This is a genomic window from Brevibacillus sp. AG (assembly GCF_028369215.1).
Taxonomy (GTDB): Bacteria; Bacillota; Bacilli; order Brevibacillales; family Brevibacillaceae; genus Brevibacillus; species Brevibacillus porteri.
On the sequence record NZ_JAQMYO010000004.1, the window covers coordinates 459,944 to 517,614 of the forward strand.

Consider the following 57,671-nt stretch of genomic DNA (forward strand, 5'->3'; position numbering starts at 1 on the left):
GTAAAAAAAGATGATAATTAGATCATCTTTTTTTTTGTTTAGGAAAGGAAAAAACTACTTAATAATCCAATCGTACTATCCGATAACATAAAAGTAGGGATTAAGTCACAAGCACGTGACTGTAGTTCCATCTAATATCTAGCAGTCACATGGACGTGATTGTCGACAACTCAAGGAGGAAAGAACATGATTATTAACCACAATATTTCTGCAATGAACACACACCGTCAATTGGGCGTAAACACAGGTAGCTTGGCAAAAAACGTGGAAAAACTGTCTTCTGGTTACCGCATTAACCGTGCTGCAGACGATGCTGCAGGTCTCTCCATCTCTGAGCGTATGCGTGCACAAATCCGTGGTATGGAACAAGCTTCCCGTAACTCCCAAGATGGTATCTCCCTGATCCAAACAGCAGAAGGTGCACTGCAAACCGTTAACAACATGCTTGTTCGTATTAAAGAACTGGCTACGCAATCCGCGAACGGTACGTATGATGACACGAATGACCGTGCTCGTCTGCAAGAGGAATTGTCTGAGCTCTCAAAAGAAATCACTAACATTAAAGATAAAACAAAGTTCAACGGTATCAATCTGTTGGCAAACACTGGCGACGAAATTAAAATCCAAATCGGTCAAGAAGCAGGACAAACCTTGTCTCTCAATACTGCAAACTTCTCTATTGCTACAGTAGCTTCAGCTGTTGGAGGTTGGACTTTGGGTGCAGCATCAGGTGCATCTACTGTACTGGGAAGCATCGATGATGTAATCAACCTGGTGAGCAAAGCGCGTTCTTACCTGGGTGCGAACCAAAACCGTTTGGAAAACACAATTAACAACCTGAATATTACTACGGAGAACCTGACAGCTGCAGAATCCCGTATCCGCGATGTGGATATGGCGAAAGAGCAAATGGCGTTCACGAAGAACAATATTCTTACACAAGCGTCTCAAGCAATGTTGGCTCAAGCGAACCAACTGCCACAAGGCGTACTGCAACTGCTTCGTTAATTTGATTCTGCTTCATAAATTGAAAGCAGCGGGATTCATTACATTGGCTGTCGAGATATCTCGGCAGCTTTTGTGTTCTCAGGAATAAATTTTAGATTAGAAAAGAAAAGAGAGAACAAAGGTATTTAAATACTTTGCTGAATAGCCGATATTAAAAATGTAGGGATTATTTGCAAGCGCGCGATTGTGAAAAGTCTCATATATTTATTATCTCAGTTGCAAGGACGTAACTGATTGAAAATCAAGGAGGAAAAACAACATGATTATCAACCACAATATTTCTGCAATGAACACACACCGTCAATTGGGTGTAAACACAGGTAGCTTGGCAAAAAACGTGGAAAAACTGTCTTCCGGTTACCGCATCAACCGTGCTGCTGACGACGCTGCAGGTCTCTCTATCTCCGAGCGTATGCGTGCACAAATCCGTGGTATGGAACAAGCTTCCCGTAACTCCCAAGATGGTATCTCCCTGATCCAAACAGCAGAAGGTGCACTGCAAACCGTTAACAACATGCTTGTTCGTATTAAAGAACTGGCTACGCAATCCGCGAACGGTACGTATGATGACACGAATGACCGTGCTCGTCTGCAAGAGGAATTGTCTGAGCTCTCAAAAGAAATCACTAACATTAAAGATAAAACAAAGTTCAACGGTATCAATCTGTTGGCAAACACTGGCGACGAAATTAAAATCCAAATCGGTCAAGAAGCAGGACAAACCTTGTCTCTCAATACTGCAAACTTCTCTATTGCTACAGTAGCTTCAGCTGTTGGAGGTTGGACTTTGGGTGCAGCATCAGGTGCATCTACTGTACTGGGAAGCATCGATGATGTAATCAACCTGGTGAGCAAAGCGCGTTCTTACCTGGGTGCGAACCAAAACCGTTTGGAAAACACAATTAACAACCTGAATATTACTACGGAGAACCTGACAGCTGCAGAATCCCGTATCCGCGATGTGGATATGGCGAAAGAGCAAATGGCGTTCACGAAGAACAATATTCTTACACAAGCGTCTCAAGCAATGTTGGCTCAAGCGAACCAACTGCCACAAGGCGTACTGCAACTGCTTCGTTAATTTGATTCTGCTTCATAAATTGAAAGCAGCGGGATTCATTACATTGGCTGTCGAGATATCTCGGCAGCTTTTGTGTTCTCAGGAATAAATTTTAGATTAGAAAAGAAAAGAGAGAACAAAGGTATTTAAATACTTTGCTGAATAGCCGATATTAAAAATGTAGGGATTATTTGCAAGCGCGCGATTGTGAAAAGTCTCATATATTTATTATCTCAGTTGCAAGGACGTAACTGATTGAAAATCAAGGAGGAAAAACAACATGATTATCAACCACAATATTTCTGCAATGAACACACACCGTCAATTGGGTGTAAACACAGGTAGCTTGGCAAAAAACGTGGAAAAACTGTCTTCCGGTTACCGCATCAACCGTGCTGCTGACGACGCTGCAGGTCTCTCTATCTCCGAGCGTATGCGTGCACAAATCCGTGGTATGGAACAAGCTTCCCGTAACTCCCAAGATGGTATCTCCCTGATCCAAACAGCAGAAGGTGCACTGCAAACCGTTAACAACATGCTTGTTCGTATTAAAGAACTGGCTACGCAATCCGCGAACGGTACGTATGATGACACGAATGACCGTGCTCGTCTGCAAGAGGAATTGTCTGAGCTCTCAAAAGAAATCACTAACATTAAAGATAAAACAAAGTTCAACGGTATCAATCTGTTGGCAAACACTGGCGACGAAATTAAAATCCAAATCGGTCAAGAAGCAGGACAAACCTTGTCTCTCAATACTGCAAACTTCTCTATTGCTAATGTAGCTACAGCAGTAGGAGCTTGGAGTTTGGGTAGTGCAGGCGCAGCATCTACTGTACTGGGAAGCATCGATGATGTAATCAACCTGGTGAGCAAAGCGCGTTCTTACCTGGGTGCGAACCAAAACCGTTTGGAAAACACGATTAACAACCTGAATATTACTACGGAGAACCTGACAGCTGCAGAATCCCGTATCCGCGATGTGGATATGGCAAAAGAGCAAATGGCGTTCACGAAGAACAATATTCTTACACAAGCGTCTCAAGCAATGTTGGCTCAAGCGAACCAATTGCCACAAGGCGTGCTGCAATTGCTCCGTTAAGATCTGTTGCAGTTTCATTGATAGACTTCGATCACTCGAAGTCTATCTTTATTTTCTGCTACGAGTAAGTGTCAGATTTTTAATAGGAAAAAATGAAAGGCTGCCGATAAAAATCGGCAGCCCATTATTTAGGGTTATTTAATTCTTTTAGAAGCCATGCTCTAATGTATATGAGCCATTAAGGTTACTGATCATTGTAAAGCAGTATAACCCGCCGTATTCACTATATACTGTGAAATATCCATACGTATTATTTAAAAATTCCTGTGCATTAGGGAATAATGTTCTTATATTCATTCCTTTACTAAAATTCTCAGCATGCTCTTCATAGAGTATAGTAGTTTCTATGAATGTATTCTTGTCACTAGAGTACAAACGAATGTTTAACGTAGTGCTCTCTGTAGACTTATATATTTGGGGATTATCTACAATAATTAGTTTTGAATGGTGAGAGAAGCTACTTACGCACAAGCACCACCACAGTTTTTTGGGGGGCCTCAAGCAAGTCATAACTCCTAGGCTGCACTCGGCTGGGAGCAATCCTGTATCATTTTCACAAACTAAACCGGTAACGAGACGTGTTGGCAGTACCCCGTTTTTTTTCTTGAACGTTAACGACTGCTCTCCTTTGACTGGTATTAAAACCTGCTCCCCTGTTTGAAAATCTTTTTGATTATTTAGGTAAGAAACTTCGTACGATCCTGGATCAGAATCAGGATAAATGATAACGTATTTATCATCCACATCACAATCAGGCACATTCATGTAGGCGTGAATATCATCTATATCAACTTTATCAGTGCCATGATTCGAGTAATTAAAGTTTGAATGAGTAATCTGATAATCTAAACCATCTAGTGACTCATTCCCCACTAATAGCCTTGTAAAAGCATCCGAAACAGCAAAAGAAATATTGGCATTCGCTACTTGACCAACTAACCAGTGAGACAAATCTGGAAAATAATCAGAGGGGTAAAGTTTTACTGTGCTATAAGGTAAAAGGCTAGGCAGCTCTATGAGAGTTTGGCGAATCTCGTTGTTTGGTCCTGTTATACGAAGAGTAATCGTTTGATTATCTTTTGCTTTGCCTCCATTATGGAAAACGCAAAATGAGCGAACGGTAGCAGTATCACGAAGGGTCCAGCAAGACTCTTCTCCTTTCGTTATGGTCTGACCTTCTTCTATTTCATATGGAGAATAGGTTCGTGAATAACTATGGACCATAGAAATGCTCTGTTTTGTTTCATAAATGGCCATGATAGCAGCGTAAGGGATGTTTAAATTTTTGGTACTAAAGACTTCAATTTCAATACTTCCCTCAAAAAATGAATGCAGCTGTAGGTCGGGAGAGTAATTAATAACCTCGCCATTTTCAAAGGAAAGTTCTTCTCTTTTTATTAGAGTACCAGCCATATCACGAGTTGAAGCCACTATAGCAACTTCGATTCCTCGTTTTAACTTCCAATAGTTCATGAATGAGAGTGTTGTTGAAATATCAGGAGCGGACTTACAGTAAAAAATTGCCGAAGATCGTAGTACCAAACCAAATTTTTGGTTAAAATTATCGCGTTGGGAAATGATTATTTTATCATTTTTTTCAAGTATATCTGGCTGCATGGTGGACCACTCCTTTAACGGGATTGTTACAGTAAGTAGCTACTACTATTTCTTTCGGCTTAAATTGAGTTCCTTTGTATAATGAAATTATTAATACATTTTTCGGGGGAAAACAATGTTAAAACTACTGACGATTGTACGAAATAATTTTACGATTGACCCACAAATAGTAAATTCTCAAAAAGTAATAGAGTTATTAGAGTCTGACTTATTTATAACTCCCGAAGAATTGGCTGTACATATTTATATGGTTCAAAGGAAAGTCATTGATTATTTTGGCGAATCAAACTCCAAAGAATTGTTACAAGTGCTAAGCTATATACAGCGAATGTATACTCAAGTAGAAATTTATTACTCTGCCGAAATAGGCAATAACTTAAAAATTATTCATGGGCTGGGTACCGTTATTGGAGCGCGTGTTGAAATTAGGGATAATGTGACTATCTATCAAAACGTCACTTTAGGAGATAAAGGTGATGGAAGTAGAAGACGTCCTAGAATCGAGGACAACGTAACAATTTTTGCAGGCAGTAAGGTTTTAGGCGGTGTAACTATCGGAGCAAATTCCATTGTTGGCGCTAATTCAGTAGTATTAGACTCATTCCCAGAAAACTCGATAATTGCTGGAAGTCCAGCTCGACTGATAAGTACTACACGGAAATAAAATAGGCTTGTAATGAAAAGTAACCGTGTTCGTCAATAATGAACATGGTTACTACCTTATTTCAATGACATAAATTACTAAGAAAAAATCACAAATTGCTTTTAACTTATCAGTTGAATTTCGCCGATAAAATAAACAGAGTGTGATTATGGGAGGCGTACAATATGCGATTGTCTATTATAGACGAGGAATATATTTTTGAAAATACAAGTTCAGCCATGATGCAACTTCTAGAAGTTATCAGCGCTAAAACAAATGAGAATGACCTTCTCGTAAGTCATCTTACAGTTAATGGTGTAGAAGTGTTTTCGGATTTCGAGAGTTACTTAAATGAAAATTTATCAGATGTCGAAACAGTAGTTGTTTATACAACGAACTCAAGTAAACTAGTTAACGAAATAATGCTATCTACTGAAGAATACGTGAATAGAGCAATTCCACAAGTAAAAAGTCTGTCTGAACAATTTTATCAGGGAGCGACAAATGATTCATGGTTAGCATTTGGCGAAATGTTAGAGGGATTGCAATGGTTCCAGCAGACCTCGCTGTTTATTCAAAATCAAGCGTTTCAACCAGAATTGTTGAATTTTGCAGCAGAAACCTTAGATTTTACAGATGAGTTAAGAAGTCTTGAGGAAGCCGTAGAACAGCAGGATGTTGTTCTAATAGGCGACATCATTCTCTATGAAATACTCCCGCAATTCGAGGAAATATCCGCTAAGATTGGCGAAATAAACAGTAATGAGGTATTAGATAATGTTATTAATTGATAATATTACTTTCTTAAAAAAATTCTGCCCGACTACTTGGCAGTATATAAAAGATAGGGAAGAACACATCAGGCATGAGAATATCCGTGTTGAAACAACTAAAAATGAAAAACTTACGATTGTAGTAAAGACTGAGACGGGATGGAACTACCTTCACAGTAAATACAATCCGGACGCTGAAGCTGAAAAAATTCTGAACGAGAACACCAATTATACAGGAAAACATGTTTTCTTCTATGGGATTGGGTTGGGATATCACGTTGAAGAATTTATTCGCATAAACCCTGAAGTAACTTTTAGTATATATGAACCTAACCTCGATGTATTTTATGGACTTTTGTCACACAAGAAAATATCGGATCTAGCCAATAAACATACAAAGAATATATTTGTAGGTGAAGATAAATCAAGTCTCTCTCAAAACCTTCAAAACTTTATTAACTCTGTAAATGAAGAAGTTATTTTTGTGATTCTTCCTAGTTACGAGAGAATATTTAAAGAACAAACCATACAGTTTATCGAAGAATTTCGTGATAAAGTTTTCAATAAGCGTGCAGGTATAGCAGCTAATAATTTTTACGAAAAATGGATTCCGATTAATGGCATAATCAATCTGCCTACAACATTTAAAACGCCGAATATACTTCATGAACTTCCACAAGATTTTAAGGGGAAGCCTGCCATACTAGTTGCAGCTGGTCCATCCCTTGATTATGAGTATGAAAACCTACGTTACATTAAGGATAACGGGTTAGCTTATATTTTTTCAGTAGGTTCTTCAATTAATTCGTTAATAGAAAATAATATTTATCCTGATGCTGCTTGTAGTTACGATGGAAGCCCAGAAAATCACCTTATTTTTAAAAAGGTAGTGGAACTTGGGATAACAAATATACCTTTAATCTATGGAAGTATTGTCGGATATGAGACAATTCGCCAATATCCTGGACAACTACTAAATTTCTTAGTAGGAAGAGATGTTCTTGCTCCCCTACTATTGAAAAGAGAAGACGGCAAAAAATTAGATTACGTTGATAACTCAAAGTCGATCGCAATCATTACTTTACAGATGTTGTATAAGTTGGGTTTTAATATGGTTGTGTTAGTAGGGCAAAACCTTGCATATTCAAAAGACCGTTGGTACTCAAAGGGAGTTGAATTTTACGGGGAAATAAGCGAACAGCAAAAGAAAGATGCAATTGTTGTTAAGGATGTAGAAGATAACGATATATATACCAACAGAGGATTAGATGTATTTAGGAAGGAAATGGAGTTTTATGTTAATCAATATCATGATCTAGAGGTAATTAACACAACAAAGGGCGGGGCAAAAATTGCAGGTACAAGCTACCAACCTTTAGAACAGGTAATTGCGGAACGTTTAACGAAGAAGCAAATTGTAAATGAAAACTGGCTTACAAAGAAGGAAATCAACTATGATAGTGGTTACTTTGAAAAACAATTTGAATGGATTTTGGAACAGCAATTAAAACTAGAAAATAGCTACGATTTACTTGAGGATACTTTAGAAGAAATGAAAAAGGCAGTTAGCTCAAAAAATCTTAAAAAACTCGATAGGTTATTTACAGAGTTTGATCGGTTATTTGATAAACTGCAAGATAATAAAGTGTACTTACTACTTATTCAGTCGATGAATACAAATACCTTTGAGACCATCTTGAAAATGTTTCAAGAACTTCGTTTTAAAAAAGACCCAATTGTGAAAGCAGAGAGGGTTATTAATGAGTTTGGTTCTTATCTTTCTTCTTGTCGAGCTGATCTAGACACTGTAAAGAAGTTACTTGAGTCTACTTCTGAAAAAATGAACGAACTCATGCAGAAAATTGAATAATTTGGGGAGAAAACAATGAGCACAAGGGGAAAAAAGACACTTGTAACAGGTGCAGATGGATTCATAGGCTCTCACTTAACTGAACAGTTGGTTCGCTTGGGTTATGATGTGAAAGCATTTGTTAATTATAACTCTTTTAATACTTGGGGATGGCTTGATCATTCACCAAGTGAAATAGTAAATGAATTAGAAGTTTTCGCTGGTGATATACGTGATCCACACGGAATAAAACAGGCAATGAAAGATTGCGATACAGTTTATCACTTAGCTGCATTGATCGCAATTCCGTATTCATATCACTCCCCAGATACTTATGTCGATACAAATGTGAAAGGAACCCTTAACATTTTACAGGCAGCAAAGGAATTGGGTGTTTCAAAAATTGTTCATACCTCTACAAGCGAGGTTTATGGAACAGCACAGTTCGTACCGATTACAGAAGAACATCCACTTCAAGGACAATCGCCGTATTCAGCGAGCAAAATTGGTGCAGATCAAATGGCAATCGCGTACTATAGCTCGTTTGGATTGCCTGTGTCAATAATAAGGCCCTTTAATACGTATGGCCCTAGGCAGTCAGCACGAGCGGTAATCCCTACAATCATCACACAAATCGCGAACGGACAACAATCTATTCGATTAGGCTCTCTTCATCCAACTCGTGATTTTAATTATGTGGAAGACACAGTTCGAGGTTTCTTGGCTGTAGCTCAATCAGATAAATCAATTGGAGAAGTTATTAATATTGGAAGTAACTATGAAGTATCGATCGGACAAACTGTAGAGATGATTGCGGAACTAATGGGAAGTAAAATTGAGATATTTTCTGATGATCAACGGATCCGCCCTGTAAAGAGTGAGGTAGAACGACTTTGGGCAGATAATACGAAAGCAAAAGAATTATTAGGATGGGAACCAACATATGCTGGCGTAGATGGCTTGAGGAGAGGTTTGTCTCAAACAATTGAATGGTTCTGCAATCCCGATAATCTAAAACAATACAAAGCAGGTTTATATAATCTATGAAAAATTACGTGGATATCCAAACACTGGTTAATCAACTTAAGAGTGTCGTAGCTATAGACAATGATTTCATTGCCTTGCATGAACCGTCTTTTCAAGGGAATGAATGGACTTATGTGAAGGATTGTCTCGATACAGGATGGGTATCTTCTGTAGGGAAGTATGTAGATCAATTCGAGGATATGCTAAGGGATTACACGGGAGTTAAGCATGCCGTAGCAGTAGTGAATGGAACAGCTGCATTGCATATAAGTCTTATGCTAACCGGCGTAGAACAGGGTGATGAGGTGCTAGTGCCTACCTTAACCTTTATTGCAACTGCCAATGCCGTATCTTATTGTGGTGCAGTTCCTCACTTTGTAGATAGCTCAGAACTAACACTTGGTATGGATCCGATAAAACTCCAGCAATATTTACAGGAAATTGCTGAAGTGCGTGACGGATTCTGCTATAACAAGTTTTCTGGTCAACGGATTAAAGCAGCTATTCCCATGCATACATTTGGTCATCCAGTTGATTTGGATCCCTTGCTTGAAGTTTGCCAACGATACCATATTGATCTGATAGAAGATGCGGCTGAATCGTTAGGGTCATACTATAAAGGCAAACATACGGGAAACTGGGGGAAATTATCGACCCTCAGCTTTAACGGCAATAAGATTGTGACTACCGGTGGTGGTGGAGCAATCTTAACAAATGATGATGAATTAGCGAGATTAGCTAAGCATATAACGACAACTGCGAAAGTTAAACACACGTGGGCTTTTTTACACGATCAAGTGGGATTTAACTACCGCCTACCGAATATTAATGCGGCTTTAGGTTGTGCACAATTAGAGAGGTTACCTCAGTTTATTCGGAACAAACGGTCGTTAGCGGACATGTATCAAGCAGCTTTATCCAAAATAGATGGGGTAAGACTGTTTATTGAACCTTCATTTGCGGAAAGTAATTACTGGTTACAAACTATTATTCTTGACGATAGATATATGGATGCTCGGGATAATGTTTTAAACTTTACAAATGAGCAGGGGTTTATGACAAGACCAGTGTGGACTTTGATGCATCGGTTAGCAATGTATGAGAATTGTCCTAAAATGGATCTTTCTATTGCTGAACGTTTAGAAAGAAAAATAATTAACGTACCAAGTAGTCCATTTCTTGGGGGAAATCATGAATAGACGTAAAATTTGTATTGTTACGGGAACGCGTGCCGAATATGGCCTTTTATATTGGCTCATGAAGGAAATTGAAAGTGATGAAAGTTTTGAGCTGCAAATTGTTGTTACAGGAATGCATCTCTCTCCAGAGTTTGGTCTAACTTATAAATTAATTGAACAAGATGGTTTTACCATTCATGAAAAAATAGAAATGTTGCTATCAAGTGATACTCCGGTTGGTATTGCGACATCGCTTGGATTAGGAACCATTGGATTTGCTTCTGCTTTTGATCGTCTTAAACCTGATATTGTTGTGGTTTTAGGAGATCGATTTGAAACAATGGCAGCCGCTCAAGCCGCAATGATTGCACGAATTCCAATTGCCCATCTATATGGTGGGGAAATTACAGAAGGACTTATAGATGAGGCTATCCGACATTCTATTACAAAGATGGCTCACTATCATTTTGTTTCAACTGACTCCTATCGTAAACGAGTGATTCAATTAGGAGAACACCCAGAAAGAGTTTTTAATGTAGGTGCAATTGGATTAGATAATATTCGGAAAATGAAACTACTTACCAAAATAGAATTTGAGAAAAGTATTGATTTCACTTTGGGGGAACTAAATTTTCTTGTTACTTATCATCCGGTCACTTTAGACAAGATTGGTCCCGAAGAGACAATGGTTGAATTATTTGCTGCCCTTGATGATTTTCCTAATGCCAAGGTAATATTTACGAAACCAAATTCTGATACAGATGGCAGAATTATATCGAAAATGATAGATGAATATGTTTCCAGTAACCAAAAACGAAGTATTTCTTTTACTTCATTGGGACAATTACGCTATCTAAGCGCAATTAAGCATGTGGACCTCGTGATTGGAAATTCATCAAGTGGAATTATTGAAGTCCCCTCTTTTAAAAAGGCAACAATCAATTTAGGAAATCGTCAACGGGGACGTTATCGAACAGATTCTATCATTGATTGTGATGAACAAAGAAGTTCCATAATAAATGCGATTCAGCAGGGGATTTCAAAAGAGTTTCAACAAAATTTACAGACACTTCAATCCCCATATGGTGAAGAGTATGTTTCATTAAAAATACTCGAGATTTTAAGAAACGTAGATTATAAAGATTCTTTAATGAAATCATTCTTTGACCTTGGAGTAGAACAATGAGAACTGTTTTTATTGGGTGTGTACAATTCAGTTGTGAAATGTTAGATACTTTGTTGACTGTAAAAGAAGCAGAAGTTGTAGGAGTAATTACTAGAAAGCAATCACAATTTAATACTGATTTTGCATCATTGGAGCCTTTAGCAAAGAAAAACAGAATTCCCTGCCTTTTTGCGGAAGAAGTGTCGCATAATGATTTGGTTTGTTGGCTTGAAGAGTTAAAGCCGGATATTATTTATTGTCTGGGATGGTCGTACCTTCTTAAGCAAGAGATATTACAAATACCGAAGTTGGGTGTTATTGGTTATCATCCTGCAGCATTACCACAGAATCGTGGAAGGCACCCTATTATTTGGGCACTTGCAATGGGGTTAACAGAAACAGCCTCTACTTTTTTCTTCATGGATGAAGGGGCGGATTCAGGGGATATCGTAAGTCAGATTATGCTTCCTATTGAAGATCAGGATAATGCGAGAACCTTATATGATAAGTTAACTTTAATTGCGAAAAAGCAAATTATTGAATTTACACCCCGAATAGCAGCAGGTTCATTTGAAAGAATTCCTCAGAACCATTCTGTAGCAAACTACTGGCGGAAGCGTGGGAAAAAGGATGGGATCATAGATTGGCGAATGTCTGCAAAATCCATACATAATTTGGTGCGTGCATTGACTAAGCCGTATATTGGGGCTCATTGTGTTTTTGAAGAGAGTGAAATAAAGATATGGCGTACAGAAGTAATCTTGGATAATTCAAGTAAGAACATTGAACCTGGGAAAGTACTTGAGATAGAGGGTGGCTATATTTTCGTGAAATGTGGGGAAGGAACCCTCAAAATTATTGAACACGATTTTCAAATACTGCCACAAAAAGGGTGTTATTTATGAGGAAAGTTTTAGTTATTGCCCCACATCCAGATGATGAAACATTAGGTTGTGGAGGGACACTGTTAAAGCATAAAAACGAAAATGACGAATTGTTTTGGTTAATCGTTACTGGTATGAATGGAAATGATTTATATACGCCTAATCAAATAGAGATTCGGGAGAATGAGATTAACAAAGTTGGAAAATTATACGGGTTTTCGGAAGTATTCCAACTAAACTTGCCTACAGCTACTTTAGATACAATCCCAATGTCAGAAATGGTAAATGCAATTGGGAAGATAGTCAAAACGGTTAATCCAGATATTATGTATATTCCGTATAGAGGAGATGTACATACCGATCATGCAGTTGTTTTCGATGCAAGTATAGCTTGCACGAAATGGTTTCGTTATCCTTCAATAAAAAGAATATTAGCGTATGAGACATTATCAGAAACGGATTTTGGTTTGAACCCAGATAACAATGGGTTTAGACCAAATGTCTTTCAAAATATTGAAGAGTATCTAAATAAGAAGGTAGATATTATGGAGGTTTATGCGAGTGAAACAGGGCAATTCCCTTTTCCACGAAGTGAGGAGTCAATTAAGGCACTAGCTTCGATTCGAGGTACAGCAGCTGGTTATAAGTCTGCGGAAGCGTTCATGTTATTAAAGGAGGTTCTATAGCCTAATGAATAAAACTTTTATTATTGCTGAGGCTGGGGTGAATCACAACGGCTCTATTGAGATGGCTAAAAGATTAATAGATGTAGCAGTTGAAGCAGAAGTAGATGCCGTCAAATTTCAGACGTTTAAAGCAAATAAAGTAATAAGCAAATTTGCTGAGAAAGCAGATTATCAAAAGCAAACAACAGGCTCCAATGAATCTCAGCTAGAGATGGTGCGCAAGCTAGAACTTGATACAGAGGCACATTACGAACTTCAAGAATATTGTAAGCGACAAAATATCAAGTTTTTATCAACACCTTTTGATTTGGATAGCGTTAATTTTTTGGTTAACGAGATGAAAGTAGAGTTGATAAAAATTCCATCAGGCGAGATTACAAATGCTCCTTTAATACTAAGCATTGCTCAATCTGGCCTACCCGTAATCTTATCTTCAGGAATGGCTACATTAGCCGAAATTGAACAAGCACTTGGTGTTCTTGCTTTTGGCTATACTGCGGTTGATGCAAAGCCTTCAAGAAAAATGTTTCAAAATGCGTTTTATAGTAGAGAAGGGCAAGAGTCTCTTCGATCGAAAGTATCTTTACTACACTGCACTACTGAATATCCAACCCCATATGACGATGTCAACCTTCAAGCTATTGACACAATGAAACAAGCATTTGGTCTCAGTGTGGGTTTATCGGACCATACAGAAGGAATAGCAGTTCCGATAGCAGCAGTTGCTCGTGGTGCAAAGATAATTGAGAAGCATTTTACATTAGATAAAACCTTACCAGGTCCAGATCACAAAGCTTCTCTAAATCCAAAGGAATTAATAGACATGGTACGATCGATTCGACAAGTGGAAATGGCTATTGGTTCTCCAATTAAAACCCCCGCCTCATCAGAGATGAAAAATCAGGATATTGTCAGAAAAAGTCTGGTAGCATCAAAAAATATAACAGCTGGTGAAATATTTACTATTGAGAACCTGACTAGCAAGCGTCCAGGTAATGGAATCTCTCCTATGTATTTTTGGGATGTGTTAGGCACAGAAGCTGATAAAGATTACCAAGAGGATGAGGTTATTACCAATTATGCAAGTCGAGTTTGAACAAGCAAAGGCGATTTTTAATAGGTTAGAAACTCCTCTGAAATGCCCTTCACAGGCACCAGATTATGTTGTGATAGATGCAAAACGTGAAAAAGGCTTAGAGCCCACTTTTTTTGTATATGAAGCTAATGGAGAAATATACTATCACTCTTTTCATATATCTCCAATTCCTGATTCTGTTTATTATGATGTTCAGACTCCATATGGCTATGGCGGACCAATCTCCACTACTGAAGATCCGCATTTTCTAAAGCGTGCATGGAATGCCTACTCGGAGTGGGTACATGAGCGGCAAATAGTTGCTGAGTTTGTAAGATTTCATCCGATTTTAGAGAACTGGCGTTATTATCAAGGTGAGGTTATCTCTGATAGAAAAACTGTATGGATAGATTTAACTAATGAGAATATATTTAATGAATATCAAACTCGTGCAAAAAGAAAGATTCGAAAAGCTATAAAAAATGAGCTAGTAGTACATTGGGTTACTTTCGAGGAGTTCTTTACCCATTTTCCTGCGGTTTATAAAGAGGTAATGAATAGCTTACAAGCAGATGATTTTTATTATTTTCCAGAATCCTACTTTGAAGCTTGGAAAACTGTAAGAAATGCCCACTTTGCTCTATGCAAACAAGAGGAAAGAATAGCTGCAGCTGTGTTTTTCTATCACAACAGTAACATGATGGAGTATCATTTATCTGCTGCAACTGACTTGGGTAAAGAGTTGGCTGCAACTCCTTTGATCATCCACGAAGCAGCATTACTTGGGAAACAATTAGGATATAAGCAATTGCATTTGGGTGGAGGAACGAATAATCAAATCGACAATCCATTGTTCTTTTTTAAATCAGGATTTTCAAATCAACGAGGGAACTTCAGGATTGGAAAAATTATTCATCAACCTGAAATATATGACAAAATAAAAGCGGATTGGATTAGAAGAAATGGTACTGTCTCAAGCCGTATTTTGTTTTACCGAACGTAACAGGGGGAATCTAAATGTCTTGGGATCCAGTATGGGAAGAGGTTTTTCGTCAACAAACATGGGGAAAGTATCCAGGGGAAGACCTCATTAGGTTTATCGCTCGTAATTTTTATAACGCTAAATCACGACCGGAAGTGAAAATCCTGGAGGTGGGTTGTGGACCAGGGGCTAATCTTTGGTACATGGCAAGAGAAGGTTTTACGATATATGGAGTGGATGGTTCCAAAACGGCAATAGAACAGGCGAAGACTCGCCTAGACTCTGAATGCCCTGGATGGACAGGAGAGTTAGTAGTTGGGGATATTAGTAAGCTTCCTTTTCCAGATGAAATGTTTGATGCAGTAATTGATAGTGAAGCATTGTCTTGTAATACATTTGAAAACGCAGCACATATTTACTCGGAAATGGCTCGTGTTACAAAGCGGAATGGGAAGTTTTTCTCTCGTACATTCGCAAAGGGAAGTTGGGGAGACGAGACGGGGGAGAAGGTAGGCTATGATACATATGTAGTAGGAGAAGGACCTTTGCTAGGAAAAGGATTTGCACGCTTCACGAATTACAATGATATCCCAGAACTTATTAAACACTTTACGATACAACAAATACAATTGCTCAGTAGAGAATACTTACAAGAAAATAAAATAGTAAAAGAATGGGTTATCGTTGGAGAGAAGTAAACGTTTCGTTAAAAAGATAGAAGGGATGAATAATGCGTGACATGGGATCCAGTATGGGAAAAGATTTTTCGTCAACAAGCATGGGGAAAGTATCCGGGGGAGGATTTAATTCGTTTTGTTGCTCGTAATTTTTATGGGGTAGGGTCTCGCAAAGATATAAAGATATTAGAAGTAGGTTGTGGTCCAGGCGCTAATCTCTGGTATATGGCCAAAGAAGGATTTCAGGTATACGGTATAGATGGTTCTCCCACTGCTATTGAACAGGCTCAAATTCGGTTAGATTCAGAATGTCCAAATTGGAACGGCCAACTCTTAGTAGGTGACATCAGTACATTACCTTTTCCAGATGAGTATTTTGATGCAGTAATAGATAATGGTGCAGTTACATGCAATTCACAAGAGAATTCAATTTTAATATATAGCGAAATGGCTCGTGTAGTAAAAAAACAAGGAAAAATATTTTCCCGTACAATTGCCAAGGGCTGTTGGGGAGATGAGACAGGTGAGCATGTTGGTTATGATGCTTACATTGTAGACGAAGGCCCGTTGCTGGGGATGGGATACATCCGATTTGCAAAATATGAGGATATCGAGAATTTAGTAAGGGATTTTTCAATACAAGAAGTGCAATTGCTTAGTAGAGAATACATGGATGTAAAAAAGTCAGTAAAAGAATGGGTCATTATTGGAGTGAAAAAATAAGCTCCTTGATGAAAGGTGTGAAGCATCTATGAAGGATTGGACTAGTATATTAGCTAAGCCTACGACCCCTATTCTAGAAGTGTTAGAGATAATTGATGCTGGAGCGAGACAGTTAGCCTTAATTGTTGATGAGAATCAAAAGTTGCTCGGAACTGTAACAGATGGGGATATTCGGCGAGGATTGTTAAAAGGCAGACAGTTACATGACCAAGTGTCGACAATAATGAATGCATATCCAACAGTAGCATCTCCATATGACTCTCGAGAGAATATTTTGGCGCTGATGAAAATTAGACAATTGCATCAGATACCAGTTGTCGACGAAGATGGACGTGTTATCCATGTAGAAATATTGAATCAGTTGATCGGCCCAATTAAGAAAGATAATTGGGTCATTCTGATGGCTGGAGGATTAGGGACCCGTTTGCAGCCGTTGACTTATGATTGTCCAAAACCCCTCTTAAACGTTGGTAATAAACCCATTCTGGAAACTATTTTACTTAGTTTTGTAGAACAAGGGTTTCACCGTTTTTATATTTCAGTTAATTATAAGGCGGAGATGATAAAAAATCATTTTGGGGACGGTAGTCGTTGGAATGTAGAAATAAAGTATTTACAAGAAGAGCAGTCTCTTGGGACAGCAGGGGCACTGAGTCTGATTCCAGAAAAGCCTACGTTACCTTTCTTTGTAATGAATGGGGATCTCCTGACGAAAGTTAACTTTAGTCATCTGCTGGATTTCCATTCTTCACATCGAGCGAAAGGTACCATGTGCATTAGAGAATATGATCATCAGATTCCTTATGGAGTTGTTAAATTAGCAAACCATCAATTACTAGAAATAGAAGAGAAACCAACTCAACGCTTCTTTGTAAACGCAGGAATCTATACTTTGGATCCAAGTGTGCTCGATCTGATCCCGAAAAATAAGTATTACGATATGACTAGTCTTTTTGGCGTTCTGGGCGAACAGCAAGGTCAGACAATAGCCTTTCCGATACGTGAATACTGGATGGATATTGGACGTCTGGCTGATTTTGAAAGAGCGAACGTTGAGTTTGCGGAGGTATTTGGATGATTCAGGGGAAATCTGTTTTAGCAATTATCCCTGCTAGAGGTGGATCAAAAGGGATACCACGTAAAAATATTAGAGAAGTTGGCGGAAAGCCATTATTGTCATGGACGATTGAAGAAGCTAAAAAATCAGCTTATATTGATCGACTAATTGTATCAACAGATGATGAAGAGATTGCCGATGTGGCACGCCAGTATGAGGGTGAAGTTCCGTTTTTGCGTCCGAAAGAATTGGCTATGGATGATACTCCGGGTATTGCTCCGGTATTGCATGCATTGGAGCTCCTTCCGAAGTATGACTATGTTGTTCTCCTACAACCAACCTCGCCACTAAGACAAGTGATAGATATTGATGGGTGTATTGAGAAGTGTTTAAAAGAGCAAGCAAATTCATGTGTTTCAATTACAGTGGCAGAGAAAACGCCATATTGGATGTATCATTTGTCTGATAATGATGTGCTTGAACCAGTAATTAAAATAGAAGAGCGATTTTTAAGAAGACAAGATACACCAACGGTATTCTCTTTAAATGGAGCAGTGTACATAGCCGATACCAACTGGCTGCAAAAAACTCAGTCTTTTTTGGAGCCTGAAACAGTGGGGTATGTAATGCCCAAAGAGCGTTCTATAGATATTGATAACCAAATGGATATAGTAATTTTCGAAGCAGTATTGAGACAAATGAAAAATTGACTTGAAAGATAAGTAAATCCCTATCCCCGTTTTTCCGATAAAGGTAATAAAGGAAGAATGGATCAATGGGGGAGGAAAAATGGATATTAATAGCAAAGGTGTAGCAGTGAACGGTGTATCTGGTTATTCAGATAAGGTGCTAAAGGTCAATGGCAGTAATCAAGGAAAAGAAGACATTGACGGACAACAGCAACCCAGTGGGAAAACCCTGAATTCAAAAGAATTGGTACGGGAAGTAGACAATCTAAATAAGTTTATGCAATCCAGTACTACTCATATCAAGTTTACTCTTCATGAAAAGCTTAATGAATACTATGTCCAGGTAGTGAATGATCAAACGAAAGAAGTAATTCGAGAAATTCCTTCTAAGAAAGTCATGGATATGGTTGCTAAAATGCATGAGATGATTGGATTACTAGTGGACGAAAAAAGATAGGGAGGGATCGTCATGGGAATTCGGATTAGTGGTATGGCTTCGGGAATGGATACAGAAAAAATGATCAAAGACCTCATGAAAGCTCAAAGAGAGCCGGTAAACCGATTACAACGAAGTAAAACTTCTACTGAGTGGAAACGCGATGCGTATCGGGATATGAATACGATTCTAGCAGACTTGCAAAATACTCTGAAAGACTTACGTTTATCTAGCAGTTTTAACAAAAAGACGGCAACTTCAGAAAACGATAATATTGCTTCTGCTAGGGTAGTCGGTAAGCCTACTCTTTCTTCCTACACAGTCGAGGTTTTAAATCTAGCCAAAGCAGGATCACCTCCAAGCGCAGAATTTACTACCGGTTTAACTGATAGTAAAGGTGTGATTGGAGGCGCAGACTTTACTATTACGATTAACAAGGATGGAGTAGGAGTACCTATTTCTGTTTTGGGAACAGATACTATGGAAGGTGTTTTAAGTAAGATTAATAATGCAAAAGCTGGAGTTAAAGCTAGTTTTTTCAATAACAAATTAGTTCTTACCTCTGAGGACGGAAAGCAGTTTGAGGTTAAAGCATCTGGGAGCAATAATTTAAACATGGGGACTTCTACGCCATCAACTGCTGGAACAGTAGGAACTCCTGCTACTTTTAAAATTAATGGAGTAGAATACACATCTAAAACGAACTCTATTTTATTTGATGGAATCGATTTTACATTAAAACAGGCTAATGTTGGAAATCCAGTAGCCGTAAACACAAAAACTGACGAAGATGCAGTTTTTAATATGATCAAAGGCTTCGTAGACAAGTATAATGCTGTTATCGATACGATGAATAAAAAAATCTCCGAGCCGAAATATAAGGGCTACCAGCCGCTATTAGATGAAGAGAAAGAAGCGTTGCCTGAAAAAACTGCAGAAAAAATGGAAAATATGGCACGTAGTGGATTACTTTTGCGTGATCCTATTTTAACAAGTGGATTAAACGAATTGCGTCGTGCACTTAGTACACCGTTACAAGGGACTGGAGTTAATAAGTCTTTTGACACTCTTTCTGAAATTGGGATCGGGGGTCCTCCTAGTGGAAAGTATGCATACGAGGAAAATGGGAAGCTCTATATAAACGAGACCAAGCTTCGTGAGTCCATTAGAACGAATGGAGACGATGTTCTCAAACTGTTCACGAATTACAGTGATGAAACGGTAGATCGAAATAAGAAGTACAACGAGTCGGGTGTCGCAGAACGCCTTTATGACAAACTCAAAGATGTAATGGAAAAAGTAACAAAAGAGGCAGGGTCAGCAGGACGTGCATTTGACGACAGTAACTTAAGTAAGAAATTAAAAGAAACCGATAGAGAAATCGATCGCTGGGAAGATCGCTTAAAAATGATCGAAGATCGTTACTGGAAGCAATTCTCTGCAATGGAAAAGGCTATGTCGAAATCGCAGTCCCAAGGTGCTTGGTTTGCACAAATGTTAGGGCAGAAATAACAGGGAGTGATGCAGATGTTACAAAATGCTGCACAAACATACCAGTCCAATCAGGTAACAACGGCTACTCCTGCTGATTTGACACTAATGCTGTACAATGGAGCACTTAAGTTCATTAAACAGGCAAAGGTAGCTTTAGAGGAAAAGGACGTAATAAAAGCTCATGAGGCCTCATTGAAAGTTCAGAATATCCTTTATGAGCTCATGTCCACTTTAAACAGCGACTACGAGATCTCTAAGGAATTTGCCAAACTCTACGAATATATGCTTCAACGTACAATTGAAGCGAACATGCATAAAGACGTTAACATTCTAATAGAAGTGGAAGACCTGTTCATTCAATTCCGAGACACTTGGAAAGAAGCCATGCTTTTGGCGAAGAAACAAGGGTAAGGTATATAATATGGAAATGACAGTCGATGTTCTTCTAAATAGTTTGCTAGAAACAACATTACGCTTAGAGAAAGTAGTAAGTGAAAAGGATTCTGAACCGGATACATGGTTGTCGTTATTGGACGAACGAGAAGAAGTGATTTCTAAAATTCAGCAGCTGGGTATAGACAATGAATCTCTATCGGCAATGCAAAAGCAACAGCTAGAGCAAATGTACGAGATTAACCAACGTCTTGTTCCACTGATCGATGGAAGAATGCAAGGCGTCCAACAGCAGTTAAACAACCTCCAACGTAGCAAGCTCGCAATGAATACGTACAACGAAGCAGGTCCAAACGGCTATGGTGCCTTTTTCGACCGCAAAAAGTAAAAACGGCCGGGGAACCGGCCGTTTTCTTTTCACAACTTATGCACGAATATCGATCGTTTTTCCAAGAGATGGATGACTAGCCTGAGCCGCTTGCACAGTTTGCTGCGTCTTAGCCAAGCCCTCCAACATGATGGAAGCCTGCGCTTGCGCAGTCTCCTGCACTTGCTTCGTCAAACTAATAGTAACAGCTTGCTTTAATTGTACGGCATTCATTGATGATCACCTCTTTGTTAGAATTACTTTCTTTATCATTATCGACATTTTCTATACCAAGCTTCACTATAACCATGACTCTATTCTCTCATCTTTTTTCCACCATCTGCTATACTTTAAGAACATCTTGTTGAAAAACTAGGAAGGTGAATCACTTTTGTCCACAAAACGCCGCTCACTCGTCTTAATCGGAGCCGTCCTCCTCATCTTCATACACGCGGTCTACCTAAACGGAACCTTATCGGACCTCCTCAACGTAACCGCCATTGAGCTAGTCGCGCTCTCCGTAGTCATGTCCTATGCAGTGAAACGCAAGCATCTCGACTTGAAAAAAATCTGGCATCTCCTCATTCACGGCCGACAAAGCAACGTCGAAGAAACGATCAAGCGCTTCTACTACTACGCGCTCGTCCAGAAGGAGCAGGGCTATATCGCGCTCGAAAAGGAGCTCCAGCAAGAAACCGATACCTTTGTCCAACGCGGCAGTCTGCTGGCGATCGAGGGTGTTCCCGAAGAAGAGCTGCGCCTGATCCTGGAGAACGAGCTCAAGGGCGAGCAGTATCGCTACCAACAGTCAGCAGGATTCTTCCGCCTCATCAGCTTGTTGGCGCCAGGGATGGGTCTGGTCGGTACGCTTCTGGGGATGACGGGTGTACTGAAGTCGCTCGAAGACATGGCCTTGACCGGACACAGTCTGAGCGCAGCGGTCGTAGCGACGTTGTATGGCGCGCTCTTGGCGAATCTGTTCGCGTTGCCATGCTACTACCGTCTGATGGATCTGTACGACCGGGAAATGTTTGAAAAGCGTCTTTTTATCGAAGGATGTATTGGTCTCCAGCGCATGGAGACACCACGCTTGTTGTTTGAAAAGCTGAACTCATTCTTGCCAGGTGACCAAAAGCTGGTGCTGATTAAAGAAGCAGGCAGCATGAAGGGCACGATTGAAAGGCAGGACCGCTATGCATGACGAACGGTTATACGACGAAAAAGAGCTAGAGAAAAGCTGGCTGCTTAGCTACAGTGACCTGATTACGCTGTTGTTCGTGATCGTGATTATTATCGCGGCGACGCAGACGAAGAGCATTCAGACACAAAAAGAAGAGGTCCAAAAGGAAAAAGCGAGCTTGGAGCAGGTGCATGAGAGTCTCGACCTGCTCAACCTGCAAAAGCTGGAGCTGCAGCGAGAGGTCTACAAATTGGAGGCTCGCCAGAAGGAGCTCAAAGGCGAAAAAGAAGAAGGCTCCGAAGACACCGTAAACGTGCCAAAGCCGCCAATGGGCATGTCTGACTCGAGTGAGCGCGATATGGAGACGGTGCGCAACCAGCTATCCTCTGCTTTGGCTGAGCTGAATCTTGACTACGAGGAGACCGAAGAAGGCCTGCGTATCCGTTTGCCGGAAACGATCTTGTTTACGAGTGGTTCGGCAGACCTACGGGCCCAAGGGAAGCAAGTCGTCGGGACAGTAGCAGGGGTGTTGAAGCGTTTCGAGCACAAGGTGCGAATCGAGGGCTATACAGATGATGTACCGATATCGCGCAGTTCCTACCAATCCAACTGGGAGCTATCCTCGGCGCGCGCGATCTCTGTCATGCGTGAAATGGTGGATGCTCACTCCTTACCAGCGTCTCGTTTTACAGTGGCAGGCTTGGGCGAATACAAACCGCTTGTGGACAACTCCAACGCGGAGAACCGTGCGAAGAATCGCCGGGTAGAGGTCGTGATTTTGGCAGAAAAAGAATAATTCATTATTTTCAGATAAAAGCAGGATTTTTATATGCAGGATAGAACTATATCCCGTATATATGAATCCTGTTTTTTTGCTGCTATACCTACTTATTCTCCCTGTTCGTTCCCCTTACTTTCGTACCAAAGTGGCAGAATATACAGGAAAATAGTTATACCCAGCTTGTGCACAAGGTCATGTGGATAATGTGGATAACTCTGTGGAGAACGCAAAAAAACCGTGATTTCCATGTGGACATTGCTGGGGACAAAATGGGCAGATAGAGAGACACAAGGGGGATTTCAAATGCGTATCGGGACAAATTGGTTCAAATCGCTCGCGTTGGTCGTTGGTGTGGGGGTACTCCTCGCAGGATGTGGCTCGGGTGGTCAGCAAACGTCTGGCAGTGGCGGAGCAAGTGGTGGTTCGGGTGACAAGGTGTACGTAGTCGGTACAGATGCGGCATATCCACCGTTCCAAATGCTTGAGGCTGACAAGATTAGTGGGCATGACATCGATGTGATGAACGCGATCGCGGAAGCTGGCGGATTCAAGATCGAGTGGAAAAACACCGGGTGGGACCCGCTTTTTGATGGACTGGACAAAGGGACGGTTGATATTGGGATCTCGTCCATCACGATCACGGAGAAGCGTAAGGAGAAATACGATTTTTCGGACTCATACTTTGAAGCAAACCAACTCATTCTGGTAGCGGAAGATTCTCCAGTGACGAAGCTGGCAGATTTGAAAGGCAAGAAGATCGGGGTCCAAGCTGCAACTACGGGTGAAGAAGTGGTCAAAAAAGCGTTTGGAGATACGTACGAAGGCTTGAAAGGCTATGACGACATGCCATCCTCCGTCGATGACTTCTTTAATGGTCGAGTAGATGCAGTGATTGGCGACAATGGCGTTTTGTCCTACTACGTGAATAAAGTTAAAGATAAGAAGTTTAAGCTGATTAAAGATGATTCCTTTGAAAAGGAATTTTACGGAATTATCGTGAAAAAGGGCAATACCGATGCGATGAACAAAATCAACGACGGATTGAAAAAGATAAAAGAAAATGGAAAGCTGCAGGAAATTTACACCCAGTACTTTGGCAATAAGTAGGCAGCAAAATGGCCGGGTGCGTCCCTACGACGTAGCCGGCGTTTGTTCGCAACAGGGCTTGCTGACATGAAGAAGGGAGGATTAGCCATTGGACTGGAGTGTCATCTACGACTATCGTGAACTGTTTATCCGAGGCATTATTAATACAATTTTACTGACCGCAGTGGCTACGGTTTGTGGAACGTTTTTGGGGTTGTTTATCAGCTTGGGGAAAATGTCCTCCAAGCGAATGATACGGTGGACCTGTTCAATTTACGTAGAGCTGTTTCGGGGAACCCCGATGCTGGTCCAAATTTTGCTGATTCATTTTGCGGTGATTCCGTCGATTTGGGGTATTCTGTATCCGGGAGCGAGCAGCCCGGAAGCGATTTATTCAGGCTTCGTGGCGCTTTCGCTCAATGCGGCTGCCTATATGGCGGAAATCTTTCGGGCTGGCATCCAATCCATTGATCCGGGGCAAATGGAAGCGGCACGATCACTTGGCATGAACAAGGGCCTTGCCATGCGCCAAATTATACTTCCACAAGCGTTTACACGAATGCTGCCCGCAATCGGAAATGAGTTTATTGCTCTTTTGAAAGATTCATCCCTTCTGGCAGTAATCGCGACACCGGAATTAAACTACGCAGCCATGAATGTGGCGAAAAGTACATTTGAGCGCTACCCCCCGTATTTAACAGAGGCGGCGGTTTACCTGGTCCTTACGTTGTTCTTGTCCCGTGTAGTCGTGAGAGGACTAGAGAAAAAATATTCCACACGGTGATGACGTATTCGTCCATTTTTCGGCGATTCAGTCGGATGGGTTTCGTTCGTTAGATGAGGGGCAGGCCGTAGAATTCGACATTGTGGAAGGGGAACACGGTCCACAAGTGGCGAACGTCGTGAAGATATAAACGAAACAATAGCAAAATCCCCCTGATTCCTTGATAGGACAGGGGGATTCGTTTTTTCCACGTGTTTAACTGATCATTCTTTGAATGCGTAGGGAACGCTGCAGTCTCAGGTCTATAAAATCATTACCTCTTCGAACGAGAGGGCGCATAGGCTCATCAGTATGAATCATAATGATTTCGACGTGGTCGCCATTGCTCAAAAGCGCATGGGAACCAATGTAAAGTAAGATAATGTAATGGATAAAACGAGACACAATCATCGGATTTAATTGACCTGAACAAGCTAACTCCCACAGAACATTCGCTGCTTCAAAGGGAGAGGTTCCCTTCCGATACACGCGATCTGTGCATATGGCATCAAATACGTCTGCGACACTGATGATTTGGCATTCAAAAGGGATGCCATCTTTTTTTCGTCCGAGGGGATATCCACTTCCATCCCAACGTTCGTGGTGCATCAGAGCGCATTGTGCCAGCAAGTTGTCGGCATCGTCCATGGTGCGCAGGAGCTCGTAGCCATAAACGGTATGCTTTTTCATAATCGTATACTCTTCGTCTGTCAAACGCTCTGGCTTGGACAGCAGCTCATCGGGAATTTTCATCTTGCCGATGTCATGAAGAAGACCTGCCAGACCCAAAAAATGAACATCACGTTGCGGCAATCCTATGATTTTTCCGATTAAAGCTGCCACGATACCTACATGCAGGGAGTGGCGATACGTATAACTTTCTGTTCCTTCATTCAAATAAATGAAGCGCAGAAATCTCATGTGATGAAGAACTTGATCGAGCATAGGATGAACAGCGTCGCTAAATTGTTGTAGTCGGGGGGTATCCCCATTTGCGAGCTGGTTAAATAAATACTCGGTTTTTTGTACGGCCACCATATAGGCCTTTGCAGCCTCTGCCTCACTCCAATGAAGGAGAGGAAAAGGCATTTCGGGTGCATCCGAGTCAGTAGTAACGTGTACGGCTTCCACCTGGTGAGCCTCTAGCAGTCGTATATCAGTTAGATGAAGGGTTGCACCAGCGGGTAATAAAAGCAGGCCGTACTCATTGTAGACGTCTTGAGCGAGCGTTGTTCCGATAAGTGAATGGGAAGGTTTTACCTCGGCCATGAGGATTCCTCCAGTGCGATGTACGACCGCGATATAGGATGGGATGACTACCTCAACTATTATAGCATAGGGAATCTAGTAAGTATTGGTAAAAAAATGTCGGATATTGATGGTTTGTAAAAGATTTGCAAAGATTTTTTTAAGCTGAGTAGAAGGATTATTTACAGAGGCGGCGAATAAGTATGTATAGACGGAAGGAGGTTGGAACCATGAAATTTAACATTCGTGGAGAAAACATTCAAGTCACCGCTGCCCTTAGAGAATATGTCGAAAAGAAAGTCGGCCGTCTGGAAAAATATTTTGAAACTCCACAGCCTACAGAAGTACAAGTCACCATGCATGTACATCGCGGAGAAGGCACGATCGAGGTAACTATCCCACTGAGTGGGGTCATTATCCGAGCGGAAGAAACGCACGAAGATATGTATGCTGCTATCGATCTGGTAGTAGAAAAGCTGGAACGTCAGATTCGCAAACACAAAACGAAGCTGATGCGGAAGCTTCGAGTTGATTCGACAGGAAGAATCGCACAGCGTGAGAGTCAACCAGTAGCAGTCATGATCCCGGATGTGGATGAGGATGATATGGATATAGACATCGATATCGTTCGAACCAAACGCTTCGATCTGAAGCCGATGGATGCACAGGAAGCGGTCATGCAGATGGATATGCTGGGACACAGCTTCTTCGTTTTCCAAAACAGTGACACCAATGACGTCAGTGTGGTGTATCGCCGCAATGATGGGCGTTACGGATTGATTGAACCAAAATAACGAAACTTTACACATTCTCATTCGTATAAGACTAGGGAGTTGCTATTAGCAACTCCCTTTACTTGTGTAGAGGATGCTCTATTTGATAAAATATCTTTTTAGAAAGTATTATTTTCGTAGAATCGGTATCCTTTTTTATTATCTGGACTCATGCCGGCTTGTGCAGTTTCGTTTGGCAGTATATGGAAGGGGTGTCCTTATGTTAGGACTCGTTAAAAAGATATTCGGCGACAGCAATGAACGTGAAGTAAAGAAAATGTTTAAGCGCGTAGAAAGTATCAACGCGCTGGAACCAACGATTAAGGCACTCTCGGATGACCAATTGCGTGAGAAGACAGCTGAGTTTAAGGCGCGATTGGCAAATGGAGAAGAACTGGACAAAATTTTGAATGAAGCGTTTGCCGTTGTACGTGAAGCATCGATCCGTGTACTGGGCATGCGTCACTTCGACGTCCAGATGATTGGTGGTATGGTTCTTCAGGAAGGCCGTATCTCCGAGATGAAGACGGGTGAAGGTAAAACGCTGGTTGCGACACTGGCGACATATCTGAATGCCTTGATGGACAAAGGCGTCCACGTCGTTACCGTGAACGAATACTTGGCTGAGCGTGACTCGACTATCATGGGTAGGCTGTATAACTTCCTTGGACTGACAGTCGGTTTGAACAAGAATGGACTGAGCCCTGAAGAAAAACGCGAAGCATACGCGTGTGACATTACGTATGGTACGAATAACGAGTTTGGCTTCGATTACCTGCGTGACAATATGGTTCTGTACAAGGAACAAATGGTGCAACGTCCACTCTTCTTCGCTATCATCGACGAGGTGGACAGCATTTTGATTGACGAAGCACGTACGCCGTTGATCATCTCCGGTTCTGCTAACAAATCGACAGAGCTGTACTACATCTGCTCGCATTTTGTGAAACGCCTGGAAGAAGAAAAAGATTTCACAATCGATGAGAAGCTGAAAATCGTCAACCTCTCGGATGAAGGCGTGAGCAAAGTCGAACAGGCATTCAACATCGACAACCTGTACGATACGGCACATATCACGTTGAACCACCACATTACGGCGGCGTTGAAGGCACAAGTGCTGTTCAAGCGCGATGTTGATTACGTAGTGCAGGAAGGCGAAGTTGTGATCGTTGACGAGTTCACCGGCCGTCTGATGGTTGGACGTCGTTACAGCGATGGCTTGCATCAAGCGATTGAAGCCAAAGAAGGTTTGCGTGTCCAAAGCGAGAGCATGACACTGGCGACCATTACCTTGCAAAACTACTTCCGTATGTACCAGAAGCTGGCCGGTATGACAGGTACAGCGAAGACGGAAGAAGAGGAGTTCAAAAAGATTTATGGTCTCGACGTCGTGGTAATTCCAACGAACAAGCCTGTGCAGCGTATCGATTCACCAGACCTTGTTTTCAAAACAGAGGCAGCCAAATATCGTGCGGTTGTAAACGACATTGTCGAGCGTCACAAAAAGGGCCAACCGATCCTGGTAGGTACTATCTCCATCGAAAACTCGGAGCGCTTGTCCCAAATGCTGAAGCAAAAAGGCGTACCGCATAACGTACTGAACGCGAAGCAGCATGAGCGCGAGGCGGAAATCGTTGCGCGTGCAGGTGTGTATGGAGCGGTTACCATTGCGACAAACATGGCGGGTCGCGGTACGGACATTCAGCTAGGCGAAGGTGTTGCGGAGCAGGGCGGTCTTCATATTATCGGTACAGAACGTCACGAGAGCCGTCGGATTGACAATCAGCTGCGTGGTCGTGCTGGGCGTCAAGGGGACCCGGGTTCATCCCAGTTCTTCCTCTCGATGCAAGATGAGCTGATGCGTCGTTTCGGTGCGGACAATATCATGAATATGATGGATCGTCTGGGTATGGAAGAGGATATGCCGATCGAGAGCCGCCTGGTTACTCGTGCGGTGGAATCTGCGCAGAAGCGTGTAGAGGGATCGAACTTCGATGCACGTAAAGGCGTTCTCCAGTACGACGACGTGATGAATCAACAGCGTCTGGTTGTCTACAAACAGCGTAAAGACATCCTGGAGCAGGAAGACCTCAGCGATGTTGCTTTGAATATGATCTACGCAGTAATGGAGCGTGCAGTGTCTCTGCATTGTCCAAAAGAAGAGGTACCAGAGGATTGGGATCTGCAAGCATTGGCCGATGCTGCCAATAATGGGTTCCTCCATGAAGAAACGATTACAGCTAAAATGCTGAAAGGCATGGAAGCAGAAGAAATTCTCGAGCTGTTGAAAGCAGAAGTCGATAAGCAGTACAAACAGCGTGAAGAAGAAATCGGCGAATCGATTCGCGAGTTTGAAAAAGTCGTCATTCTGCGTGCTGTCGACAGCAAGTGGATGGATCACATCGATGCGATGGATCAGTTGCGTCAAGGTATTCACCTGCGCGCATACGCACAAAACGACCCGCTTCGTGAGTACCAGTTCGAAGGATACGAAATGTATCAAGGTATGCTGGCTGCTGTTCAGGAAGAAGTCGCTATGTATATCATGAAGGCCGAAGTCAGTCAAAACCTGGAGCGTCAGGATGTCATTCGCGGTCAAGGAATCGACCCGGACAACTTGCAAACTTCCGGACCATCTGATCGTCCAGATCCGGAGACCTCCGGTGATGCTGATCCGAAAAACCGTGCACAGCGTCGCGCTCAGGAGCAAGAACGCAAACGCCAAAATAAGAAACACTAAGGAATATGACAAAACATTCTTCTCGTATCGGCAAATTCGGTGCGAGGGGAATGTTTTTTTCTTGCCCATTCCTAATGCCTTGACAGTATTCGTCCTCATCTATTCTTCCTCGTCTGATATTAACGATCTATTTGTCTAACACTGGTAAATGTGATCGAACGATTCAAGTGGTAATTATCTGAAAAATAAATAGAATCGTAAGTACAACACTTTTACCAAAAATTCACGAAGACGGGGGAATGAACAAATGAGAACGTCAGTGAACGTGATGGGGATACAAACGAAGAATATTATGGAGCGCATTTCTGTTACTTTAAAAGCAGTGCTAAAGACAGGAAAAGAAAATAAAAAAGTACAGCTGATTGAAAAGGAGGAGGGGATCGAATTACCGAGAGTCATCTCTGCGCAAGACCCGGTCTTTGAGGACAAGCGACTGATAGAGGAAATTCCGGAGCCGAATTGGAATGAGGCCTTGATCGCACCGCCGAATGGAATGGTGGATCGAACGCGTGAAAGTCCGCTAGCCAAAAAATATCGAAGAACACACAACTGGAAGAGACAAGCCTTCATCAAGCAAGCTTATCAGTTGAAAGCAAGCGAAGCTCGGCGTACGCATCTCCATCTGGTTGCAGTACCACAGACGGAAAATAAACAACCACATGAAATCCGAGACCTGAGATCCTCGCCATCACCACCGGTGGCAACGTGACAAAGGGTAGCGGCGAAGTCCCTTTTCTAAACGTGACATGCTGCCGTATTTGCGCATCTGGCAAATTACGTTACAATAAAACATAGCTTACGTAAAGAGAAGGTGATTCGCAACATGGCATTAATCGATATTGCGGACATCAAACAAGAGATGTCTAGCATGGCTAAGCGATTAGCGGATATCAGGGGGTCTCTTTGACCTCCCAGTAAAACAGGAACGAATCGGTGAACTGGAAGAGCGTATGCTGGCACCCGATTTTTGGGATGACAATGATGCAGCGCAGAAGACAATCAGTGAACTGAATGCCATCAAAAGCCTCGTAGAGACGATGGCCAAGCTGGATTCCCAGTACGAGGATCTCCAGGTAATGCTGGAGCTCGTCATCGAAGAAGGGGATGCGTCCCTCATTCAAGATCTGTATGACAGTACGCAGGAGCTGCGGAAGTCATTTGAGAGCTTTGAGCTGGAATTGCTTTTGAGTGATGAATACGACAAGAACAACGCCATTCTGGAGCTACATCCGGGAGCGGGTGGGACAGAGTCCCAGGATTGGGCGTCCATGCTTCTGCGCATGTATACACGTTGGGGGGATGCCAAGGGCTTCAAGGTGGAGACATTGGACTATTTGCCTGGTGATGAAGCCGGTGTAAAAAGTGTTACTCTCCTCATTAAGGGTTACAATGCGTATGGCTACCTCAAATCAGAAAAAGGGGTTCATCGTCTTGTGCGGATATCTCCGTTTGATGCCTCTGGACGTCGTCACACATCGTTTGTGTCTTGCAACGTCCTGCCGGAGATCGAAGACGATAATGCGGTAGACATACGTACAGAAGACCTGAAAATCGATACGTATCGTTCCAGCGGTGCAGGTGGTCAGCATATCAACACGACTGACTCCGCTGTACGGATTACTCACTTGCCTTCTGGAATTGTGGTGACGTGTCAAACAGAACGCTCCCAGATTAAAAACCGGGAGCGTGCGATGAAGATGCTGACGGCACGACTGTTCGAGAAAAAACGGGAAGAACAAGAGAAAACGTTGGCCGCGATTCAAGGTGAACAAAAAGATATTGCATGGGGCAGCCAAATTCGTTCCTATGTCTTCCACCCATACAGTCTGGTAAAAGACCACCGGACGAATATGGAGACAGGAAACGTTCAAGCAGTTATGGATGGTGAGATTGATTCGTTTATCGATGCTTATCTACGCGCGCAGATTAATCGTTAAACGAAACAGAAGGCTTCAAGGCTTTTGGTATGGAAATCGATACGGTGGTTCCTTTGCCGACATCACTGGTGATGTTGATTGTACCGCCGTGATCGCGAATAATTTTTGAGCTTACCATTAACCCCAGGCCGGTTCCTGCTTCTTTTGTACTATAAAAAAGCTCTCCTAATCGGGGAAGTAGCTCGGCAGGGATACCTTGTCCTTGATCGCTGATTCGGATGACAACATCGGAAGAGCGCTCTACAACCTTGATTGTGAGATTTCCACCTAACGGCATGGCTTCCATGCCGTTTTTTATGATATTTATGAAGACTTGCTTGATTTGATATTCCTCACACAAAATGAGGGAAGTCACTTGCGGAAAATCAGTAAGAATAGATACATTTTTAAGAAGTGCTTGTGGTTCCAAAAGCTTAATGACAGACGAAAGCAATGGCAAAAGGCCGTTGGGAGCAAATCGCAAGGCTTGGGGCTTCGCCATTATCAAAAGCTCACTGGTAATCGAAGTGATCCGGTCGATTTCGGATCGCATAATTTGCAAGTATTGCTGATTGGCGAACTCGTCCCCTTCCATGAGTTGAATAAACCCTTTCAAGGCCGTAAGTGGATTGCGAATTTCATGGGCAATTCCCGCGGCAAGCTCACCTAGAACTGACAGCTTGTCAGAGTAACGAAGCAATTCCTCTGATTGTCGACGTTCTGTAATATCACGTGCCACAAAAACCGTGCTGAGAATATGACCGTTCGAACAAATGTCAGGTGTTCCTTTCACATCGAACAGCAACATTCTTCCGTCTGGGTGCAGGTAATGGTACTCGGCATCGAGTGTAATCTTCTGCTTCATCATTTGAGCAAAATCGCTCTTGGCGTTGGTTACTTGCTCAGGATGAATCAAGATCGAAAAATGCTGATTGATCACTTGATCAATCGTGAGACCAGTAACCGCCTGAACAGAAGGGGAAGCGTAGGTAATAATTCCATCCACATTTACAATAAAAATCAAATCCATAATGTTTTCGGATATTAACCGAAAGTTCTCTTGCGTCTGGTGAAGAGCCTCTTCCACTTTCTTTTGCTGCGTGATGTTTTTTGCAATGGAATAGCGACTAATGATTTCGCCGTTTTGAAAAATGGGAAAGCTGGAAGCGATAATATCCACAACCTGCCCGTTTTTATGGAGCAACTGATAATGCTTATTTTTTCGGATTCCTGAAGAAAGGATTTGTTGTTGTTTCTTACTGTCGAGACCTTCTGTAGAAGCGAGAATTTCCCAAATTTGCATGCGCAGCAATTCTTGAGAGGTGTATCCTACCAATGCTTCACCAGCAGCGTTTACTCCTGTGAATCTTCCCTGCATGTCGAACATGAAAACAGCGTCAGGATTGTTGTGGAAGAGAGATGTATATAACTGTATCTGCGTGCCCATACCTATCCGCCTCTCTGTTGCTACTTGCTACCTTTGAATCGTTCGCTGTAGAAAGGAAAAATCCTACCAGACCAAAGTCCGTATTCATAATTGTGTTATAATTCATGAAAGAACAAGGTCATGAAAAAGGAGAGAAACCGTCCATGTTGTATGCCGCATTTTTGCCAATCGTGAATCAAGAGCTGAATGCTCAAGTAAGACCTGCGCATCTTACGTATATCAATGATTTGTACAAGCAGGGAAAAGTGATCATGGCAGGACCCTTCACAGATAAGCTTGGCGGTTTGGTTATTTACAAAGCGGATTCTCTGGAAGAAGCTCGCAAATTGGCTGAGGCTGATCCAGTTGTCGTGGAAGGCGCAAGGACGTTGGAGTTACGTGAATGGAGCCCGTTAGAGTTTCCTTTGTCCTAAATGTGGCGCTGGCAAGAATGAGAAGTGGTAGTCGGAGGCATACTTAGCGAAGAAATCCGAATAAAGGAGGGAACAGCCTTGAAACGTATTCCATTCGTTTTGATAGCGGCTGTACTCGCATTCTCGCTAAGTGCCTGTGGTACCAGCAAGCAAACACAGCCGCCAGCACAACAACCAGCGACAGAAACGCCGGCAGCCGAAAAACCAGCAACAGAAACACCTTCGACGACGCCATCCGGCAGCTATGATGCAGCAACTGCAGAAACCATGTTCAAAAATACCTGTGCAGGCTGCCACGGGCAGACGCTGGAAGGGGCAGTTGGACCGAACTTGCAAAAGATCGGTAGTCAGTTGAACAAGGAGCAGATCCTGGGCATTTTGGAAAAAGGAAAAGGATCAATGCCTCCGGGTCTCGTCAAAGGAAAAGATGCAGAAAACATCGCTGCATGGTTAGCGGACAAAAAGTAAACAGGACAACAAACCAGCGCTTGAGCAATCGGGCGCTTTTTTCCTTGGACGTAAAAAAGTTTTTTTGTTGTATTCCAAATGGATTTTTATTATTATTCATGTATAAAAATACGGAATGAGATAAAGGGGAGAGAGCATGGTTCGGGTCGGGATTGTTGGAGCAACGGGGTATGGTGGCGCGGAGTTGATCCGTCTTTTGGCTGGGCATCCGCATGTTGAGATCGCAAATTTATATTCAAGTTCATCAGAAGGAGAAAGCTTGGAAAAATCGTTTCCACATGCAACTGGACTCGGATTGCCGACATTGTCACCGATTGATGCAGACAGCATGAGCGGTGTGAACGATTTGATCTTCCTTGCTACGCCTGCGGGAGTAAGTAGCGGGCTGTCTCCGAAGCTGGTCGAAAAAGGCGTAAAGGTCATTGATTTATCCGGGGATTTTCGTCTGGAAAACGGTGCGGTCTACCAAAAGTGGTACAAACATGAGCCTGCCCCTTCCCAATGGGTAGAAGCGGCGGTTTACGGTTTAACCGAGTGGAATCAAGAGCAAGTGGCGGGTGCCAGTCTCATAGCAAATCCAGGCTGCTATCCCACTGCTACGCTCCTCGCCCTGCTTCCGCTCGTAAAGACAGGCTGGGTACAGCCTAACAGTTGGATCGTCGATGCCAAATCAGGTGTGTCCGGCGCTGGACGTGGAGTATCGCTCGGTGTTCATTACAGCGAGAGTAATGAAAGCATCCATGCTTATAAAGTGGCGAGTCATCAGCATACACCAGAGATTGAACAGGAGCTGCATAAACAAAGCGGGGAAGAGACGCTTGTTCAATTTACGCCGCATCTAGTGCCGATGACCCGAGGGATTTTAGTCACGGCTTACGGACAACTAACCACTGATGTCACTCAAGCGCAAATCCAGGAGCTATATGAAGCTACTTATGTCGATAAGCCTTTTGTGCGTGTACGTCCTGCAGGCAGTCATCCACGTACAAAAGAAGTTTATGGCTCCAATTACTGCGATATCGCGATCCATGTTGATCAGCGCACGAAGCGTGTTATCTTGCTGTCGGTCATCGATAACATGATGAAGGGCGCGGCTGGTCAAGCTGTGCAAAACATGAATGTCATGTTTGATTTGCCTGAGAAAACGGGCTTGCCGCTCGTACCAGTATACCCGTAGAGGAGGAGAGCAGATGCAAGGAATTGTCGTGATTAAATGTGGCGGAAGCACTATGGATCAGCTACCTGACTCTTTCTTTCAGGCGATTGCTGGATTGCAGGCGCAAGGACAAGAGATCGTCATCGTCCACGGGGGCGGACCTGCTATTAACAGTATGCTTGATCGAGTTCAGATCACTCCGCAATTTGTCGATGGGCTTCGTGTTACCTGCGAGGACACGCTGCGTGTTGTAGAGATGGTCTTGTGCGGCAGTATCAACAAGGCGCTGGTAAAAAGGCTGACGCAGGCAGGAGCCAAGGCGTGGGGAGTTAGTGGCATCGATGGTCAGACTCTTTTGGCAACAAAAACGTCAAAGCCACTCGGGTGGGTAGGAGAAATCAAGAAGGCTGATACGACCATTCCGAAAGCGATTCTTGGGCAGGGCTATGTCCCAGTGATTGCTCCCCTTTCCGTTAGTGAAGATGGCACAGAGACATTTAATGTCAATGCTGATGTAGCCGCAGGAGCGATTGCAGCAGCACTCAGCGCCGAAAAACTGATCATGGTGACAGACGTTCCGGGCATCATGCAGCCTCAGCCAGACGGAACCAAAGCAGTAGTGCCAGCTACAAGTGCAGAAGAGATACAGGAAATGATTCAGGCAGAGATTATTACTGGCGGAATGATTCCGAAGGTTCAGGCAGCTCTCGACGCTCTCGGACAGGGCGTGGAGCAGGTAGTCATCTGCCGGGGAACAGCTGATGATCTGCTCGGTGTCTGTGCGGGGCAGGGAGTTGGGACAACCGTACGTATGAATGTCAATTACGCTTAGGTGAGGAGGAAAATGAATATGCATACAACTACAGCGCCTGTGCATCTCATGAATAACTATGCGAGATGGCCAATCAGTTTGGTAAAGGGACAAGGAAACCAGGTATGGGATGATCAAGGCAAGCAATATCTCGATTTTACCTCAGGAATTGCCGTGACCTCACTAGGGCATGTCCCGCCAAAAGTAACGGCAAAGCTGCACGAACAGCTCGATACGTTGTGGCACTGCTCGAATCTGGTGCATGTTCCTCAGCAAGAGATTTTGGCGGAAAAACTGAGCCGTTTGTCTGGACTGGATCAGGCTTTTTTCTGCAACAGTGGGGCGGAGGCGAATGAAGGCTTGATCAAGCTCGCTCGCCGCTATGCACAAAAAATAAAAGGGACCGACCGTTACGAAATCATCAGCTTTGAACAGTCTTTTCATGGACGGACATTGGCTACCCTGACGGCTACTGGACAGGAAAAGGTGAAGGACGGATTCGCACCATTGCCGCAAGGATTTGTCACCGTTCCTTACAACGACCTCGATGCAGTCAAGTCAGCCATTACAGACAAGACATGCGCGATTATGCTGGAGCTGGTTCAGGGAGAAGGTGGCGTACATCCAGCAGAAGAGGCCTGGGTGAAGGCGCTGCGTGAATTGTGCGATGCGCACGGATTGCTCCTGTTAATCGATGAGATACAGACTGGGATTGGTCGCACGGGTACATGGTTTGCCTTCCAGCAATATGGCGTGAAGCCAGATGCGATTTCATTGGCAAAAGGCTTGGGAAGTGGGTTCCCGATTGGAGCTGTCGTTGCGACTAAGGAAGTAGCAGAAGCGTTTGCTCCAGGTACGCATGGTACTACTTTTGGCGGGAATCCATTGGCAGCAACTGCTGGAATCGCGACGCTTACGACGATGGAAGAAGAGCAGATTTTGGAGCGGGTAGCCCATATCCATGATGAATTGATCAAAGAGCTGGAGAAGCTCAAGGCAGAGCATCCAGACAAAGTGGTTACGGTTCGGGGAAAAGGATTGCTTCTTGGTGTGGAACTAACGATTCCTGCTGGTGAGCTGGTCGCGTATGCACGGGAAAAAGGAGTCATTCTGCTGATGGCTGGTCCACAAGTAGTGAGACTCTTGCCTTCGTTTGTAACGACCGATGATGAAGTAAAGCAGGCCATTGACGTATTAAGCGAGGCACTGTTTCAGGTTTAGATGAAAAAGCAAAGAATGCAACGAGTGGAAATGGTCAAAAAACTCGTTGCATTTTTATAATCTCAAATGTATATTAATACAAAAGGTTGCATGAATTTTCGGTAAGAGCGATCAGGCCGGTGCCCATTGGAGAGGAGTGGCTTTATAGATGGATAGAGAGAATCAATCGTTAGGTACAGGATATTTAACGCTGGAGAGCGGTGAGGTTTTTACAGGGAAGCTGTATGGCGCCCCCATTAACGGATTCGGAGAAGTGGTTTTTCATACAGGAATGACAGGATATCAAGAGGTGATGACAGACCCTTCTTTTGCAGGGCAAATCGTTACCTTCACGTATCCCTTGATCGGAAACTACGGGATCAACGAAAAGGATTATGAGGCAGCCAAGCCAGCTTTGACAGGGATGATTGTCAGCGAGCTATGCACAGAGCCAAGCCATTACGAATCAAGCATGACTTTGGCCCAAGCGGCAGAAGCATTTGGGTTCCCGATCCTTGCAGGGATTGATACGCGAACGATTACAAAGCGCGTCCGCCAAGACGGTACCGTATTCGGTGTCATTTCCGATCAGCCTATGCAGGTGGAGGAAGTTGTGTCCCTGCGCTACAAGCACGCCAAGAAATCATTAGTTGCCAACGTATCAAGACAGCAGGTGGAGCGGTATCCGGGAACAGGCGAGCATGTTGTCTTGATTGACCTCGGCATGAAGCAATCGATTTTGGATGCACTTCTCGAACAGGGCTGCCGTGTCACGGTCGTTCCATTTGATACGAGTTTTGCCCAAATCAATGCTCTCGCACCAGACGGCTTGTTGTTTTCCAATGGGCCTGGCGATCCGGAGCATTTGCTTGCGTATTGCAGCGAATGGCGTAAAGCCGTGGAGCAGTACCCGACATTAGGCATCTGCTTGGGGCATCAAGTATTGGCGTTGATGTACGGCGGCAAGACAGAAAAGCTCGCATACGGTCACCGCGGTAGCAATCATCCGGTCAAAGATCTGATGACTGGGAAAGTATACATGAGTTCACAAAATCACGGGTACGTGGTCAAGGAAGAGTCTCTGGATAAACGTCAGTTAACGGTTTCCTATCGCAATGTCAATGACGGTTCAGTCGAAGGATTACGTCACGTTAGTCTGCCTGTTTTCAGTGTGCAGTTCCATCCAGAAGCACATCCGGGCCCTAGTGATACATCCCACATTTTCCACCAATTCTTGCAGTCGATGCGCGTAGTAGGAGCGAAGAGATATGCCTAAATTGCCACACATTCATAAAGTATTGGTCATCGGTTCTGGTCCGATCGTCATCGGGCAGGCAGCGGAATTTGATTATGCAGGTGCACAGGCTTGCCTTTCCCTAAAGGAGGCCGGCGTGCAGGTCGTGCTGGTGAATAACAATCCAGCTACGATCATGACAGATGAACAAGTAGCGGACAAAGTATATCTGGAGCCGCTCACGGTGGAATCCGTGACAGCTATTATCGCAAAAGAGCGTCCCGATGGCCTCTTGCCTACGTTAGGCGGCCAAACGGGACTTAATCTTGCTGTTTCGTTGGCAGAAGCGGGTGTGTTGGAAAAGTACAACGTCCAACTGTTGGGTACGCCGCTGGCTGCCATTCAAAACGGGGAAGACCGTGAGCTGTTCAAGCAATTGATGCAAAAAATCGGAGAGCCTGTTCCAGAGAGCGATACAGTCGAATCTGTAGAAGCAGCAATCGAGTTTGCGAACACTATAGGCTATCCCGTGATTGTCCGTCCTGCTTATACACTCGGAGGAGCAGGCGGCGGGATCGCAGGGGATGAAGCGTCCTTGCGCAAAGTTGCAGCGGGTGGCATTGCAGCTAGCCCAATCGGTCAGGTATTGATTGAGCGCAGTGTAAAAGGCTGGAAAGAGATTGAATACGAGGTCATGCGGGACGCAAATGACACCTGCATGATCGTGTGCAATATGGAAAATTTGGACCCAGTAGGCATTCATACGGGAGACAGTATTGTTGTCGCGCCATCTCAGACGCTGACAGACCGCCAGTACCAAATGCTGCGCAGCGTATCAACGAAAGTGATTCGTTCGCTAGGGGTAGTAGGCGGTTGCAATATTCAATTTGCGCTTGATCCGAATTCCGATCGGTATGTGCTGATCGAAGTAAATCCTCGTGTAAGCCGTTCAAGTGCGTTGGCATCCAAAGCAACAGGTTATCCAATCGCGCGGATCGCCGCCAAGCTCGCACTAGGTTATGGGCTGGATGAGGTACTCAATCCAATCACAGGCTATACGTACGCTAGTTTTGAACCAGCGTTGGACTACATCGTTGTCAAAATCCCGCGCTTCCCATTTGACAAATTCCCGCTGGCAGACCGCAAGCTGGGGACCCAAATGAAAGCGACTGGCGAGGTCATGTCGATCGCCCGCAATCTGGAAGCAGGACTTTTGAAGGCAGTTCGCTCCTTGGAACAGGGCTGCACACATTTGACTCGATCAGAGCTGGCCTCCTGGACACGTGACGAGCTTGCACATTCCTTGCAAGAAGCAACTGATATCAGACTGTTTGTTTTTGCCGAGGCGATCCGCAAAGGCTTTACAGAAAGGGAGCTGCACAGTCTGACTGGTGTCGATCCGTTTTTCTTGCGGAGCTTGCGTAAAATCGTGGATTTGGAAGTGGAGCTGTCTTGCCACGATCGGAAAACACTGACCCCTGAGCTGTTGTTGGAAGCAAAACGTCGCGGGTTTGCCGATGAAACCATTGCTTCACTGGTAGGTGCTACACCTGCCGAAATCAAATCATTGCGTCAAGAATCGGGCATTACGCCTACTTATAAAATCGTGGACACTTGTGCAGCAGAATTTGATGCCCAAACCCCTTACTACTATTCGGATTGGCAAGGAATAGATGAGGTCGAGTCACTGTCTGGCCGCAAAGTACTGGTACTTGGCTCAGGTCCCATTCGCATCGGTCAGGGTATCGAGTTTGACTACTGCTCCGTGCATGCAGCCAAAGCGCTTCAGGCAAGCGGTATTGCGGCTGTCGTTGTGAACAACAACCCAGAGACGGTCAGCACTGACTATGAAACAGCCGACCATCTTTATTTTGAACCGCTTCACGTAGAAGACGTGCTGCATATCGCAGAACGCGAACAGGTTGAGGGCGTCATGGTTCAGTTCGGCGGTCAAACCGCGATCAATCTGGCCGCCAAGCTGGAGCACGCGGGGCTGAAAGTAATGGGTACGTCGCTTACAGCCATCGAACGTGCGGAGGACCGCGAGCTGTTTTACGCCATGCTGCGCAAGCTGGACATTCCGCATATCCCCGGTAAAGGAGTATCGACCTTGGAGGATGCGACCGTGATTGCGGAGGAAATCGGCTTCCCTGTTTTGATGAGACCTTCGTACGTCATCGGCGGGCAAGGTATGGTAGTCGTCCACAATATCGACGAGCTGAAAGCGACCATTCACGACTGGCTGAATCATCCGGATATGAGCATGTTTTTCCCACTCCTTGTGGATAAATACGTTCCAGGTAAGGAAGCAGAAGTAGATGCGGTATGCGACGGACAATCTGTCATTATCCCAGGGATTTTCCAGCATGTGGAGAGAGCGGGCATCCACTCAGGTGACAGTGTAGCCTTGTTCCCGGCTCCTCAGCTGACGGATGACAGCAAGCAAAAAATCGCGAGCTATACAGAAGCAATCGCGAGAGAAATGAAAGCGGTCGGGTTAATCAATATCCAGTTCGTCATTGATGGCGAAACGGTTTATGTACTGGAGGTAAATCCTCGTGCTTCACGGACCGTACCGATTACGAGCAAAGTGACTGGCATCCCGATGGTTCAACTGGCAGTGCGCGCACAATTGGGTGAAAAGTTGTCAGAGATGGGCTACGGTACAGGGCTTTTGCCAGAGATTCCTTTTGCAGTCGTCAAGGCGCCAGTCTTCTCCACGATCAAGCTGAACGGCGTAGACCCGGTACTAGGTCCAGAGATGAAATCGACGGGAGAAGTTCTCGGCTTGGGGTATTCTTTCGAAGAGGCAGCAGGCAAAGCCTTTGCTTTCAAAGACAATTTGTACGGCGACTGGCAAAAAGGTCAGTTAGTTATGATTTCTCTGGCAGATGGAGATAAGCAGGACGGCATAAGAGAGTCGATTGGACAAATTCAAGCAGACGGTGCCAATCTGGCAGCGACTCCGGGAACGGCCAAGTGGCTTGCAGCCGAAGGAATTGTCGTGAAGCATGTCGTGGCAGATGAAACGGCGTGGATCGAGCTATTGCAAAAGGAAGAAGCGGCCTTCGCACTTGTTACTGCGACGAAAGGCAATCGTCAGGGCCGGACAGGATTTGCTCTGCGAAGCCGTATGGTACAACAAGGTGTGCCGTTGTTCTCCGCAGTCGATACGTTCGAGTTATACGTGAAGTCTATTATGAAGAAAAGAGGTGGCTCGCATGCAGCCAGTGAAGATATTGGAACACTTTCAAAACTTGCCGTTACAAAAGCATAAAGGAAAAGATTTCTTACGCATCGATGAATTCAACGGGGAAGAATTGATGGAGCTGCTCCATCTGTCTGCTCACGTCAAGCAATTGCAAAAGCTGGGACAGCCATTCCAGCCTTTGCAAGGCAAGGCGTTGGGGATGATCTTTGACAAGGCTTCGACCCGTACGCGCGTCTCCTTTGAAGTAGGGATGCATCAGTTGGGTGGCCTAGGGATGTTCATGAGCGGAAAAGAGCTACAGCTCGGACGCGGGGAGCCGATCAGCGACACAGCAAAAGTTCTCTCTCGGTACGTGGATGCCATCATGATTCGCACTTTTTCCCACTCTTATGTAGAAGAGCTTGCTGAGCACGCCTCGATCCCCATTATCAATGGCTTGACCGATCTGTACCATCCTTGTCAGGCATTGGCTGATCTGCTGACGATCTGGGAGCATAAAGGCAAGCTGAAAGGAGTCAAGCTCGCCTATGTAGGAGACGGCAACAACGTGGCGAACTCACTGGTGCTGGGCGCAGCCCTGCTAGGCCTGGATGTGCGGGTGGCGACTCCGGCAGGCTACGAAATGGATGCAACAATTGTCGCAAAAGCTACAGAATACGCGAAACAAAGCGGTGGAAAAATGATGGTGACCACCGATCCGATAGAGGCTGTCATGGGGGCAGATGCTGTATACACGGACGTTTGGACTAGTATGGGTTTTGAAGAAGAAAATGAGGTGCGATTGAAAGCATTTGCCGACTATCAAGTGAACGAAAAGTTGGTAGCAGCGGCAAATCGTGATTATCTCTTCTTGCATTGCTTGCCAGCACATCGTGGGGAAGAAGTGACAACAGGGGTTATCGACGGATCGCGCTCTGTCATTTTCGATCAGGCTGAAAATAGATTGCACGCACAAAAGGCGATATTGGCGGCGCTGGTGTGAACATAGTTCTAGTTAAATAGAACTATCTGTAATTAAATCGAATAGACTATGAATCTATGATTGCCGAATTTTGTCACTTATGTGTAAAATAAAGGTAAGAAAGAAGCAAAGAAGTACGGACTGTATCTGGTCGCTTGGTCCGTATGGAGCCAGTAGCGAATCCAACCTTTTCCGTAATGGAAAAGGAAAGAAGAGCAGGGGTTGTACTTGGTCGCTTGGCCTCTGCATCACGGACAGTAGCGAAGCCAGCTTTCTCCACTATGCCTGAAGGGGGGAAAAGAAAATGAAAAAATGGTTCGCGGCAATTATGATGGTGGTAGCAATCGTAGCAGCTACTTCTGCAAACTTCCATATTGGATAATAAGCGTATTGGAGAAACAAACACCGCTTGGCTGAGTGGTGTTTTTTCTTCAAGCTTGGAGGAAACAACATGCTATTGGATGTAATTGCCCTATCTTTTCTCGTAGCATTGCTGCGAGGGGGAAGAATCAAGGATTTTCCTAAATTCAATCAAATAAAACTTCTTGTCGTTACCATACTGCTCCAAGCTTGTGCGGTCTTATTCCCTGCGATCGGTGGCATTTTCATATCGATCGCGTATGTGTTTATTTTGGCTTTCCTCGTTTTTAATCGAGAATTTGAGGATATGCGGATATTTTTAATCGGCTGGTTTCTGAATGCGATTGCAATTTGGTCTAACAATGGAAAAATGCCAATTGATTTAGTTCAAGCAGCAAAGCTTCCTTATGATTTAGAGCCGGTTATTAACGGAACGAATTTCAAGCATAGTGTATTGACGGAAAGTTCAAATTTTCCGTTTTTGACGGATGTCATCTATATGCCATCTATCATTCCTCGGATTATTAGCATCGGCGATATTTTTATTATGCTAGGCGCCTTTTTACTTGTTCAGCGATTGATGAATAAACCCATTTCATTACTACAACTTCGCGAAGGTAAAAGTTATGCGACAAAAAACTGATTATGCAAATTGGATAAAGGGGATTGTTGTACAGGTTGGATTTGTCATTGCAGCAATCTATATTTTTTACACATCTTCATCTGAATGGGCAGTTCGTGAGCATTGGGGGGTATTATCTACCTATACTCTCCTGACCATTTTCTCCTGTTTTGCTCCCGTGCGTATATCGAATACGATTTTAACAGTGAACAATGCTGTAATCTTTTCGGGTATCTTGTTGTATGGCGTATGGGTCGGAGTATGGGCTGCTGTTATTGAATCTTTAATCATTGCTTTCTTGGTAAGGTTTAATCCGCTAAAAGCTATCATTAATATTGGGCAATTGTTAATGACGATATGGACAGTAGCGTTTTTGAAGGATTGGATCGAGGGCTTCGGAACCGTTTCTCCTATTATTAGCGATTTGATTTTGGCTGTGGTTTATTGGTTTGTGAACCTGATTTTATGTGGATTGGGTATCTCCTATTTTCATCAAATGACCTGGGCGCGAACCGTAAAGATGATGGCAAAAGGATTTACCTCGACTTACTTGCTACTTTTAATTTTAGCCGGAGTAGGTTCCCGCTTAGTAGAGTCATATGGCCCGCTACCACTAATTCCTATGATGATTGCGTTTATTACGATCAGTTACGTATTTCATCATTACTATGACAACCTCCAAAGGCTTCAGCAAAAAGTAGAAGAGGTCAAATCATTCAATCACAACTTCTTAACGACGATGGCTGCTTCCATTGACGCACGAGATCGCTACACAAGTGGACATTCTCAGCGTGTAGCTTACTGGGGAAGAGAAATTGCGAGAGATATTGGTTTGTCCGAACGCAAAGTGGAGGATGTTTATATCGGGGGAATCCTGCACGACATTGGAAAAATCGGCATCGAAGACGAAATTCTCAATAAAAAAGGAAAGCTGACCCCGGAAGAGTACGACAAGATCAAGCAGCACACAGTCATTGGCTACGAAATTATTTTGCAAGCAGGGATGTTCAACGAATTGCTTCCTGCGATCCGCTCCCATCATGAGCGAATAGACGGAAGGGGATACCCGGATGGTTTAGCTGGGGATGAGATTCCGTTGATGGCGAGAATTTTAGCCATTTCAGACGCTTTCGATGCGATGGTTGCGGACAGGCCTTATCGAAAAGGTTTGCCTGTGGAGGAAGCGCTTCAAGAAATCAGACGGGGCTCTGGTACCCAATTTGATCCGATATTGGCGGAGCATTTTATCAGAATCGTTCAGCGACTGCCGTACGAAGAGTTGCAAAGCATTATCGGGATAGAGTCCATCCCACAAAAACAGTTACAGGAGGCAATCAGATGAGCTGCCCCTTGTAACTGTTTTTATTCGTTTACGACCATATGCGGACGATCTCTCTGGTTTCTAAATGGCAGGTAAGCTTGAATACATCCGGATTGCTTAATTTCTCCCAATCGTGAAAGCCAAAGCGGTCATCCATTGATTTCATGAGCAAGGCCAGCAGGCATCCGTGGCTAACAAGCACGATTTCTTTGTGCGCATCTGCCAAAATCTCAGTGAGCAACGAATTTGCCCGGTTGATAGCAGTGAGACTGGATTCGCCCCCTTCGAATTCAAGAGTCAGGTCATCGAACGTATCGCGCAGTCGCTCGAACCAATCTTCACGTGCCACTCCGCTAAGGACGCGCTCGACCAAACGCGTGTCTTCTTCAACCACGATTCCGCGCTCCTGTGCAAGAGGCTGGATGGTAGCAATCGCCCGATGATATGGACTCGAAATGATTCGATCAATGGGGGAATCTGCGAAGAAGGTGGCAAGCTCCCGGGCTTGTACTTCTCCCTTTTCCGTGAGCAGAGCTTCGGGTTCTTGGCCCGCAGCCTGACAATGACGTACCAAATAAATTGTTTTCATAATCCCTCCAACAGACTTCTCCTATGTAATTCTTCCTTTCACTCATTCTCTACCTTGGATTCGTTTTCCTTTCAATCGCGCAACGTTTATGCATAAACAGACAATGAGTATGCATAAAAACAAGATACTCTTTATGCGAGAAATGTATAATTTCTTTGCATTCCTGTTTTTGTCTGCGAATTCACAAGAAATATACAATAAAAATAGTTGTATTTTTATTAGTTCGTTTGTATAATTACTCGCATGAGAGAAACTTCGAAACGGGGAGAGAGAATGATGGCAAAAGAAAAAATTGTGTTGGCCTATTCAGGCGGTTTAGATACATCGGTAGCAATTAAATGGTTGCAAGATACGTATAACTACGATGTCATTGCAGTTGCATTGGATGTGGGGGAAGGGAAAGACCTCGATTTCGTACAGAAAAAAGCATTGCAGGTAGGGGCATTGAAATCAATCGTAGTGGATGCAAAAGATGCATTCGCAGAAGAATTCGTATTGCCAGCTTTGAAGGCAAACGCCATGTACGAAGGGAAGTATCCGCTGGTGTCTGCACTGTCGCGTTACCTGATTTCGCGCGTGCTGGTTGAAATCGCGGAAAAAGAAGGCGCGGTAGCTGTCGCACACGGTTGCACAGGAAAAGGAAACGACCAGGTACGTTTCGATGTTTCCTTTACAGCGCTGAACCCGGATATCAAAATCGTGGCGCCGGTTCGGGAATGGGGCTGGACGCGTGACGAAGAGATTGAATATGCGAAAAAGAACAATATCCCGATCCCAATCGATCTGGACAATCCATACAGCATTGACCAAAACTTGTGGGGCAGAAGCTGCGAGTGCGGTGTTCTGGAAGATCCATGGGCTGCTCCTCCAGAAGGTGCATACGATCTGACGAAGTCAATCACGGATGCACCAGACGAGGCAGAAGAAATCGAAATCGCCTTCGTGCAAGGGAAGCCAACTGCATTGAACGGCGAAGAGCTCCCGCTGGCTGAGCTGATTCTCAAGCTGAACAAAATCGCTGGAAACCATGGTGTAGGCCGTATCGACCATGTGGAAAACCGTTTGGTGGGCATCAAATCTCGCGAAGTTTACGAGACACCGGCTGCAACTACGTTGATTTTGGCTCACCGTGAGCTGGAATTCTTGACGCAACCACGTGAGGTCGCCCAGTTCAAACCGATTGTCGAGCAAAAACTGGCGCAAGTGATTTACGAGGGTCTCTGGTTTTCGCCCATTCGCAATGCTGTTCAGGCATTCATTGAAGAAACGCAAAAACACGTAACGGGTGTCGTACGTGTGAAGCTGCACAAAGGACATGCGATCGTTGTAGGCCGCACCTCTGCATCGTCTCTCTACAGCCATGAGCTGGCGACTTACAATGCAGGTGACCAATTCGACCACAAAGCAGCACTCGGTTTTATTAAGCTGTGGGGTCTGCCAACAAAGGTATACGCACAGGTAAACGAGGGTGTACTGCACGAGAATAAAAACACGGCCATTAAGATTTTGGATGAAAAGGATGCGATCAAGCAATGAAACTCTGGGGAGGACGCTTCACGAAGCCGACGAATCAACTCGTAGAAGAGTATACTGCTTCTATTTCTTTCGACCAGAAAATGTGGCGACAGGACATCGTCGGAAGCCTGGCTCATGTTGCCATGTTGGGCAAGTGCGGCATCCTGCCGATGGAGGAAGTAAGACAGATCATCGCTGGCTTGAAAAAGGTAAAAGAGAAAATTGAGCGCGGGCAAGCTGAGTTTCTCGTTGCGCACGAAGATGTGCATATGAATATTGAAAAGATGCTGATTGAAGAGATCGGTCCGGTGGGGGGCAAACTCCACACCGGCCGCAGCCGCAATGATCAGGTTGCATTAGATATGCATCTGTACCTCAGAGAAAAGCTGATGGAGATTATCCAATTGGCGATGTATTTGCAAGAGGCATTGCTCGAGCAAGCGAGCCAGCATCTCGATACCGTCATGCCAGGCTATACACATTTGCAACGTGCGCAACCAGTATTGTTTGGCTATCACCTGATGGCGTATGTGTCCATGCTGCAACGCGATATCGAACGGATGACCGAGACGTGGAAGCGTGTGAATGTGCTGCCGCTTGGAGCAGGTGCCCTCGCAGGTACGACATTCCCGATTGACCGCACGTTTGTAGCGGAATTGCTGCAATTTGATGGTATCTATCAAAACAGCATGGATGCAGTGAGTGATCGTGATTTCATTGTCGAATTTTTGGCTGATGCTTCTTTGGTCATGACCCATCTTTCCCGTCTGTGCGAAGAACTCGTCATCTGGAGCAGTCAGGAATTCTCTTTTGTGGAGCTAGACGATGCATTTTGCACGGGGTCCAGTATCATGCCGCAAAAGAAAAATCCTGATGTAGCAGAGCTGGTTCGCGGAAAAACAGGGCGTGTTTACGGCAATCTATTTGGATTGTTGACCGTATTGAAAGGTTTGCCGCTGGCTTACAACAAGGATATGCAAGAAGATAAAGAAGGCATGTTCGATACGGTAACTACCATTCATGGTGCGCTAGCTTTGCTCACGCCGATGATTAAGACGATGCAAGTCAAAGCAGATCGCATGCGTCAAGCAGTTACCAACGATTTTTCCAATGCGACAGACTTGGCAGATTATTTGGTTCGCAAAGACATGCCGTTCCGTCAGGCGCATGAAGTCGTAGGGAAAACCGTCTTGTACTGCATCGAGCAGCAAAAGTATCTTCTCGATCTGACCTTGGAAGAATTCCAGAGCTTCTCAGAGGCTATTGGGGCAGATGTGTATGACGCTCTTGCTGTTGAGACAGTTGTCAATGCACGCAACGTGCTGGGTGGGACCGCTCGTAATCAGGTAGAAGTACAAATGGATTGGTACCGCAAGCAACTGGTAGAAACACATGCTTGGGTAAACAAAAACAGTCAAAAGGTCATGATTGAATCCCTGATCGATGTCGGTTCACCTGCATAAAAACGTACTTGTAGGTAAAGCAAAAACCCCAGAGCTTTGGGGTTTTTTTGCGTTCTATCCTTATCTACCGACTATTTTCGAATCAAAGCCTAATGCAGTTGCGTACGCAAGAGGCAGCTCCATGCGGGCTGTCTTTAAAGGATCGACGACCTGACAGATACGCAAATCTCCCGCAGCGGAGAGCAAGAAGGTGGCTTCGGCCTTTTCTACTCCCAGCTCTTCGTGTAGAAATTGTACCATGTTGATTACCGCTCGATCCGCAGCCTTGTCCAGCTCTTTCTCCGATGCAATCGTGATCAGGTGCTCTTGGTTGACTGCCATCGGTAGCGGCCACTGTTTTCCTTTTATCACATCGAGCTTTACGGTTACTTCCCCAGCAATTTCCACGCCACATACAGCTACTTCACCGTCAGCCATTGCAGCATGAAGGTCACCCAGGGCAAATAATGCGCCGGGAACATTTACGGGTAAAAGCAATGTAGTACCTTCGCGCATTTGCTTGCAGTCCATGTTGCCGCCGTGATCGCCTGGCGTACCGCATGAAATGGCTTCTTTGGCAGGAGCTGTTCCAATTACGCCAATCATGGGATTGATTGGAACCTGAAGCTTGTCTGACAATACAGCTTGTCCATCTTGTATCGGAATCATTTTGATTACATTTTCTTGCAGGTCGAATCCCATTACACCCAGTTCTGGTCCAGTAACCATTACGCCTTGATTTTTAATCTCAATTTTCTGAATATGAACAACCAAAATATCGCCTGGTTCTGTTCCTTCTATATAAATAGGTCCGGAAGCGGGGTTGATCCGATTCCAATCAAGCTCTTGAAACACGGTGTCAGCTGATTGGATTTGGTCCTCGAAGCAATCGCAGGTTTCAACCGTTACGATACTGCCTGCTTCTACCTTCAAGACCGGCTGATTCTCAGGAGACATGGCATAAATCACGTCCTGCTTTTTTACTCTGTACATGGTTGCAGTCCTCCAGTCCATTTCGAAATTTACATATTTTTCTTTATCATAGCATGAAATGCCTATGTGTTTAGCGCCGAATCATGGAGGAAATAATTGTACAAAGGAATCGAAGGCCTAAAGAGAGCAGGGAGCAATCATGCAAGAGAGCTACAAGATCAGTCCTCGTCAACTATTGATGCTCGTCACCCTTGTTACCATTGGGGACTCCGTTCTCGTCCTGCCTGGCATGACGGCTGCACTCGCAAAACAGGATGCGTGGATATCCGTCCTGATCGGGCTTGTGGTGGGACTGCTCAATATTGTCTTACTCATAGCTGTGGGGAAGCTTTATCGGAATCAAAGCTTTTTCACCTTTGTTGATCAAACCGTTGGGAGAGTATTAGGAACGATCATTACACTCTCGTTTATTAGCTATACGCTGTTTTCAGCAGGGGCGCATGTGATGGAAATTGGCGACTTTGTTGGCACGCATCTATTAGTCTCGACTCCAAGATTCGCGATACAGCTGTTGTTTGTCATTGTGATTATGTTTGGTGTGAGTTTGGGACTGCAAACAGTCGCAGAATCGGCAGAAATCTATTTTGTCTGGTTCTTTTTCTTTTTTGTTTTACTCATGATTACTCTGCTGCCACAGGCGGAAATATCGAGAATTTCACCTGTTTTTGAAAATGGGTGGAAGCCTATTTTGCAGGGATCTACGGCTGCAATTGCCTTTCCTTATTCAGAGCTGGTCATTTTTATGGCGGTTCTTCCGTTCGTCTCGCCCATCCAAAAACGGATGAGATCATTTTTCTTGGGGACATTGCTTGGGGGAATTGTGCTGTTCATCATCATGCTGATGTGCATCCTTGTTTTGGGGGCAGATCAGACTGCGCGGCATTTTTATCCGACCTATGTTCTCATCAAACAGTTGAAGCTCGGGGATTTCATTCAGCGGCTAGAAGCGATTATCGCGGTGATCTGGTTTATCGCAGTGAGCGTCAAAATTACGCTGTATTGCTTGTTTTTTCATTTGGGTATCCGTCACGTCTTTCGAATCGACAACTTCAAGGTTCTAATCTTTCCGTACATCATTTTGCTCATGGTGATGTCCACGATTTTCTCACCCAATATCGTCGTCTTTGGCGACATCATTTCGAAGTACTGGCCATTCTATGATTTTACTTATAGCTTCGGTGTACCGTTGGTGCTGTTATGCGGATATGTTATTCGTAAAAAATGGCTGAATCAAAATTGACGATCAAAGTAACAAACGCCGTACTCCCATTTCTGGAAGGCGGCGTTTGTTTGTGTTTACAAAGACATGCGAAGAATCTGTGCCACATCGTCACTCGTCAACGTCTTAAACTGACCAATCGGGCCAAACGGAGTGGCTTTTTCGGCCATCAGCTGCAAGTGTTCGTCAGTGATGTTGTAATCAGCCAAGCGGGTCGGGGCACCGATACGGGCAAAGAAAGCTTCTGTAGCGGCAATCCCTTCCAGGGCGATCTCATCATCTGTCTTGCCGGAAGGATCGACATTCCATACCTCTGTTGCGAAGCGCACGAAGCGAGCGACGTTATCACGGTACACATAGCGCATCCATTTCGGGAAGATGATCGCCAGACCGCCACCGTGCGGGATGTCGTAAACAGCACTGACAGCATGCTCAATGGAGTGAGTTGCCCAGTCTGTTGTGACGCCAACCGGGAGAGTGCCGTTCAATGCCATTGTTCCGCAGTACAGGATGTTGGCGCGAGCATCGTAGTCTTCCGGATTCGTGAGGACGCGTTCTGCATTTTCGATGACGGTCTTCATGATCGACTCAGCAAAACGTGTTTGCAACGGAATTTCGGTTGTATGCGTGAAATACTGCTCGAATACATGGGACAAAATGTCGCTGATTCCGTAGATCGTTTGGTCGCGAGGTACGCTAAACGTATGCGCAGGATCCAGAATCGAAAACGCTGGAAACGTCGTGCCAGCTCCATGCTTTTCTTGTGTCTCCCAGTTGGTGACGACACTTCCCCGGTTCATTTCAGAACCCGTAGCAGCAAGTGTCAGTACGGTACCGAGGGGGAGAGCCTCTTGTGCGACCGCTTTACGCGTATAAAAATCCCATACATCTCCCTCGTAAGGCACACCAATCGCGACTGCTTTGGCCGCGTCGATTACACTGCCTCCACCAACAGCGAGTATCCAATTAACGCCTTCTTGGCGGCATAGCTCAATTCCTTTGTTCACGGTACTCAGACGTGGATTTGGCTCCACTCCTGCCAACTCATGCACGCGGCAGCCCGCAGACTGGAGGAGAGAAATTACTTTGTCGTAGAGTCCGGTTCGCTTTATACTGCCACCACCATATACCAAAAGAACAGTGGGACCTAGCTGTCTTGCTTTTTCCTCGAGCTGGGCCAATTGACCCCGTCCAAAAATCAGCTGTGTCGGGTTATGGTAAACAAAATTTTCCACGTTATATCCAGCTCCTTTTTACATGAATAACCTCTTGTCACACTCATTGTAGCCAACTGTTTTCCATGATGCTAGGCGGGAATGTGCAATCTTTTTTTCTCCCTAATTCGTGACAGTTGTTAACAATCGAAGCTGTTTCGACAAGAAATGAGAGATTTAGTGGATACCATCCTTGAATCGTGGTGGTATAATGGATAAGATGGGAAATCCCGCTGTTTTTCAACAAGGTATGGCAGCGGTTGCTAGTGGGTAGAGGGGTTTTGTCGATTTTACCGTTAACAAAAAATCAGGATCAAGATACATAAAGAAGGATCTGACGAAGTAGGATGTGATTTGCTTGATCGAAATGTTCGATGTGTGGAAAACATACCCGAATGGTACGAATGCTTTGAAAGGTATCAACATTCGAATCGAAAAGGGTGAATTTGTGTACGTAGTAGGCCCCAGTGGAGCGGGTAAATCTACGTTTATCAAATTAATGTATCGTGAAGAGAAGCCGACGAAAGGACAAATCTTTTTGGGTGGCTTCAATGTCAGCAGAATCAAAGAGCGTCAAATTCCATTAGTCCGCCGCAGTATCGGTGTTGTGTTCCAAGACTTCAAGCTGCTGCCGACATTGACTGTTTTCGAAAACGTCGCATTTGCGATGGAAGTAATCGAGAGTAATCCGAAACAAATCAAGCCGCGCGTGATGGATGTTTTGGGACTGGTAAAGCTCAAGCATAAAGCAAAAATGCTGCCGAGCGAGTTGTCCGGTGGTGAGCAGCAGCGTGTTGCTTTAGCGCGTGCACTGGTGAATAGTCCGGGAATTATTATCGCGGACGAACCAACGGGGAACTTGGACCCAGAGACCTCATGGGAAATCATGAAGCTGTTTGAAGAAATCAATCAGCGTGGCACGACAGTCGTCATGGCTACCCATAATAGAGAAATTGTAAACACCATGAGAAAACGGGTGATTGCGATCGAAGCAGGCCAAATTGCCCGTGATGAGCAGAGAGGGGAATACGGTTATGAAGATTAGGACGCTGGGGCGCCATGTCCGTGAAGGGGTCAAGAACCTCGGGCGGAACGGCTGGATGTCGTTCGCTTCTATTAGTGCCGTGACCATTACCCTGTTTATTTTGGGAGTTTTTCTCGTGTTGGCGATGAACGTCAATTACTTTGCACAATCCGTCGAAAAACAAGTGGAAATTCGCGTTTTCATAGACTTGCTGGCGACAAAAGAAAACATCACGCAGGTTGAGAACAACATCAAGAAACTTCCGCAAGTGGAATCCGTTTCATTTATACCGAAAGACGAGGGTCTGAAGCAGTTTAAAGAGAGCCTTGGTGAAAAAGCATACTTATTTGAAGGCTTGGAGGAAAGCAATCCTCTGCCGGATGCGTTTACCGTAAAAACGAAGCAACCGCAAGACACTGCTGCTGTTGCCGCTCAAATTAAAAATCTCCAGTATGTCAAAAGCCTAACCTATGGGGAAGGCACTGTGGATAAGCTGTTTTCCTTGACAGGGGCAGTTCGTAATGTCGGGATTGCCTTTATTATTGGACTTGGCTTTACAGCGATGTTCTTGATTGCTAACACGATTAAGCTGACGATTGTGGCACGTCGCAGAGAGATTGAAATCATGAAGTTGGTTGGGGCCACGAACTGGTTTATCCGTTGGCCATTCTTTGTGGAAGGGCTCTTGATGGGTGTGGCAGGGGCATTGATTCCTACCATTATGTTAACGGTTGGATATTACTATCTTCTGGATGCCATTCACTCCAGCTTTGAAGCTTCCCAACTGTTTAAACTGTTGCCGCTATTCCCGCTCGTGTATCAAGTGGCGCTGGCTTTGCTAGCGATTGGTGCATTCATCGGGATTTGGGGAAGTTTGGTGTCCGTACGTCGCTTCTTGCGAGTTTAATAATTTGAAGAGCGTGGGAGGAGTAACATGAGAAAGAGAATCCTGCTAGCACTCGTAATCACTGGGCTTGTGGTCGGTACTGTGCTCCCGACAAATGTGAGCTTGGCAGCGCCTAGTAAGGCCTCTTTGGACAAGATTAATCGAGAGCTAAAAGACATCCAAAAGAAGAAGAAAAGCCAGCAGCAGCAATTGAAGAAGACCGAAGAACAGATCAATGTCGTGCAAAAAGAGAAAAAAGGCTTGGAGACGCAATTGATGCAAATTGATTTGCGTCGCAACGATACACAGAAAAAGCTGGACAAGCTTGAGCAGCAAATGGATGATACCAAGGAAAAAGCAGCAAACGCTCAGGATCAGTTGGATGAAGCAAAAGACCGCGTAGCCAAAAGGGATGCCTTACTCAGAACGCGTGTGACTTCCATGTATGAACGCGGTACGATCTCTTATTTGGATGTACTTCTCGGTTCCTCTGACTTTGGAGACTTTTTGACGCGTATGCAGGCCTTGCAGCTTATTTTGGAGCAGGACACGCGTATTTTAGAGGATAACATTCGCGATAAGGAAACCATCGAGACCAAAAAGAAAGAAATTGATCATCAATTGACTGTGTACGCTGGGATGTTCGATGAGGCTGAGGATCTCAAAGTCGAATTGGACAAGCAGTACAAGCAAAGTCTAGTGGTCAAGGCAGCACTGGATAAGAAAGAATCTGCTCTGGAAGTGGATTTGGAGCAATATGGTCAGGAGCTTTTGGCTATCACCAAACAGGAATCAGCCAAATATGCGGAACGAGTACGGGCGATGAGCGCCTCCAGTACAGGATACAAGGGTGGAAAGTTTGCCTTGCCAGTCGCAAGTGGACAATTCCGCTTCACTTCGGGCTTCGGAATGCGGAGTGATCCGTTTACAGGCCGCTCAGCTGGGCATAATGGTTTAGATATGGCAGCACGGAAAGGAACGCCAATTATGGCAGCGGCTGACGGAGTCGTTCTCTTTGCAGGATACAATGGCGGCTACGGGAATACAGTAATGATCAAGCATAATGCGGAATATACCACTCTGTACGGTCATATTCGTGAGGGTGGGATCAAGGTTTCTGTTGGGCAATCCGTATCGAGAGGTCAAAAGATCGCAGAGGTAGGATCAACAGGTCGCTCAACCGGGAATCACGTGCACTTTACCGTCTATAAAAATGACGTAGCAGTCAACCCAATGCCGTATTTGAAGTAGACCCTCGTGCGACCAGACAAATATTGTTAACGGAACATGCATAAACTAGCAGCATATCTTTTTCCGGTAGCACAAAGGATGGTGACGTAACAGTGAGATGGAAAGGACGTACCGTAATCGCGCTTGTACTCATCTCGATGGTAGCCAGCAGTTTTATTACGATGGCGATCATGAAGACATCGGCTAGCGCCAGTTCAAGCCAAGGCGGAGCTTTAACAGCATCCAGCATGGCGCTGTTTTCTGGGAGCGGAGATTATCCGAAAGAGTTCCAGAAGTTGTACGAGGCGTTTTCCACGATCAAGAAAGATTACATCCAAAATGTCACCAATGAGCAATTAGTAGAAGGTGCAATTGGCGGAATGGTCGGGTCGCTCGAAGATCCGTACAGTGATTACATGGACCCTCGTTCTGCTGAGGAGTTCACATCTACCCTACACTCGACTTTCCAAGGGATCGGGACAGAAGTTACGATGCAAAATGGTCGGGTAACGGTTGTTTCGCCATTCAAAAACTCTCCAGCGGAGCGTGCAGGGCTGCGACCAAACGACCAAATTTTGAGTGTAAATGATGAATCTCTTGAAGGATTGGACCTGCATCAGGCAGTGACGAAGATTCGCGGGCCTAAAGGTACAAAGGCGGTTCTCAAAGTAGTGAGAGCCGGAGTGCCAGAGCCTCTTACCATCGTGTGTGTGCGGGATGATATTCCGATTGAGACGGTAAACAGTCAGATACTCGAGAAGAACGGTGTTAAAGTAGGCGTAATCAACATTACCCAATTCTCTACAGACACAGCAAAGCACTTCAAAGAACAGCTGGCTGCTCTCGAGCAGAAGGGAATTGGCGGTTTGGTAATTGACGTTCGAGGCAATCCGGGCGGGTATTTGCTGGCTGTGAAAGAAATCGGAGAAATCCTCGTACCGAATAAAGGCAAGATCGTGCAAATCGAGTATGGAAATGGCGGACAGCAAAAAGAAGAATATTTCTCGACAACAGAAGCTGCTAAGTCTTATCCAATCTCGGTACTGATTAATGGCGGAAGCGCCAGTGCTTCGGAGATTCTGGCAGGTGCCATGCGGGATAGCGGCAACTACAAGCTGGTCGGTGAGAAGACCTTTGGTAAGGGAACCGTTCAGAGTACAATGGAAATGAACGACAAGAGCCAATTGAAGCTGACGATTGCCAAGTGGGTCACGCCGAAGGGCGAATGGGTCCATAAAAAAGGCATTACGCCAGATTTTGCAGTCAAGCAACCTGACTATTTCAACGCAACTCTGTTGCCAGCAGATAAAGTATTGCAGCGCGACATGGCTGGTACTGACGTGAAAAACCTGCAGCTCATCCTGAAAGGCTTGAATCTGTCCCCAGGACGCGAAGATGGCTATTTTGATGAAAAGACAGAGGAAGCAATCAAGCAGTTCCAAACCTCCAGCAAGCTTGAGGTAACTGGTAAAGTAGACGCGAAGACACGCTCTTCGCTGGAAGAAAGTCTCCGTAAAACGATGACGAAGCCAGAAAATGACCTGCAATTGCAAAAAGCTCTGGATGTAGTTACGGGCAAGTAATGAATAATCAAGAAAATGGAAGCAGGTAATTCCCTGCTTTCCGTAGAAATGATAACCACGGCAAATCAAATGCCGTGGTTTTTCTTTCTTTTAGTTGAGGTGAGGCAATTGGCGATACAGGCAGATATGCTTACCATTGCATATGGCTTTGCCGCATTTTTTATCAATCCTGTTTTCTATCTCTTTCTGGTTTTTATTTATTTGCATTATCGCAGACAGATGAACCTGGAAAGACAGCTTTTTTCTGCACGCATTCAGTCACCCTTGCTCTCGACGATACGGGCAGTAGGGATGGGCTTGGTGGGAGGCTTGCTTATTTCGCTTCTTAGCGCAGGACTTGGCGTGGTCGTGCAAGCACAGGATTTGTGGATACTATGGGGATTGGCGCTCATCTTGGCGCTGATTCGTTTACGGTTTCTCTGTTTCGCATATGCTGCAGGGATTTTGGCGATTTTACACGCGATCACACAGGTCATTCCACCGGTTACGGATGTTCCTGGATTGAGCTATGTCTGGGAAATGATACGTCAGGCGAAACCTTTGCCGTTGCTTGCGTTAGTTGCGGTCATGCATCTGATTGAAGCGATGCTCGTACGCTGGAATGGTGGGCGGGACGCTTCTCCGCTTTTCGTGGAAGGGCAGCGTGGTCGGATCGTCGGTGCCTATTTGCTTCATTCTTTTTGGCTGACGCCAGCCGTGCTGTTCGTACAGCTGGAGCCAGGTGCTATCAGTGGTGCATTGTATCCGGGGTGGCCGTTCTTTTCGCCGGAAGCCGCTTCATTCGGACTGATGCTTTTGCCGACGGTGACCGGGTTCTCCGATATGACGCAAACGATGACACCTTATAGAAAAGCAACGCAGGTTGCGAAAAATTTGACACTGTATGCGATTGGTTTGTTGGGGTTATGTGCTCTGGCTGTATGGTTTTATCCGTTGATCTTGCTGGCCGCGATCTTCGCACTATTCGGTCATGAGGCGTTGTTTTTCTGGAGTCAGTATCAAGAAAGAAAGCGTTCGCCTTATTTCATCCAGTCTTCACGTGGTGTAAAAGTAATGGGTGTCATTCCAGGGACGAGAGCAGAGGAAATCGGCATCACGCCCGGTGAAATTATCGTGAAAGTAAATGGCATTTCGGTGCGGGAAAAAGAAGATTTGTATCCAGCACTACAAGCCAATCCTGCCTTTTGCAAAATGGAAGTACTCACGCGTGAAGGCGAGCTGAAGTTCGTACAGTGTGCAGTCTATGCGGGTAATCATCACCAGCTGGGGATCATTGTGGTTCCGGATGCAAATACCCGTGCATTTGTTGATTTGAAACGCGCCAGTGTAGTTGAGCTGATCAAGCAAAAGCTGGAGAAGCTGAATGTAGGAGCATAAGGATAGTTGGGGAGAAGGTATGCA

Annotated in this window: 55 protein-coding genes and 1 pseudogene (1 of these 56 cut by a window edge); 49 read left to right on the forward strand and 7 right to left on the reverse strand. The window is 44.4% G+C overall.

Features of this window, described 5'->3' with window-relative positions; all coding sequences use genetic code 11:
- From csrA to POF51_RS13555, 4 genes are all read left to right on the forward strand, one after another.
- Positions 1-21, forward strand: partial view of a carbon storage regulator CsrA gene (gene csrA, locus POF51_RS13540; protein WP_017252287.1) — the final stretch only. It extends 231 nt beyond the left edge of the window; 21 of the gene's 252 nt are visible here — the last part of the coding sequence; the start codon falls outside the window, past its left edge; it ends in the stop codon at positions 19-21.
- A 165-nt stretch (positions 22-186) separates the two neighbouring features.
- The gene (locus POF51_RS13545) at positions 187-1,008 is read left to right on the forward strand and encodes a flagellin N-terminal helical domain-containing protein (protein WP_069850872.1); all 822 of its coding nucleotides are present in this window, start codon (positions 187-189) and stop codon (positions 1,006-1,008) included.
- Positions 1,009-1,267: 259 nt separating this feature from the next.
- The gene (locus POF51_RS13550; protein ID WP_069850872.1) at positions 1,268-2,089 is read left to right on the forward strand and encodes a flagellin N-terminal helical domain-containing protein; all 822 of its coding nucleotides are present in this window, start codon (positions 1,268-1,270) and stop codon (positions 2,087-2,089) included.
- A 259-nt stretch (positions 2,090-2,348) separates the two neighbouring features.
- Positions 2,349-3,170, forward strand: a complete 822-nt coding sequence (locus POF51_RS13555; protein ID WP_069850869.1) for a flagellin N-terminal helical domain-containing protein — start codon at positions 2,349-2,351, stop codon at positions 3,168-3,170.
- 147 nt (positions 3,171-3,317) lie between these two features.
- Here POF51_RS13555 and POF51_RS13560 read toward each other — a convergent pair whose 3' ends face one another.
- On the reverse strand, positions 3,318-4,787 hold the full coding sequence (locus POF51_RS13560) for a hypothetical protein (protein WP_069850867.1): 1,470 nt from the start codon (positions 4,785-4,787) through the stop codon (positions 3,318-3,320).
- Between the two features lie 115 nt (positions 4,788-4,902).
- On the opposite strand from POF51_RS13560, the gene POF51_RS13565 reads away from it, so the two are divergent.
- From POF51_RS13565 to POF51_RS13650, 18 genes are all read left to right on the forward strand, one after another.
- Positions 4,903-5,451, forward strand: coding sequence for a serine O-acetyltransferase (locus POF51_RS13565; protein ID WP_069850864.1), 549 nt, complete (start codon positions 4,903-4,905; stop codon positions 5,449-5,451).
- A 164-nt stretch (positions 5,452-5,615) separates the two neighbouring features.
- Positions 5,616-6,221, forward strand: coding sequence for a hypothetical protein (locus POF51_RS13570; protein ID WP_069850862.1), 606 nt, complete (start codon positions 5,616-5,618; stop codon positions 6,219-6,221).
- Positions 6,208-8,073: a motility associated factor glycosyltransferase family protein gene (locus POF51_RS13575; RefSeq protein WP_069850860.1), complete on the forward strand. Its 1,866-nt coding sequence runs from the start codon at positions 6,208-6,210 to the stop codon at positions 8,071-8,073. The genes POF51_RS13570 and POF51_RS13575 overlap by 14 nt, the downstream gene beginning before the upstream one ends.
- 15 nt (positions 8,074-8,088) lie before the next feature.
- On the forward strand, positions 8,089-9,099 hold the full coding sequence (locus POF51_RS13580) for an NAD-dependent 4,6-dehydratase LegB (RefSeq protein WP_069850858.1): 1,011 nt from the start codon (positions 8,089-8,091) through the stop codon (positions 9,097-9,099).
- Positions 9,096-10,277: a LegC family aminotransferase gene (locus POF51_RS13585; protein ID WP_271755614.1), complete on the forward strand. Its 1,182-nt coding sequence runs from the start codon at positions 9,096-9,098 to the stop codon at positions 10,275-10,277. The genes POF51_RS13580 and POF51_RS13585 overlap by 4 nt, the downstream gene beginning before the upstream one ends.
- Entirely contained in the window at positions 10,270-11,442 is a 1,173-nt protein-coding gene (gene neuC, locus POF51_RS13590; protein WP_173623363.1) for a UDP-N-acetylglucosamine 2-epimerase, read from the forward strand. Before POF51_RS13585 ends, neuC begins: the two co-directional genes overlap by 8 nt.
- Positions 11,439-12,326, forward strand: a complete 888-nt coding sequence (locus tag POF51_RS13595) for a methionyl-tRNA formyltransferase (RefSeq protein ID WP_069850851.1) — start codon at positions 11,439-11,441, stop codon at positions 12,324-12,326. The genes neuC and POF51_RS13595 overlap by 4 nt, the downstream gene beginning before the upstream one ends.
- Positions 12,323-12,991 (forward strand): PIG-L deacetylase family protein, encoded by a 669-nt coding sequence (locus tag POF51_RS13600; protein ID WP_017252277.1) that lies wholly within the window; start codon positions 12,323-12,325, stop codon positions 12,989-12,991. Before POF51_RS13595 ends, POF51_RS13600 begins: the two co-directional genes overlap by 4 nt.
- A 4-nt stretch (positions 12,992-12,995) precedes the next feature.
- Positions 12,996-14,087 carry an N-acetylneuraminate synthase gene (gene neuB, locus POF51_RS13605; RefSeq protein ID WP_069850848.1) on the forward strand — a complete coding sequence of 364 codons (1,092 nt, stop codon included), beginning with the start codon at positions 12,996-12,998 and terminating at the stop codon, positions 14,085-14,087.
- Positions 14,071-15,069: a hypothetical protein gene (locus POF51_RS13610; protein WP_069850845.1), complete on the forward strand. Its 999-nt coding sequence runs from the start codon at positions 14,071-14,073 to the stop codon at positions 15,067-15,069. Before neuB ends, POF51_RS13610 begins: the two co-directional genes overlap by 17 nt.
- Positions 15,070-15,083: 14 nt before the next feature.
- Positions 15,084-15,746 carry a class I SAM-dependent methyltransferase gene (locus POF51_RS13615; protein ID WP_069850842.1) on the forward strand — a complete coding sequence of 221 codons (663 nt, stop codon included), beginning with the start codon at positions 15,084-15,086 and terminating at the stop codon, positions 15,744-15,746.
- A 36-nt stretch (positions 15,747-15,782) separates the two neighbouring features.
- The gene (locus POF51_RS13620; protein WP_017252273.1) at positions 15,783-16,448 is read left to right on the forward strand and encodes a class I SAM-dependent methyltransferase; all 666 of its coding nucleotides are present in this window, start codon (positions 15,783-15,785) and stop codon (positions 16,446-16,448) included.
- Between the two features lie 28 nt (positions 16,449-16,476).
- The gene (locus POF51_RS13625) at positions 16,477-17,526 is read left to right on the forward strand and encodes a nucleotidyltransferase family protein (protein WP_069850839.1); all 1,050 of its coding nucleotides are present in this window, start codon (positions 16,477-16,479) and stop codon (positions 17,524-17,526) included.
- Positions 17,523-18,215 carry an acylneuraminate cytidylyltransferase family protein gene (locus POF51_RS13630; RefSeq protein ID WP_017252271.1) on the forward strand — a complete coding sequence of 231 codons (693 nt, stop codon included), beginning with the start codon at positions 17,523-17,525 and terminating at the stop codon, positions 18,213-18,215. The genes POF51_RS13625 and POF51_RS13630 overlap by 4 nt, the downstream gene beginning before the upstream one ends.
- Positions 18,216-18,294: 79 nt before the next feature.
- Positions 18,295-18,651, forward strand: a complete 357-nt coding sequence (gene flaG / locus POF51_RS13635) for a flagellar protein FlaG (RefSeq protein ID WP_017252270.1) — start codon at positions 18,295-18,297, stop codon at positions 18,649-18,651.
- 12 nt (positions 18,652-18,663) lie between these two features.
- Positions 18,664-20,142 carry a flagellar filament capping protein FliD gene (fliD, locus tag POF51_RS13640; RefSeq protein WP_017252269.1) on the forward strand — a complete coding sequence of 493 codons (1,479 nt, stop codon included), beginning with the start codon at positions 18,664-18,666 and terminating at the stop codon, positions 20,140-20,142.
- Positions 20,143-20,157: 15 nt separating this feature from the next.
- Entirely contained in the window at positions 20,158-20,535 is a 378-nt protein-coding gene (gene fliS, locus POF51_RS13645; RefSeq protein ID WP_017252268.1) for a flagellar export chaperone FliS, read from the forward strand.
- Positions 20,536-20,545: 10 nt separating this feature from the next.
- Entirely contained in the window at positions 20,546-20,905 is a 360-nt protein-coding gene (locus tag POF51_RS13650; protein ID WP_069850836.1) for a flagellar protein FliT, read from the forward strand.
- A gap of 36 nt (positions 20,906-20,941) precedes the next feature.
- On the opposite strand, the gene POF51_RS13655 is transcribed toward POF51_RS13650, so the two are convergent.
- A complete protein-coding gene (locus tag POF51_RS13655; RefSeq protein ID WP_139135946.1) occupies positions 20,942-21,118 on the reverse strand; it encodes a putative motility protein in 177 nt (58 codons plus the stop codon).
- A 157-nt stretch (positions 21,119-21,275) separates the two neighbouring features.
- Here POF51_RS13655 and POF51_RS13660 point away from each other — a divergent pair, with 157 nt between their 5' ends.
- The 5 genes and pseudogenes from POF51_RS13660 to POF51_RS13680 all read left to right on the forward strand — a co-directional run.
- Positions 21,276-22,085 (forward strand): motility protein A, encoded by an 810-nt coding sequence (locus tag POF51_RS13660; RefSeq protein ID WP_017252265.1) that lies wholly within the window; start codon positions 21,276-21,278, stop codon positions 22,083-22,085.
- Positions 22,078-22,860, forward strand: coding sequence for an OmpA/MotB family protein (locus POF51_RS13665; RefSeq protein WP_017252264.1), 783 nt, complete (start codon positions 22,078-22,080; stop codon positions 22,858-22,860). The genes POF51_RS13660 and POF51_RS13665 overlap by 8 nt, the downstream gene beginning before the upstream one ends.
- Before the next feature lie 288 nt (positions 22,861-23,148).
- Entirely contained in the window at positions 23,149-23,952 is an 804-nt protein-coding gene (locus tag POF51_RS13670) for a basic amino acid ABC transporter substrate-binding protein (RefSeq protein ID WP_069850833.1), read from the forward strand.
- Between the two features lie 88 nt (positions 23,953-24,040).
- Positions 24,041-24,715 carry an amino acid ABC transporter permease gene (locus POF51_RS13675; RefSeq protein ID WP_026043386.1) on the forward strand — a complete coding sequence of 225 codons (675 nt, stop codon included), beginning with the start codon at positions 24,041-24,043 and terminating at the stop codon, positions 24,713-24,715.
- Positions 24,711-24,845: pseudogene (locus tag POF51_RS13680) on the forward strand (cold shock domain-containing protein); the annotation flags it as partial. The gene POF51_RS13675 and the pseudogene POF51_RS13680, both read left to right, overlap by 5 nt.
- A 65-nt stretch (positions 24,846-24,910) precedes the next feature.
- Here POF51_RS13680 and POF51_RS13685 read toward each other — a convergent pair.
- Positions 24,911-25,963 (reverse strand): HD-GYP domain-containing protein, encoded by a 1,053-nt coding sequence (locus POF51_RS13685; RefSeq protein WP_069850830.1) that lies wholly within the window; start codon positions 25,961-25,963, stop codon positions 24,911-24,913.
- A gap of 209 nt (positions 25,964-26,172) precedes the next feature.
- Between POF51_RS13685 and hpf the strand changes: the two genes are divergently transcribed.
- From hpf to prfB, 4 genes are all read left to right on the forward strand, one after another.
- On the forward strand, positions 26,173-26,736 hold the full coding sequence (gene hpf / locus POF51_RS13690) for a ribosome hibernation-promoting factor, HPF/YfiA family (protein WP_017252261.1): 564 nt from the start codon (positions 26,173-26,175) through the stop codon (positions 26,734-26,736).
- Between the two features lie 199 nt (positions 26,737-26,935).
- Positions 26,936-29,455: a preprotein translocase subunit SecA gene (secA, locus tag POF51_RS13695; RefSeq protein ID WP_069850828.1), complete on the forward strand. Its 2,520-nt coding sequence runs from the start codon at positions 26,936-26,938 to the stop codon at positions 29,453-29,455.
- Between the two features lie 247 nt (positions 29,456-29,702).
- Positions 29,703-30,164: a hypothetical protein gene (locus POF51_RS13700; RefSeq protein WP_069850825.1), complete on the forward strand. Its 462-nt coding sequence runs from the start codon at positions 29,703-29,705 to the stop codon at positions 30,162-30,164.
- 114 nt (positions 30,165-30,278) lie between these two features.
- Positions 30,279-31,392, forward strand: a protein-coding gene (prfB, locus tag POF51_RS13705) for a peptide chain release factor 2 (RefSeq protein WP_106835133.1) whose coding sequence is annotated in 2 segments (ribosomal slippage) — positions 30,279-30,359 and positions 30,361-31,392 — 1,113 coding nt in all. Because the reading frame shifts where the segments join, the coding sequence is not laid out codon by codon here.
- Here prfB and POF51_RS13710 read toward each other — a convergent pair.
- A complete protein-coding gene (locus POF51_RS13710) occupies positions 31,382-32,818 on the reverse strand; it encodes a PAS domain-containing sensor histidine kinase (RefSeq protein WP_069850819.1) in 1,437 nt (478 codons plus the stop codon). The genes prfB and POF51_RS13710 overlap by 11 nt on opposite strands.
- Positions 32,819-32,961: 143 nt before the next feature.
- Here POF51_RS13710 and POF51_RS13715 point away from each other — a divergent pair, with 143 nt between their 5' ends.
- From POF51_RS13715 to POF51_RS13760, 10 genes are all read left to right on the forward strand, one after another.
- Positions 32,962-33,231: a YciI family protein gene (locus tag POF51_RS13715; RefSeq protein ID WP_017252257.1), complete on the forward strand. Its 270-nt coding sequence runs from the start codon at positions 32,962-32,964 to the stop codon at positions 33,229-33,231.
- Between the two features lie 78 nt (positions 33,232-33,309).
- Complete coding sequence (locus POF51_RS13720) at positions 33,310-33,699, forward strand: c-type cytochrome (RefSeq protein ID WP_069850817.1); 390 nt, start codon at positions 33,310-33,312, stop codon at positions 33,697-33,699.
- Positions 33,700-33,835: 136 nt separating this feature from the next.
- Positions 33,836-34,876 (forward strand): N-acetyl-gamma-glutamyl-phosphate reductase, encoded by a 1,041-nt coding sequence (argC, locus tag POF51_RS13725; RefSeq protein WP_069850814.1) that lies wholly within the window; start codon positions 33,836-33,838, stop codon positions 34,874-34,876.
- A 13-nt stretch (positions 34,877-34,889) separates the two neighbouring features.
- Positions 34,890-35,687 (forward strand): acetylglutamate kinase, encoded by a 798-nt coding sequence (gene argB / locus POF51_RS13730; protein ID WP_069850812.1) that lies wholly within the window; start codon positions 34,890-34,892, stop codon positions 35,685-35,687.
- 18 nt (positions 35,688-35,705) lie between these two features.
- The gene (locus POF51_RS13735; protein WP_017252253.1) at positions 35,706-36,887 is read left to right on the forward strand and encodes an aspartate aminotransferase family protein; all 1,182 of its coding nucleotides are present in this window, start codon (positions 35,706-35,708) and stop codon (positions 36,885-36,887) included.
- Between the two features lie 148 nt (positions 36,888-37,035).
- Positions 37,036-38,142, forward strand: coding sequence for a carbamoyl phosphate synthase small subunit (locus POF51_RS13740; protein ID WP_069850809.1), 1,107 nt, complete (start codon positions 37,036-37,038; stop codon positions 38,140-38,142).
- A complete protein-coding gene (carB, locus tag POF51_RS13745; RefSeq protein ID WP_069850807.1) occupies positions 38,135-41,377 on the forward strand; it encodes a carbamoyl-phosphate synthase (glutamine-hydrolyzing) large subunit in 3,243 nt (1,080 codons plus the stop codon). Before POF51_RS13740 ends, carB begins: the two co-directional genes overlap by 8 nt.
- Positions 41,322-42,293, forward strand: coding sequence for an ornithine carbamoyltransferase (gene argF, locus POF51_RS13750; protein ID WP_069850805.1), 972 nt, complete (start codon positions 41,322-41,324; stop codon positions 42,291-42,293). The genes carB and argF overlap by 56 nt, the downstream gene beginning before the upstream one ends.
- A 430-nt stretch (positions 42,294-42,723) precedes the next feature.
- Positions 42,724-43,275: a DUF5317 family protein gene (locus POF51_RS13755; protein WP_017252249.1), complete on the forward strand. Its 552-nt coding sequence runs from the start codon at positions 42,724-42,726 to the stop codon at positions 43,273-43,275.
- Positions 43,259-44,596, forward strand: a complete 1,338-nt coding sequence (locus POF51_RS13760; RefSeq protein ID WP_017252248.1) for an HD-GYP domain-containing protein — start codon at positions 43,259-43,261, stop codon at positions 44,594-44,596. The genes POF51_RS13755 and POF51_RS13760 overlap by 17 nt, the downstream gene beginning before the upstream one ends.
- 28 nt (positions 44,597-44,624) lie before the next feature.
- Here POF51_RS13760 and POF51_RS13765 read toward each other — a convergent pair whose 3' ends face one another.
- Entirely contained in the window at positions 44,625-45,164 is a 540-nt protein-coding gene (locus POF51_RS13765) for a histidine phosphatase family protein (protein ID WP_017252247.1), read from the reverse strand.
- A 276-nt stretch (positions 45,165-45,440) separates the two neighbouring features.
- Between POF51_RS13765 and POF51_RS13770 the strand changes: the two genes are divergently transcribed.
- Both POF51_RS13770 and argH read left to right on the forward strand, forming a co-directional pair.
- Positions 45,441-46,700 carry an argininosuccinate synthase gene (locus tag POF51_RS13770; protein ID WP_069850800.1) on the forward strand — a complete coding sequence of 420 codons (1,260 nt, stop codon included), beginning with the start codon at positions 45,441-45,443 and terminating at the stop codon, positions 46,698-46,700.
- The gene (argH, locus tag POF51_RS13775; protein ID WP_069850797.1) at positions 46,697-48,142 is read left to right on the forward strand and encodes an argininosuccinate lyase; all 1,446 of its coding nucleotides are present in this window, start codon (positions 46,697-46,699) and stop codon (positions 48,140-48,142) included. Before POF51_RS13770 ends, argH begins: the two co-directional genes overlap by 4 nt.
- A gap of 60 nt (positions 48,143-48,202) precedes the next feature.
- Here the strand turns inward: argH and POF51_RS13780 are convergent, their stop codons facing one another.
- A complete protein-coding gene (locus POF51_RS13780) occupies positions 48,203-49,114 on the reverse strand; it encodes an acetamidase/formamidase family protein (RefSeq protein ID WP_069850794.1) in 912 nt (303 codons plus the stop codon).
- 139 nt (positions 49,115-49,253) lie between these two features.
- On the opposite strand from POF51_RS13780, the gene POF51_RS13785 reads away from it, so the two are divergent.
- A complete protein-coding gene (locus POF51_RS13785; protein ID WP_069850792.1) occupies positions 49,254-50,354 on the forward strand; it encodes a GerAB/ArcD/ProY family transporter in 1,101 nt (366 codons plus the stop codon).
- A gap of 56 nt (positions 50,355-50,410) precedes the next feature.
- On the opposite strand, the gene POF51_RS13790 is transcribed toward POF51_RS13785, so the two are convergent.
- Positions 50,411-51,568, reverse strand: coding sequence for an iron-containing alcohol dehydrogenase (locus POF51_RS13790; protein WP_069850790.1), 1,158 nt, complete (start codon positions 51,566-51,568; stop codon positions 50,411-50,413).
- A gap of 337 nt (positions 51,569-51,905) precedes the next feature.
- Between POF51_RS13790 and ftsE the strand changes: the two genes are divergently transcribed.
- The 5 genes from ftsE to POF51_RS13815 all read left to right on the forward strand — a co-directional run bounded on the left by ftsE (position 51,906) and on the right by POF51_RS13815 (position 57,647).
- Positions 51,906-52,592 (forward strand): cell division ATP-binding protein FtsE, encoded by a 687-nt coding sequence (ftsE, locus tag POF51_RS13795; RefSeq protein WP_069850788.1) that lies wholly within the window; start codon positions 51,906-51,908, stop codon positions 52,590-52,592.
- A complete protein-coding gene (gene ftsX, locus POF51_RS13800) occupies positions 52,582-53,478 on the forward strand; it encodes a permease-like cell division protein FtsX (protein ID WP_069850785.1) in 897 nt (298 codons plus the stop codon). The genes ftsE and ftsX overlap by 11 nt, the downstream gene beginning before the upstream one ends.
- 27 nt (positions 53,479-53,505) lie before the next feature.
- Positions 53,506-54,708, forward strand: coding sequence for a murein hydrolase activator EnvC family protein (locus tag POF51_RS13805; protein WP_017252240.1), 1,203 nt, complete (start codon positions 53,506-53,508; stop codon positions 54,706-54,708).
- Between the two features lie 92 nt (positions 54,709-54,800).
- Positions 54,801-56,270 (forward strand): S41 family peptidase, encoded by a 1,470-nt coding sequence (locus POF51_RS13810; protein ID WP_069850783.1) that lies wholly within the window; start codon positions 54,801-54,803, stop codon positions 56,268-56,270.
- 15 nt (positions 56,271-56,285) lie between these two features.
- A complete protein-coding gene (locus POF51_RS13815) occupies positions 56,286-57,647 on the forward strand; it encodes a PDZ domain-containing protein (protein ID WP_069850781.1) in 1,362 nt (453 codons plus the stop codon).
- Positions 57,648-57,671 lie beyond the last annotated feature (24 nt).

Excerpts from the sequence above, each read along its gene's own strand:
- POF51_RS13755 (WP_017252249.1), top strand. The coding sequence starts at position 42,724 with ATGCTATTGGATGTAATTGCCCTATCTTTTCTCGTAGCATTGCTGCGA.
- POF51_RS13575 (WP_069850860.1), top strand. The coding sequence starts at position 6,208 with ATGTTATTAATTGATAATATTACTTTCTTAAAAAAATTCTGCCCGACT.
- POF51_RS13580 (WP_069850858.1), top strand. The coding sequence starts at position 8,089 with ATGAGCACAAGGGGAAAAAAGACACTTGTAACAGGTGCAGATGGATTC.
- POF51_RS13805 (WP_017252240.1), top strand. The coding sequence starts at position 53,506 with ATGAGAAAGAGAATCCTGCTAGCACTCGTAATCACTGGGCTTGTGGTC.
- POF51_RS13545 (WP_069850872.1), top strand. The coding sequence starts at position 187 with ATGATTATTAACCACAATATTTCTGCAATGAACACACACCGTCAATTG.
- neuB (WP_069850848.1), top strand. The coding sequence starts at position 12,996 with ATGAATAAAACTTTTATTATTGCTGAGGCTGGGGTGAATCACAACGGC.
- argC (WP_069850814.1), top strand. The coding sequence starts at position 33,836 with ATGGTTCGGGTCGGGATTGTTGGAGCAACGGGGTATGGTGGCGCGGAG.
- POF51_RS13565 (WP_069850864.1), top strand. The coding sequence starts at position 4,903 with ATGTTAAAACTACTGACGATTGTACGAAATAATTTTACGATTGACCCA.
- POF51_RS13595 (WP_069850851.1), top strand. The coding sequence starts at position 11,439 with ATGAGAACTGTTTTTATTGGGTGTGTACAATTCAGTTGTGAAATGTTA.
- POF51_RS13610 (WP_069850845.1), top strand. The coding sequence starts at position 14,071 with ATGCAAGTCGAGTTTGAACAAGCAAAGGCGATTTTTAATAGGTTAGAA.
- POF51_RS13670 (WP_069850833.1), top strand. The coding sequence starts at position 23,149 with ATGCGTATCGGGACAAATTGGTTCAAATCGCTCGCGTTGGTCGTTGGT.
- POF51_RS13650 (WP_069850836.1), top strand. The coding sequence starts at position 20,546 with ATGGAAATGACAGTCGATGTTCTTCTAAATAGTTTGCTAGAAACAACA.
- POF51_RS13585 (WP_271755614.1), top strand. The coding sequence starts at position 9,096 with ATGAAAAATTACGTGGATATCCAAACACTGGTTAATCAACTTAAGAGT.
- POF51_RS13700 (WP_069850825.1), top strand. The coding sequence starts at position 29,703 with ATGAGAACGTCAGTGAACGTGATGGGGATACAAACGAAGAATATTATG.
- secA (WP_069850828.1), top strand. The coding sequence starts at position 26,936 with ATGTTAGGACTCGTTAAAAAGATATTCGGCGACAGCAATGAACGTGAA.
- POF51_RS13815 (WP_069850781.1), top strand. The coding sequence starts at position 56,286 with ATGGAAGCAGGTAATTCCCTGCTTTCCGTAGAAATGATAACCACGGCA.
- POF51_RS13555 (WP_069850869.1), top strand. The coding sequence starts at position 2,349 with ATGATTATCAACCACAATATTTCTGCAATGAACACACACCGTCAATTG.
- POF51_RS13665 (WP_017252264.1), top strand. The coding sequence starts at position 22,078 with ATGCATGACGAACGGTTATACGACGAAAAAGAGCTAGAGAAAAGCTGG.
- POF51_RS13655 (WP_139135946.1), bottom strand. The coding sequence starts at position 21,118 with ATGAATGCCGTACAATTAAAGCAAGCTGTTACTATTAGTTTGACGAAG.
- POF51_RS13550 (WP_069850872.1), top strand. The coding sequence starts at position 1,268 with ATGATTATCAACCACAATATTTCTGCAATGAACACACACCGTCAATTG.
- POF51_RS13735 (WP_017252253.1), top strand. The coding sequence starts at position 35,706 with ATGCATACAACTACAGCGCCTGTGCATCTCATGAATAACTATGCGAGA.
- POF51_RS13740 (WP_069850809.1), top strand. The coding sequence starts at position 37,036 with ATGGATAGAGAGAATCAATCGTTAGGTACAGGATATTTAACGCTGGAG.
- fliD (WP_017252269.1), top strand. The coding sequence starts at position 18,664 with ATGGGAATTCGGATTAGTGGTATGGCTTCGGGAATGGATACAGAAAAA.
- argB (WP_069850812.1), top strand. The coding sequence starts at position 34,890 with ATGCAAGGAATTGTCGTGATTAAATGTGGCGGAAGCACTATGGATCAG.
- POF51_RS13780 (WP_069850794.1), bottom strand. The coding sequence starts at position 49,114 with ATGTACAGAGTAAAAAAGCAGGACGTGATTTATGCCATGTCTCCTGAG.
- ftsX (WP_069850785.1), top strand. The coding sequence starts at position 52,582 with ATGAAGATTAGGACGCTGGGGCGCCATGTCCGTGAAGGGGTCAAGAAC.
- argF (WP_069850805.1), top strand. The coding sequence starts at position 41,322 with ATGCAGCCAGTGAAGATATTGGAACACTTTCAAAACTTGCCGTTACAA.
- carB (WP_069850807.1), top strand. The coding sequence starts at position 38,135 with ATGCCTAAATTGCCACACATTCATAAAGTATTGGTCATCGGTTCTGGT.
- argH (WP_069850797.1), top strand. The coding sequence starts at position 46,697 with ATGAAACTCTGGGGAGGACGCTTCACGAAGCCGACGAATCAACTCGTA.
- fliS (WP_017252268.1), top strand. The coding sequence starts at position 20,158 with ATGTTACAAAATGCTGCACAAACATACCAGTCCAATCAGGTAACAACG.
- POF51_RS13600 (WP_017252277.1), top strand. The coding sequence starts at position 12,323 with ATGAGGAAAGTTTTAGTTATTGCCCCACATCCAGATGATGAAACATTA.
- POF51_RS13770 (WP_069850800.1), top strand. The coding sequence starts at position 45,441 with ATGGCAAAAGAAAAAATTGTGTTGGCCTATTCAGGCGGTTTAGATACA.
- POF51_RS13715 (WP_017252257.1), top strand. The coding sequence starts at position 32,962 with ATGTTGTATGCCGCATTTTTGCCAATCGTGAATCAAGAGCTGAATGCT.
- POF51_RS13765 (WP_017252247.1), bottom strand. The coding sequence starts at position 45,164 with ATGAAAACAATTTATTTGGTACGTCATTGTCAGGCTGCGGGCCAAGAA.
- flaG (WP_017252270.1), top strand. The coding sequence starts at position 18,295 with ATGGATATTAATAGCAAAGGTGTAGCAGTGAACGGTGTATCTGGTTAT.
- hpf (WP_017252261.1), top strand. The coding sequence starts at position 26,173 with ATGAAATTTAACATTCGTGGAGAAAACATTCAAGTCACCGCTGCCCTT.
- POF51_RS13625 (WP_069850839.1), top strand. The coding sequence starts at position 16,477 with ATGAAGGATTGGACTAGTATATTAGCTAAGCCTACGACCCCTATTCTA.
- POF51_RS13710 (WP_069850819.1), bottom strand. The coding sequence starts at position 32,818 with ATGGGCACGCAGATACAGTTATATACATCTCTCTTCCACAACAATCCT.
- neuC (WP_173623363.1), top strand. The coding sequence starts at position 10,270 with ATGAATAGACGTAAAATTTGTATTGTTACGGGAACGCGTGCCGAATAT.
- POF51_RS13570 (WP_069850862.1), top strand. The coding sequence starts at position 5,616 with ATGCGATTGTCTATTATAGACGAGGAATATATTTTTGAAAATACAAGT.
- POF51_RS13785 (WP_069850792.1), top strand. The coding sequence starts at position 49,254 with ATGCAAGAGAGCTACAAGATCAGTCCTCGTCAACTATTGATGCTCGTC.
- POF51_RS13630 (WP_017252271.1), top strand. The coding sequence starts at position 17,523 with ATGATTCAGGGGAAATCTGTTTTAGCAATTATCCCTGCTAGAGGTGGA.
- POF51_RS13560 (WP_069850867.1), bottom strand. The coding sequence starts at position 4,787 with ATGCAGCCAGATATACTTGAAAAAAATGATAAAATAATCATTTCCCAA.
- POF51_RS13685 (WP_069850830.1), bottom strand. The coding sequence starts at position 25,963 with ATGGCCGAGGTAAAACCTTCCCATTCACTTATCGGAACAACGCTCGCT.
- POF51_RS13760 (WP_017252248.1), top strand. The coding sequence starts at position 43,259 with ATGCGACAAAAAACTGATTATGCAAATTGGATAAAGGGGATTGTTGTA.
- POF51_RS13615 (WP_069850842.1), top strand. The coding sequence starts at position 15,084 with ATGTCTTGGGATCCAGTATGGGAAGAGGTTTTTCGTCAACAAACATGG.